The sequence below is a fragment of the Pleionea sediminis genome (assembly GCF_007570825.1).
Lineage (GTDB): Bacteria > Pseudomonadota > Gammaproteobacteria > Enterobacterales > Kangiellaceae > Pleionea > Pleionea sediminis.
This window is the reverse complement of the sequence record NZ_SUNB01000002.1, coordinates 749,728-807,398: the sequence shown is the minus strand read 5'-3', so window position 1 is coordinate 807,398 and position 57,671 is coordinate 749,728. Positions and strand designations below refer to the sequence as shown.

Sequence of the window (57,671 nt, the reverse complement as noted above, 5' to 3'; positions counted from 1 at the left end):
TTCAGCCTGACAGTGAGTTTTTCAAGTATTTGAAAAATTCTAAAGCTCGCTAATCAAAACTGTCGAGATGACAAAAAAGCCTGATCTTTGATCAGGCTTTTTTGTTTGAAGTCAATGATTTGTAATAACTTCTTTACAGTTGGGGTAAGGTATGACTGAGCTTTGGATAGCTTTAGCGCTGGTTTTGGTGATAGAGGGTATTTTGCCTTTCGCAAACCCTAAAGCTTGGCGTAATTTTGTTTTGAGCATGGCAGAGCAGTCTGATAAGTCATTGAGAATTATCGGATTTATATTCATGATTGGAGGGCTCTTTTGGCTCACTCTTTTAAAAAGTGGTTGAGTAAATAGAGCGTCTAACTGGCGTTTTATAAATAATTAACTATTATCGGTGCTCAATCTTTGAATAGCATTGTGAATGCCTCTCAATAGCGGTAGAATCCGCGGTTCGGTTTTCCGTTCAGGAAGCAAACTTTAACTGCTTTAAAATTTTCTAATATGGCTAAAAATGTTGTTGTTTTAGGCACCCAATGGGGTGACGAAGGAAAGGGTAAAGTCGTTGACTTGCTCACTGATCGTGTAACAGGCGTCGTACGCTATCAAGGCGGGCATAATGCGGGCCACACCTTAGTTATTGAAGGTGAGAAAACGGTATTGCACTTAATTCCCTCCGGTGTGTTGCGTGATGGTGTCATGTGCTACATCGGTAATGGCGTGGTGCTATCTCCAGAAGCATTAATGGAAGAAATCCACATGCTCGAGGAGCGAAAAGTTCCAGTACGAGAAAGATTACGTATTAGCGCCGCTTGTACCTTAATTTTGCCATACCACGTTAAGCTTGATGTCGCTCGCGAAGCGGCGAAAGTCGGCAATAAAAAGATTGGTACGACAGGTCGTGGAATTGGCCCTGCTTACGAAGACAAGGTTGCCCGACGCGGACTTCGTGTCGAAGATCTTTTTTATCCTGAGCGCTTAAAAGAGAAGCTTGAAGAAGTCTTGTCTTATCATAACTTCGTGTTAGAAAATTATTATCAGCAAGAAAAAGTCGATCTTGAAAGTTTGTACCTCCAATGTTTGGAGTGGGCGAAAGAAATTAAACCACTCGTTGCTGACGTTCCAGAAATGCTGCACCAAGAAAGAACCAGTAATAATTCGCTTCTTTTTGAAGGTGCTCAAGGTACTTTGCTTGATATCGATCATGGTACTTTCCCATTTGTTACTTCCTCCAATACAACTGCGGGTGGCACTGCAACCGGTAGTGGATTTGGTCCTCTGTACTTAGATTATGTTTTAGGTATTACCAAAGCTTACACCACTCGTGTGGGTGGCGGACCTTTTCCAACCGAGCTCCACGATGACATCGGGAAGCGCTTAGCTGAGCGTGGACACGAGTTCGGCGCCACGACAGGTCGACCTCGACGTTGTGGGTGGCTTGATGCTGTCGCGCTTCGTCGTGCTATTCAAATCAATAGTGTCAGTGGTCTATGTCTCACCAAGCTTGATGTTCTTGATGGTCTTGAGACCGTAAAAATCTGTACCAGTTATACCTGTCCTGACCAAGGTGAGCTTAATGTGACGCCGGTAGGCGCAGAGGGATTTGAAAAAGTTAAACCTAATTACATTGAAATGCCAGGATGGTCAGATAACACATTTGGTGTTAAGTCTTACGATGAATTGCCAGACGCCGCACGCGCCTTCATCAAGAAAATTGAAGAAGTTGTGGGTGTTCCGGTAGATATCATTTCAACAGGGCCAGATCGAGTAGAGACAATTATTTTGCGCGATCCCTTCGCTGAAAAATAATTTCTAAGTTAACTTTTCAAAACAAATAAAAAAAGCTGCTATTGCAGCTTTTTTTATGGTGTTTTCTGGATAATTAAAAGGTTTTTCGTTTAAGAAAAAGCTTTTGTTCCGAAGGCTTCGAGGAATTTCTTTTCTAAAGCACCAACGTATGATTTTTGATAGATGGATGACTTTTTCTTTTGGCTGTTAAGTGCCGCTAAAAACTCTTCCATTGAAGTTTCTTCTACATGATAACTTTTTAATTTTTTACTGAACATGGCAGCTCCGTCTGTTTGTCTCTGATTTGTGACACAGTATAAAGTTTGGGCCTTGACAGCAAAATCCCATTCTACGGAAGGTGATGTAGGAAATTGACCATTCTGCTATTGGGAGAGCGCCAATTTCCTGAAAAATAGAAGAATTTTAAAGAAAAGGTTAAAAAACAACCTGTTTTCGGTGGTTTTAAAGTTAATTAGATAATTCTGGTTGTCGATCCAGTATGTGTTGTTTTATCGAATCACTGATTTCTGTTTTCTGGTGAGAGTGATAATCAACCATTACGATGCGCGCTTCGCCAGTTGTAACCAGTGCGTTTTGAGCCGTACTAAAAATGGCGTACTCCTGATCAAAGTCGTTGTCGCGAATTTCAGATACTCGGCAGCCAACTTTTAGAACATCTGGGAAAGTAACCGGCCTACGATAGCGGCATTCTGTTGAGGCCAAGATCGGCCCAATCTTTTTCGTTTCCATCTCATCCATAATGTGTGTTTGACGAAAATAAGCGATGCGGGCGCTTTCAAAGTACCGAAAATAAATCACGTTATTAACGTGCTGAAATGCATCCATGTCACCCCAATGGATATTTATATCAATAATAACCGGATAATTTTTCTCAAGTTCTTCGAGTGTTTTAATCATAACTGCTCTCTATCGTCGAAAAATGGATAAAAATGGGATTTTAAACTGAGTTAAAATAATCCCGATAAATAAAATGGAAATACCAATAACTTGATGTTGTGACAGTATTTCGTGATTAATGGGTATTGCCAACAAAGCAACGAAGATGACTCCGGTCGATGCGAGTAAGCTTGCCTCGTAGCTCCGTAATACTTTCATTACATGGTTAAATACAATCAATGTTAAAGCCAGAGAAAAGACGCCATTGGCTAAAATAATTAGTGCGTCATTTAAACCAATTGTAAGTTCGCTGCCTTCCGTTAATATTCCAATAGCAACCAGCGGTAAGCCACCAATCCAAATCGCTAACGTGGAAAGCATAACACTCGACACAGAACTTTTATGATGTACCATAAATCGCCGAATCAAATTGTTGGTCAACGCTAGAAAAAACACACCCAAGGCAACGAAAATAATTCCTGAAATACGCTCAGGAGTTGGAATTGAATCGAAATATACGGTTAAACCGGATAACGCAATGAGTGCTCCTAAAAATTGGATCAGATAAGGACGCTCATTTAACAAAAAGATACTCAGAAACATGGTAACCAGGCCAACAAAATTAACCAGATAAGCGTGAGTTGTCACCGGCAGAAGCTCTAAACCGGCAAGAAATAAAAATCGTACCATGGTGAAGTTGCAAAAACCGATAGCCAATATATAAAGCCATTGAGCGCGAGTTAGGTGTGTAGGCAGAGATTCTTTTCGCCACAGGAAGGTATAACCCGTCAAAAACACCATTGCGACTAAAATTTGGAGCCAGTTAAAGGAAAAGGCGCTGACTCTCTCGAGTGATACTTTCGCCAAAACAGTAACCAAAGCGGCAATAAATATGGTTGCTACAAGTGTTATTGCAGCTTTAAGATGTTGACTCATAAATATTTTTTGTAGGTGATGTAGACCTAGGATACTTAACTTAAGCGCAAAGATCCAAGTCGACATGAATTCGAGTTATGCAAACATGAATGGACTTAGTAACTGTTAATGCCAAGCTTGCCGGGGTTATGGATAACTTATATACTACCTGTTTAAGTAGTTATGTGTTCCAGTGGGTTTAATATTCTTTCGCTCGATCGATTTAAATCGCATCGATACTTCGCGATATTACGATCAAACGAGACAGCACGATCAAATGCGACATTTCGATCTAATTCGAGATCACATCAAAAGCGATAGAGCTTAGAAACGACTGGAACTTGAGTGAGCGAAAGGTGGAGGTCAGCATCAACTTGGAGACGAATGTTGAATCGGTGGTACTACAACCCGATTACTATCTTTCTAATTTTAAAATATTATTGTCTTTCGTTGCCGATCGATACTCATTTCTATTGTCAGAAAAAGAATCTCGTTTTTACAAAACGTTCTCCTGTTTAAGCGCAGATGCCCAAAAGTTACTCACTCGTTGTTATATGAGAAAAGGTCAGCTTTTCCGACTTGATAAACTGAATTATACCGAGATTAACGACAAAGATGAGGCGCTCAAAGAGCTTATAAACGCTAATTTAGTGTCTGAATTAGAGTCACAAAGTGTCGCTGACTGGATAACTCTATTTAATAAAGCGGAATTGGTAAAAGCCTTTAATAAATCGGAATGGAAGAACTTTAAGCGAAAAGAACTTGAGCTTTTTGTTATTGAATTTTGTGAAAATCACGACATTCCTCAAGCGATAATTGATCACACGATTCTTTTTGTTCCCAGTGATAACTTTGAAACCTATCGTTTATTATTCTTTGGCAATCTCCGTCAAGATTTAACCGAGTTTGTTTTACAAGATCTCGGACTAATGACTTATGAGAGTTATTCAATATCGGATAAGAGTTTAGCGATAAAAAACCGAGACGAAATAGACGCTCTAAAAACTCTGCATGAACTATCGGAGTTGATTCACTCGCGACCAGAATGGACACCTGAATTAATGGATCAAGCGATTGAACGTATTCCACAATTGCAAAGTCAATCAACGTTATATTTAAGAAGGCGAAGCAAAATTATTTATGCCCTCGCGCGAGAAAATGAACGGATGGGAGAATATGCACGAGCGGCTGAAATGTATCCGCAATCACAACACGAATTAGCGCGTGAGCGATACATTCGCTGTTTAGAAAAATTGAATAAGCCTGAGTTAGCTTGGTATGAATTGCAGAAATTGGATGCAGAAGCGACCTCTTTTCATGACAAGAGTTTTGTCTTAACGTTTGAAAAAAAGCTAGCAAAGCGATTACGGGAGACGGTCAAAAATAGAACGTCTTTTTATATAGAGGAGCAAGCCATTCAATTAAGTCGAAGTCAACGTTCGGTCGAGTTGGATGTTTGTGATTGGCTTGCTCAACAGGGTGGTGTTGCGTATTGGACGGAAAATTCTGTTTTTAATACCTTGTTTGCTCTGATTTATTGGCAAGGCATTTTTGAAGATATTGAGGGCGCTTTTTATAATCCTTTTCAAACTCAGCCTGCGGATATTTATGAACCATTGTTCATAACAAGACGTGAATCTACCTTACTCAAAATACGCCAGCTTTTTCAAGATGGCAGTTGCTTTCGTTCTCATATTCGAGACACCTATCAATCAAAATATTCATTAGCTTGCTCATTCGCTCATTGGCAAATGGTTGATGCTGAGCTCCTAGATACGTTATTAGAAAAAGTTCCGTTTTCGGATATGGATAAAATTACTCAACGTATTTTATCGTCGCCTAAAGAATTTCGGTCGGGTCAACCTGATTTGATTTATTTTGATAATAACGGCAACTATGAACTAATCGAAGTAAAAGGGCCTGGTGATCGATTGCAAAACAATCAGAAGGCGTGGTTTGATTTTTATCAAAAAAATAATATACCGCATAGAGTCATTCGAGTGATCTATGATGACTGAAAAGTTAAATCCCGATATTGACGCCAATGCAATGGAAAGTGACGTTTCTGAAGTGGGACATGCTGAAGTATCGGATGTAACTAATGGTCGAATTTCTGAAACCGACTTTCAGTTCTCTGTCACAGAGCTGGCTGAATTTAGTTGTCGCACTGGCGATTTATCATCTTGGGGTGAAGGTGGTCCTTCGTCTTATGAGGGTATTCGAGGGCATCAAAAACTCCAGAGTCAACGAAAAAAACAATTATCGAATTATCAATCTGAAGTATCTGTTGAGCTCGTACATGATTGGAGTGAAAAAACAGTTTTAATACGTGGTAGGTTAGATGGCCTTTGGCTAGATGACGTATCAAATGAACCTACTATTGAAGAAATTAAAACAACGTACTTGGAGTCTGAATTCATTCCTGAAAGCAGTCGTTCCGTTAATTTAGCTCAACTGAAAATTTATGGCTGGATGTATTGTCGAAAACATCAAATCGAAACAATACGCCTGCAGCTCACTTGGATGAATTTGAACGACGACAGTTTATCGGTTGAAAGTAGCCAGTATTCTATTGACGAGTTGGAAGCCTTTTCAGTTGCCGCTATTGAAAAATATTGCTCATGGTTGAATAAAATATTTATCCATCAGCTAAAAGTCAAGAAAGCTTGCGAAGCTTTTCAATTCCCTTTCCCTGAATTTAGAGAAGGGCAGCGGGCACTCTGTGCTGAAGTATATCGCTCTATTCGTGACGAAAGAATAATGGCTTTCGAAGCTCCTACGGGAATTGGAAAAACAGTAAGTACGTTATTTCCTGCAGTTAAAGCGATGGGTGAGGGAAAAATAAAGCAAATCGTTTATTTAACCGCTAAAACTTCAGGACGCAGAGCTGCCAGAAATACATGTAATAAACTTATTGAGATCAAGCCAGCCCTAAAAGTTTTGACCATTACTGCCAAAGAAAAAGCTTGTTTTTGTACCAATGAAAAGTCGGATGAAACTCTATGTCGATATAAAGTTGGTTATTTTGATCGATTGAATAACGCATTGAACTATTGCTTTGAACAATCGAATTTGGATGACTCTACAATAAGAGAAGCTTCTAATAAATTTAAAGTCTGTCCATTTTCATTATCGTTATCGCTTGTGCCTTGGGTTGATGTTGTTATTTGCGACTTCAATTATTTAATGGATCCACTGGTTCAGTTACCTCACTTTGTCGCAAATGGTAAACAAGCTGTATATTTAATTGATGAAGCGCATAATTTAATTGAGCGTTCATGTGACATGTATTCTGGTCAGCTTTCGGAAACATTGGCATTGGAAGTTCTTGAGGATGAACCTTCAATGTCTCGTTATGTCAATCGTATAACCGCTGCGCTTCTTAAAGTCGATCAACTCGAGAGTAAGTTATCAGAAGCGGCGATTCCAGTGGATGTTTGTAAACCTATTGGTGACGTCACGGCTCGGTGTTTAAGTGAAGCCATGTCAAACATTCATTCGGAAGTTATGTCACCTAAGCTATCCCAATGGTTTAAACAAATTATTCGTTTTTCAAAAATCTCTGAATTGTCGAAGGAGCGTCATTTTGGATTTCTTGAGCACCAACAAAACGGATTGATCGAGTCTTTAGTATTAAATCTACGAGCGATGAATACCGGGGAATATTTATCGGCTATCTTTCGCCAGTTGCGCTCCGTCATTTTATTTTCAGGGACTTTTACACCCGAAAGTTATGTGCGTTATTCGTTAGGTCTTTCTGACTCAGTCAAATATCATAAAATGCACTCTCTATTTGATAGCTCGCAGCAACTGGTTTGTGTATCAAAGACGATTGATATGCGATATAACCAACGAGATCAATTCATTGGGTCATTGGTTGATATTATTCACTCGACGATTCAGGCTAAGAAAGGCAATTATTTAGTTTCATTTGGTAGTTATGCCTTTTTAAGAAAAGTTTTTGAGGCGTATCAAGAGAAGTATCCTACGGACAATATATTCACTCAAGAGTCGAACTATACCGACTCAGAGAAAGAACACGTCATCAATCAATTCTTTGATGGTTCACATCGAACCGGGTTTGTCATTACGGGCGGCATTTTCACAGAAGGAATTGATTATATCGGAGATGCACTAACCGGTATTATAATTATTGGCACGGGAATGTCGGTGCGTGACAACGTTCGGGAATCTGTTCGACAGGATGCAGAAAATCATGGAATGAATGGATTTGATATTGCATATCGCTACCCCAGTTTGCAAAGGGTTCTTCAATCTGCTGGGCGAGTTATTCGAAGTGAAGATGACAAAGGTGTTATCATTTTAATCGATAAACGCTTTAACTCACCGGACTATACTAATTATTTTCCAGACCATTGGCATTTAAAATCTTTTAGCAACAACTCAGAGCTTGATTATTTATTCAATGACTTTTGGAAAAAGAATTAATATAGTCAACGTTATTGACGATTAACTAAAGCTAGTTAGCATGAAAGAAATCACTTGGAACGATTTTGAAAAAGTTGAATTGAGAGCAGGAACCATCGTTGAAGTTAATGATTTTGTTGAAGCAATAAAGCCGGCGTATCAATTGAGAATCGACTTTGGCGAATCAATCGGAATATTAAAGTCGAGCGCTCAACTTAAAGCTCTCTACTCAAAAGAAGATTTACTCGGTAAGCAAATTGTCGCTGTGATCAATTTTCCGAATAAACAAATAGGTCCCTTTATGTCGGAATGTTTGGTGACCGGCTTTTATCGTGACAATGGTGATGTTGTTTTAACAACCGTTGATAATTCCGTACCCAATGGAGCACGCATGGGGTAAATAAAACGCTAGTGTCAGTTCTCTAAAAACGCTTTTATAATTTGATAAATCGAGTACATTTCAACTGGATACATTTCTCAGTTTTTATTCTTTAAAAGTCTAGATATATGGTTCTCAGAGCTAAAAGATTATGTCCACTTTACTTTATTTTTAATGCTAACAATGGGTTATCGTGAGCCTGCCATTGTTACAAAAATATTTGGTTAAAAAATAGCAAATATTACCATTGTCTGTATCTCATATGTTTAATAACATCCTCGCCAAGTTGTATAGGGTGCGGTTTTTTCTCCCGTCCTCTAGGTCTAGTTGGAATCAAAACAAAGCAATTACGGATGTGTACTATGAGAAAGTTTCTTGTTTTAACCTCAATTCTTACCAGTCTTTTATATAGTTCAACACTCCTCTCAGATAAAGATTCCATTAGTCGCAGTATCCTTGACCAAGGTAGAAATCTCTATAATTTTCTTGATTTAGACCGTAAAGCTTTCGAAATGGCTGTTGAAAGTATGGCGGCTCAAATGTACGAGGGTAAGCCTCCTAATTTTGCTTTAGCTCAAGATGTCGTTAAAGTTCTTAAAAGTTATGGCGGTAATGGTAGTGAATCCGTTGATTTTCGCTGCGAAGATGGTAAAGCAATTAGAAGTTTTTATTCGAAAACCAACGCTTATGTTCATGGCATTACTTTTGACTGTCGTTCAGTTGAACCCGATGGAACACCAGAGTGGGGTAACACTCAAGGTTACATAGGTAGACCGGGTGGAAATACAATTTATCATTCGTGCGGTTCCAATCATTGGGTAAGTGGGTTTGCTGGTCGCTCAGGATCTTGGCTCGATAAAATTCAACCCTTGTGTTCAAGTGCCAGTCGTAGCCAACAAGGCCAATTCGTTCGAGGTGTAGCGGCCGGTGGTGAGGGCGGAAATGAATTTACTAATTTTTGTGGTATTGGATTTATTGCTACTGGTGCCAATATCAAGATCAATAGCAGTTACATTGCTAGCATCCAACCGGTTTGTACGCGTCTAGATGACCTTAATTCTTTAGAAGATGATATGCGTCCGCGCTTTAAAGCGAGCTCGACGATATCAATAAACTACGATCTTTCAAGCCGTTATTTCTGGAGCTATGGTCCTCATGATGGCAAGGTGACTGCACTAAGAGTACCTAAAGAAATAATCGACTCTGATTACAAATTGTTTCTCGAGCGTTCTGGAAACTATGGCGTAAAAATTAAAAATAATGAAGGAACCTACATTGCGTTAGGTGACGATATTGAAGAACCTACGACTTTCAAGTTAATTCCCTATTCTAACAAACATTACGGATTACTCTGTCCCAATGGAAAATACGTTGAAGCTCAAGCATGGGGAGCGGATGCGTCACTTCGCTGTACCGCGAGTTGGCTCGACACAAACAAAAGTCTATTTAAAATCAATCATTCTGACTTTAGCAAAGAACTTAAAAATCACGTTTATCAGTATGGCTTGAGTAATTCAATCAATTATGAAGAATCCTTTTTCACTATCGAGGTTCCGGAAAATCAAAATTTCTTGCGCGTAACAACAAGTGGCGGAAGCGGAGATGTCGATGTCTTCGTTAAAGGAGGCAGTGAGCCGACTCTTGCTGATTTGACTTGTGGTGCATTTGGTCTCACAACGGAAGAGCAATGTGACATCATGAATCCAGATGCTGGAACTTATCACATTGTGTTGCGAGGATATCCAACATACAGTGGTGTGAAAGTTATTGCTCAGCACAGCCAAGAATTGTCGAACCATTCTGAGAAGCTACTTTTTAGTGCGGAAGACAGTGAGCGAAAGCTTTTCACGTTTAAAGTAGATCAAGCAGCAAAAAGTTTAACGTTTAATCTTGATGTTCGTACCGGTGATGCTGAACTCTTTGTTAAGCGGGGTAGTTTTCCGGGCATCAATAGTGCTAAATGCCAATCAACACAAAATAATTCCAATCGATTAATCTGCCATATTAACGATCCCATTCAGGGAGCAACTTATCATGTTATGGTAAGGGGACTTGAGCCTTTCCTGGCCATGTTTAAAACAACATTAATTGTCGATACCGATGGCGACGGAATTTTCGACGATGCTGATCTTGATGATGATAACGATGGCATCCCTGATGTTGATGATGCTTTTCCTTTAGATCCTGACGAGTATCTAGATTCCGATGGTGATGGAATCGGTAACAATGAAGATTACGATGACGATAACGATGGTTTAAACGACCGGTACGATCCTTTTCCCCGCGATGGCCGAACATTAAGTCAAATATGTTCTTCTCAAAATAATCCGTGTAATCTTTACGAGTTGATGAAAAATCTTGCGCAAGAACATGCTCAAGACGAAACTAAATTGAGTTATATTGAAAGCTCGGATATTTATAAAGAATTGGCAGCTATTAGCGTTTCTGACGACATAAAGATATTAACGAATACGTCAACAATGCGAATGCAGATAACTAACTATGGTGTGCCTGTTACCGCTTATCTTACATTACTTGAAACAACACCGATATCTGCGGGCGACTTAGCTTCTGAAGAGTTAATTCTGACGATGGATCTTGCTTCAGCGACTAATACAGTGAAACAAAAGGCAAATGAGCTGAACGATCTATTTGGTAATTATTCTGGAGCGAGTGGCAACAATGCATTTAACCCCACGCTAAACTCTCCCGTGTTAACCGTTGTACTTTCAGACAGTCAGTTCTTGCTCTATAAAGATGATAATACGGTTGAGTATATAGAAGATGTTGTTTCCGTTGCGAAAACGCCCTCTGTTCGATTTGATTGGACGACTCTACCTTACGATGTAAAAAATATTTATCGTGGTGCTTATCAAAGCAAGTCCTTTGTTGATGTAAATCCTGGTTTGAATATATCGACTTCAATCAATTTAAATCGTATGACAACTATTTTTAATAAAACCTTCTCTAATTTTCAGTTGAGTTCAAATGTTGTCACCGAAATTAGTTTGGGGGCATCTCTAAGCTCTTTGATAAACTTTGATATCAATCCGAAACAAAGTTACTTACGGGCGACATTAAATTCGAGCAATGTTTCTAACTTTGGCAGTATTGAAACGAATTTACCGATTGAGAATACGGGCAGTGAAGACGATGCTAGTGGTAACGATAATGTTAAGGTTAAAGAGATCCAGCTGGGAATTGGTTTGTCGCGTTCGGGATTGTTCGAAACAAACTCCACGCTTAACATTGAACTCGGTACTCAACTACAAATTGCTCAGGCGCCAACACAAAGTTCGGTTTATCTGTTGGGTAGTACAGAGTTTAATCCGAACGGAGAGAGTGCGCTTACGTTTATTTCTGATGTCTATAACTGGCAACATCCTTTCGGTTTTAACTGTTTTGCATTAAACCATGCTGGTCTGCAGCTTTTGACCACAACGCAACTCTCTTCGGTTCAAGGTCAAGTCGGAGCTGAAGTAGTTTATAAGCCAAGCTGTGCAACGACTGAGCGAATAAATATTGACGATAGTAGCCTTAAGAAATACAAAGGGCGGATAAGCTTCGAAAAGTTCGCCGACTACAACCGTGAAGCGATTGATTTTGAATTCGAGAGTTTAAACTCAAATGTAATCGACTCTTTTGCCGATGACTATTTAGCGCAGAATAATGCAAACTATGATTGGGCTGCACTGGTAGAGTCCGATACCAGCGATATTAAATCCCCATTACGTTTTGAAAAAGGCACATTAAGTCTTGAAACGATTGGTACAGGCGTCGCTCAAGATCGACAGTACAAACTGACGGCCGAAGCTAATGTTAGTATTCCGCGCCAAGTTGCCAATAATAGTTTCGAAAACTGTAATTCAAACAATAATCGTTGTGCCAAATTGAATGGCATATTTGAAGCTCAGGTTATCAACGGTGCACCTACCGTAACCATTGGTGGAGAACTTCTTGATGCGAACTCCGAAAATATTGAAACGCTTATGGAGTATTACTTCACCGCGCAAAATATTGAAAGTGCAGACTGGAAAAAAGTCCTCGAGCACAAATATATCAATATTAATCGATTCTTTATCCAAGGGCGTCTCGGTCAAAATTCTTCTTTGACCGCTGCTTTGGAATTAGGTGTTTGTTTGGATTCGGAAGGCAAGCCTACCAATAATAACCAGATAAATGGCGACGAGCGATGTGACGACAGTGAAGTTGAATTGACGACACGAGGTCAATTGATTGTTACAGCATCGGGTATTCGATTAGAAACGGAGCTTTCGAATGCGTCACTCGCTATTCCATTCTTGACTAATACAACCATGCAAGAAGGCAATCTTGCCATCGATTACAATTGGCAAGACGATAATGCATCGGTTAATGTAGCGCTAGGCGGAACCCTTCGCTATCAAGGGGAAACGGGAACTGAGTACACAGCGATTCTTACTACCGATGTCGTTAATACCAATGGTACGAATAATCTTGATGCCCAACTAAGTATTAGTGGCAACCAAACGATAACGGCACACGATCTTTTTGGGCTACTAGGTTCTAGCTCGCAAGCAGAAGGTGCTTTAGCAGGATTTAGAGAACGTTATGGCGACTACGCAATACATCTTGATGCCAATGATTTAACGATCGACTTTTCATATTCAGGTACCGAAAATGCTTGGAAATTTTCAACCTATCTAAATTCTGGTGTTAATGTTTCGATTAAAGACGTTGAAAGTAACCAAGATGAGTTTTTAAGTTGTCGAGATGGAAATAGCGCCTTTACGCAAAAATTCAATTTCTTAATCAGTGGTATTCACTCAGAAAACCAAACCAAACTTTTGTTGGCTCTACCGGATCTTCTTAATAGTTCTGGGGACGATGATTGTACGGTAGAAGAACTCGTTCCAGCGACCGATCTTGAGTATGCAAAACATACGGATAATCAAAACTCTGGAAAATCATCTGGATTTGGACTCGAAGATATTTCCTTTGAAAAATCCGCACTCATTTTAGCAACGCACGATTTTAACGTTGAAGAGCTGACTGAAACCGCAAAAATCGTTATTGAAACTTTTGTTCGAGACAATACCGTTTCTCGTCATAAAGGTCGCGATTCCAATAGACCTATTCGGCAAGGTGTCAGTGTCATGGGCTTATTAGCCTATAATAAACTGCCGACCGATGTAGAGACGAACCAAGAAGCCATTAATCAGTTCCTTCCTGACTTTAGTAATACTGCGTTACAAGCGGATTCGAATAGGCGCGTGACAACCAGTAACGAATTGTTCTATGGCGAAGCTTATTTCAATCTTGGTAGTCGAAAAGCCAATTTTGAAATGCAAATTATTCTTCCGGAGATTGTTAACGACGACTATCAAGACTATTTGGCGAGTCAAGACAGCACGAGTAACTACAGTTATCCGAATGCGATTCAAATTCATCCAAGAGCAAGACGAGACTGGTTTGGTTATGCGGGAACGGATTTGTATCTTAACTTAGATTACAACGGGTCCAGTTCTTCTGATACCGCGCTAACGTTTGAAACCGGAATTGATGGACGCGTCGACTTTTTATTGAAGGGTGACTTTAGTGATCCTCTAAAACTCAAAGTGAACGGAAAACTGTCGAACACCAAAATGCAAATCTGTGCGGCACTCGCCGCGAGCAATGTCGACGTGCGTTGTCCAGACGATCTGGGTAATGGTTATACCATCGATAGTGGAACAACCAATAATCATAACGATGCCCGTACATTATTTGGTATTAGCTGGCTTAAATTTGCCAATGCTGGATTCCTAATTGGTATTGAGCAAGGTCAATTAGAGCTTGGGTTGACAGCACAGGTCTTCTTGCAAAAAGCGACCAACGATTGGGCTAATATTGATTTAGAACGATTTAACGTTGACTTTGTTGGTCCTGTGCCATCGGGCCTAGACTTTGCGTTAACCACCACTGAGCGACTTAACTCGAATGCGCTGCTTAATTTGCAATACCGAATGGCACGCGATGCAGTTAATACGGGTTCTCAGCTGGTTGGTAGCGGACCGCTATTACCAAATGAATTATTGCCCGTGCCGGCGTTATTGCTCAAACCCGATCCTGATACTGGTTTACTTGAGCTAGCGGTGACGGCCAAATCAAGTGAATACCCTTATGTTCATACCAAAGGTCAGCTAGAAGTACGATTGAATCAAAATAATGCGAGCAATAGTGATGCAGCGCCATTGTTGAACGTTAGTGTTGATGCCACGGTCAGTAAAGATGCTATCGATTTTAAAGCCGAGCAACTAAGTATTCTTGGCTACAATTTTGACAACGTGCGTCTCGATTTCAGTTCCGATAAAGGATTGAACTTTGCTCTCGCAAAATTACCGATTAATTTCGATGTCGACTTTTGTGATATTGGATCTCGTTTAGAGGGCGTAGGTAACGCGGCACGTTGTGCGACTAACTTCTGGGATAAAATCCACGGTTCAGTGAATAGTTTAACGTGTCGTAAGGCAGACTCCGCTGCTGATTGTACCGCAGCGAATTCACTGAAAGTATTCGGTTTAAATACTCACATTCCACGTTTTGGATTATCGACTTTCGCCAGATGTCATCTAGCAGGAACCTGTTCTGCAAGTGTTGATGATAACTGTAGCACGAATGTTGTGGGTGGGACTTGCGACCTGATTAACTCATTTAATCTTGACGGATTTTTCGATACTGAATCCGAAATTAATATCAGTGCAAATGAAGTGTCGTTATCGTCCACTGCCGATTATTGCGCAACGCCTGATCGATGTTTCGCGTTGAACGGTGATAAAGATATTTCTAACAATGTTGCGAATAACTCGGACGTCACGATTAACCAGGTAGACGATCCTTTAAGTCATCCGGTAACGCCCAGCAATATTATTAACAATACGAGCGCGTACACCGACAATGGAAAATTGTATGCTACGAATAGCAATGGCTATTATGTCGATCGTTTCCCATTATCATTTGATAAAGCGTCTTATGCCGGTAACTTGATCGACCTCGATGGTAGTGGCAGTGGCGATATTGTCAGCATTGAAAATCGAGTCTCGCAGCCAACCGGCCATAACGAATTAGTGATGCACTTTAACGGCACCACAGAACAAGTCATCGACCTCACTGATTTTGCAAGTAACAGCCCTGACTCAAGCGTAACGACCAGTCAGCTTCACTTTGCTAATTTTAATAATAGTGGTCGAACGGATATATTGGCAGAGTTCTGGCACGTTAATGATTCTTCCAATAGCTACAAGTACTCCTGGTATCTCCTCGAAGAAGGTGAAGGTAAATGGGTTGAAGTCAACTCAAGAACATTCAATGGAATACCGGGTAATGAGAGCGATTTCTATGCGCCGGAATTACTTGCGGGTGACTTTACCGGTAATGGTAAGACAGAAATCTTGGTCATTAATAATGGACGTTGGACATTGTGTGACGATATCACGCGTGCCGATTGCTTAACGCAAAATGGAAATGTGTTTTCGTTACCGAGTGGCATTTCGAGTAACGACGTTAACAGTATTCGAGTTGGATACTTTGACGATAACAACAGCCTCGATGTGTTCTTTACAACCTTTAATACGGCAACCAAAACCAGCCGTTGGCATGTTGCGTTGTCACAAGGTTTCAATACTTGGAGTTATGTAAGGCTTTCGAATGACGGCACTGCCGACATGAAAGCGAATCAAGCCATGCGATTGTCTTACGATGCAGCATCTGCACAAGATATGCGCGAAAGTCTGCCACACACCTTGCATTTAGGCGACTTCGATGGTGACGGAAAAACCGATATTTTAACCGCTCGCACACAAGCGCAAGACGGCCAATGGGAATGGAAAATTCGTTATAATAACAGCAGTAATCGAGCGGTCGCTTTCTATCCCGCTGAGTTGGTTAACAAAGACTGGGCGAATCCTGAGTATTTATTTGTTAATGACATCAATGGCGATAGTTACGCCGATATCTTGGTGATGTTCGACCAAGGTGCTGATTACGACATCGAATGGAAAGTGGCTGATGGTCATCAAAAGCATCCGCAATTTTATACGCCGAATCTAGCGACTCTGTCGGATCAATGGGCATTACTAAAAATAGCAAAAGACTTAAAGGTAACCACCAAAGCTATCTTTAGTGGTGCGATTCCATCAAGCAAAATTAGTAACGGTTTAATTAGCCCGTCTAATAAAAGTCATCGGCAATAAGGCTAAGGAGACAGGACAATGAATACAGTTAATATCAATGTAATCAACGCACGTAAGGAAAGTTCTATGACTCGTGCACGAGCAATGTTTAATAAATCGTTTGCCGTTTTACTGGTTAGCTTAGGCGCAAGTCTATCTACTCATGCTTCTATTATCGAAGTTGATTTTGATAGTCAGTTTATGGGTATCGACTCAAGCAGTGGTGAGTTTGTTGTTAAAAGCTCAGGTTCGGGAGAGCACGTATTAAACAAACTGAATTTATTCTGTAATAGAAATGCAGCAGAAGAAAAAGCGTATCATCTCGCGAACTCTGAAAACTTTGAAGTGCTTTTACCGGAAGTTTTGAGTCGAAAAGTCACGGTTGATGGCAAAGAGATTTGTGTTGGCCAACAAATCATGCGCAACATTTACGATGGTATGGACGACTTTGCCAGTTTGTACACGGCCATCGACGATTTAGGGTATGAACCTAAAGCGGGTGAAAGTTTTATTGACATTAGTTTACCTAACGAGTCAACCATTCGTTTTAAAGGCACTTTGTCCGATACGAGAATTAACCTTTCCACGGTAACGCTAGACGATGGAAAAGTTAGAAAAATCGGAACTGAATCGATTTCCGAAGCTAAAGCACGTATTAAACAAGAAACCTGTAGAGGTTTTGGTGCGACCTACGAATCGTCTACTAACGAGTGTGTTGGTAAAAAGCTTGTTGTTAATGACATGAGCTATAAAAATTTCGATTTTTGGCAAATCGGTAAAGGTACGGAAACAAATTACACAGACGAGTTATTTAACGTCAATTACGTCCCTGGTAATCCTTGGTATTCTCTGAGCTATGAACTTGATAATAAAGTTTGGGAAGATAAGTACCAACATTACAAACGCCTTATTAAAATAGATAATTCTACCTCTCCCGCGACAGGCGAGTATTTCTATTATTGTCGCGATAACTGCCCTGGTGTCAAAAAAACACGAAAAGATTGGTTTGCAAGTAACAGAACGCCGCTGAATCCTATGTTAGACACTTCATTAATCTCGGCGAAGCCAATTAACAATGAACTCAAGTTGCATGTTATGCAAGTGGGGCCGGGTAACTGCTTAGTGGTTGAGTGTCCTGGGCCAGAAAACAAAGCTTTAGTGGTTGATTGCGGTGAAACCGATGGTGCACAAACGGTAGAGCTTGGGCTTTATAGAGAAGTTGGAAGAACGGCCGAAAAGAAGCCAAAAGGTTTATTACACGCATACAACATTCTTAAAGATAAATCAGAAATCGATGTATACATAACTCATGGCGATGCTGATCATCATAACTTACTCGATCGGCTTTTAAACCGTCAACACGCTGGTAGTTCATCGAGCTTGTACAGCAAGGTTAAGCGTTTACTCATTGGTGGCCAAGTTCAGGAGCTTGTTCGTTCTGGGAACAATAGAAACTTCGACTTCTTTAATAATTTTAAAAAAGATTACGGTCATTACAAGCGTGGTGTTGCTGGCGCTTCTGAAAAATTGCTTTACGGAATGGATCGCTACAAGAAAGCAGGTCAACTTAAGCCCTATCAGTTTAAGCAAGATGGTGAAACTGTTTTAGCCAATCCAATGACGGAAATGGCCGGTCCTTCCTGTGGTACTGCAAATGTAAAAATTGCGGCGGTAAATCGTGATCCAATTCGTTGGTCGAATAACAAAAACGGCCAAAGCATGATTATTGAATTAAGTTACGATGGTAAGTCAATTGTTTTACCGGGCGATGCTGAACGAACTGCATTGCTTTATGCATTTAATAAAGAAATTGACGCAACTTTATCGACAGCGCCAACGGGTGATCTTGGTGGGCAATATCCTGTAATAACCGGTGCCTACAAAGGTCGCTCTTATTTAGCAGGCGGAAGCGGCACAAGTACAGGATCTACCTCTTACAAAGGCTACACGTATCGATCTGCCGGCCGTACCGATAGCCATATCATTAATAAAGCGGCTGACATTCTTGTTGCGCCTCACCATGGTGCTTTAACGAATGGTAGTGACGATCAAATGTGGATGGACTCAGTAAAGCCTAAGTATTTAGTTTACAGTCATGGGTTTGAGTTTGGTCATCCGGCGCGTATTACCTACACAGGTGTGCCAGCAGGCGACGCTCCCGATATCGAGTTGCCCGACTGGCAACAAGCTTGGCCGGTGGTTACAACCTCAGCAGGTGCAGAACAAAATTGGGGTTACTTTAATCCAACCAATGTTAACCTATATGGCACACAAGAAAATCCAAATCACTTTATACGCTTTGATAATCCCGTCCCCATTAAAGATGGTGATATAACCTACTCAAAAGAACCAGGGCAAAGAGAGTTAATTAACTCGAATACATTTAGCACTATGATCAATGGTCACTTAATTTTTACAATAAAACCGGGTACATCGATCAATGCAAAATGTTTAGGGCCGACTTACGCGGCAGACGTTGGTCGAGACGATGTGCGCGGCAATTCTTTTTGTGATTAAGACTATTTTACTCAAATAAAATTAATATTTTTTATACGACTTAAAGCTTAATATTCAAATTTTGGGTATTAAGCTTTTTCTTTTTACTGTCATAAATTTCGTTCAGTAACATCTCAATAAATTAACTATTCAATTAGTTTACTCAGAAATCATTAAACACTGTTTGTAAGAAATCTCTTACAAGAGCAAAGGTTGAATTTCCTACAGAAAAATAACGGAGATGAACTATGCTAGATAGTTATTCGCAATAATGTCGGCTTTTATCTTAAAGCGGACGTTTAGAAATAAATGATAAAAGCCCAAATCAGATCGTTAAAGCACTAGTTCACATGAGCTTGATTGAAAAATGTTATCGAAAAAAGACTTAGAGATAAAAACCAATCATCATTATGTATGGGCTCACTATTTAAGCGCTTGGGCAGTAGATGGGAGAAACGTTTGGTACACGACCAAGAAGAATAAAATAGTCTCTGACTCTGTTAAAGGGCTAGCAAAGGAAAAGTATTTTTATCAAGTGCCTCCTCTCGATACAGAAGACTCTGAATTTCTGAAAGATTACATCTCTAGAAGTTCTTTTTCTCACTGTGTCAATCACTGCTTAGGCGTATTAATGGAACTTTCAGATGCATATTCGCAATTTCACAGTTATGAAAAAAAAGGTGATTCCGAAGGAATAGAAAGATGTAAAGCTTTGTTTAGTAAAGCTATCGAAAATAGATATGAGAAAATTGAAAGGGATTTTCGCGCTAGCTTAAGTTCTTTGTGTGAGGGTAACCTAGCGGCTTTACAAGATCTAAAAATGCGTACTTACTTGCTTGATTATGTTGCTACTCAATATTGGAGAACCCCATATATGAAGAGTCAATTTATCGAGAGTGTAAAAGATGCAGCAATAAAGAGAATGGTTGATAAGAATTGGTGGATGATTAGCTATGTTCATGGCTATAGTATGGGATCTGCGTTAATTTCCCAAACTAATGCCATCAGATTCACACTCTTAAAGTGTCCGAAAGATATGGATTTTATTACATCTGATAATCCAGTTATTAATACTCATAGCCTGCCTTTAGAATATGCGGACTTATATTTCCCTGTTTGTCCAGAGTACGCAGTAATTGCTTCTAAATCAGGCTCTTTTAAGGAAGGTTTAGTTGAGCTTGATGAAAGCGAAACAAAAAATTGGAATTTGAAAATCGATAATCAAAAATATATTCACGCTTTTGCAACAACAAAAGAAACGCTAGAAAAACTACATAAATAAGACGTCCGCTTTTGGCCGATAGCGGCCATTAGCCTCTTACTTTAATCATGATATAATCCAGCTTTAAATTTATCGGTCTGCTATTAAAGAGGAGTAAAGCTCTGGCTAAGGTAACGGGAATAGGTGGTGTTTTTATAAAAGCTAAAGAGCCTAATATGCTTCAAAATTGGTATAAGAAACATCTCGGCATTGATGTTCAGGCTTGGGGTGGCACATCTTTTAAATGGACAGACAGCGATGGCAAACCGTTCGCGGGAACAACGGCTTGGATGATTGGAAATGGAGACAATTTTGCACCGAGTGAATCAGGGTTTATGGTGAATTACCGAGTGGACAATCTTAACGAGATTTTAGATTCATTAAGAACAGAAGGGTGTAATGTTCTAGAGAAAACAGATGAATCTGAATTTGGTAAATTTGGCTGGGTAATCGATCCAGAGGGAAACAAGGTTGAACTTTGGGAGCCTCCCTCAGGAGATTAATACTTAACAAGCTGTGTCATGTTCGCACATTACATGAGCTAGGCGTTAATTTCTGCTTTTGACTGAAAGCTACCGACAAAAAGGAATTTCATAGCGAATTTCTTTTTGTCCGGTCCATATTTTAAGTAAGCATGACAAGAAGCATCATAATACATCTTACCTTCTTTCCTTAATTCTTTATCGACAGGATAGTGCTCATTATATTGTCATGGTATAATTTGCGTGTTTTTCAACCTAACTAAGGAGGCGTTTCAATGACTTTTTCACAAAAACTTAACTGTATAACGCGTCCTTACGCCATTTTAGGGTAATCAATAAGATTACCTTGAATCTAATGTAAGGACGGCAAGAATAACTTATTGTCGGAATTACAAAAATGTTTAAACAACTTGATGAAGCAACAGTAAAACCTGCTGTTTGGTCTGAATACACAGCTGATGTGTTATGGACGGACCATCATATCGCAAAGCAAATGTTAGCGTACCACCTCGATCCTAATGTTAGTGTCGCTTCAAGAACGGCTTCGTTCATTGACGATTCTGTAAACTGGCTAGTATCTGAGTTTGGGCTTAATGGCGAATCAAAAATAATTGATTTTGGTTGTGGCCCCGGGCTTTATACTCAACGTTTCAAACAAAAAGGATTGGGTACGGTTGTTGGTCTCGACTTTTCTCAAAACTCACTAAATCACGCATCGGAACAAGCAGTAAAGAGTGAGCTAGAGATTGAGTATAATTTAGGAAATTACTTAGATTATATGGATGAAAGAAAGTTTGACCTAATTAGCTTAGTAATGTGCGACTTTTGCGCTTTAAGTCCATCACAGCGTTCTACGCTGTTGGCCAAGTTTAAAAAGCTCTTGGCGCACAATGGTTTTATTGCTCTAGATGTCTACACTACGACTCGGTTTAAAAATCAATCGGAAAACCTAAGCCTTGAAAGAAATGCCATGAATGGCTTTTGGAGTCCAAAAGACTATTGGTGCATTCATTCCTCATTCAAATATGAAGAGGAGGCTGTCACTTTGGATAAATATGTCATTTACGAAGAAGCCTCTGAAAAAATAGTTTTCAATTGGCTGCAACATTTTTCAATTGAAATGTTAAGTAAAGAGCTAGCTGTTCACGGTTTAGGTATTCAAGCAACCTACAGTGACCTTAAAGGAACGCCTTATGTTGATGGCGATGAAATGGCCGTAATTATTAGCCATAAATAGAGATTGTATATCACATTTGAAAGGGGCAGATAATGCCCCTTTCTTATTATTGCTGAGATTGTCTGAGCATGCGGTAGGTGTTAAGGTTCGTAACTATCGAAAGTAGACTGATTTGAAGAAAGAATATTGAATAACTACGTTTTTTAGGTCCTCCTTGGTCGATTGCTAGGATTTTGTTTCAAAATTCAACCATTTATGATCTACTAAAAACTCTAGCCAAGGGTCTTCCTCAATTTCTTTTTGGATAAACTCCTGAAATTCACTTTTATTTACACCAAACAATAATGGATGGTTACTACCCATTATCACATCATTCAAAAATTCAGAAAAATTCCCTGCTAAGATCCGATACTCAGAGGATATGCTCTTGCTCAGGCCTATGGCTATGAATCCTTTTACATTTAACATTACTGGATCACCACCCGCATCAGCTCCAAAAACATACCAGCTATCTTCAGGGTACACATCAGAATAAATTTCCTGATTATCTTCATATTCATCCGTACCAAAAAATCTTACTTGAGCTATATCTGCTCCATTGCAAAGCGTTAAGAACCGAATGTAATCTTTAGGAACATAAGGAAACTTATTTGTTAACTGACTAACCTCTGATGGAGTGGCTCCATTCGGTTTAATATAAAAGTCAGCATCAATGTCTGGATTTGATTCTAAACACGAATCGACAATCCTAAATTTTTCTTCCCAGTTCATATTTATATTCTCCCTAACTTAATACATCTCAATTTCTAAACCTGCAATCTTGAACTGTCTCTTTCTTACCAATCTACAGAGTAATACCAAGGCCCGTCGAGATCTATAACGCATTGGCTTATATTGTCATTTAGCATCTCGCGTTCACAAGCTGGTTCACTGTCAGAAGAGCCCAAACGAAGCCAAGCACCAAATTTTCGTCCTTCAGATTCTATGACTCCCAAAAATAAGCGAGCACCTTTTTCATCATTTACAAATTGATGTAATCCAGCTTTTTTTATAAGCGCCCATATTTTTAACTTTGCTTCATCGCTACTATTAGATATAAAACGCTCATCTATCACAAAGTGATTTTTTAGATCGATTTTGTTTAACTCCGTTGCTAGCTCTTGTAGTACTTCTGAGTGCTTCGAGTATGTCCACTTGACTTTCAATTCTGTAGGGAAGAATAGCAATCGGCTAGCTATCCAAATAATAGCGATAAGAAATATAATTAAAAAAGAGGCTTTTAAAATAAAATTCATAAGATAACACTAGGATTATCGGGCTCAAAGAGTCGAGTGAGTACCTATTATTTTAACACACTTGACAGAAACTGCTCGAGCGAATAGGAGAGTAATACTATTTTATGATTCAATGTATTGTAGAGACTAACAAAAGAAATGGCTGTTCATTTCCAATTAAATATAAAAGCCCATCAGATATTAGAAGCAACTAAGATAGTCCAAAATGAATTACGCGCTTATTGTGTGACGCTTAATTAAATCTAATAATTCTGACTCAAGTTCTATATATCGTTAGTTTACACATGGGGCGCTTCTAGCCGGCACGCTGAGTTAAAGGTATTTATAAATCAAAATCTGAATCTGTATTTTTGAAAATCTTAAAAAGTTCTCGAAAGAACAAAGCGATAGCTCTAAAGGGAAACTCAACGATTATTTCAAGCATATCGTACCATGCGCTTTCATCATCCTGCTTTGGCGGCCATAAATAATGAGCACAAGCAAAACCGACAACGCTAAGTAATAACAATATCCAATCGAAGGAGTAGATAATCAAATCAAAAATTAAGTACAAGCTGATTGAAAATACTGATATTGATAAAAAGACTCTAAAATTATTCATATTTCAAATGCCTAAGCAAGCTGCGCCAAAAGACGTCAGCTTGACCCATTAGCGAGTTGAAACTTTAAACACTAACCTTCGATAGTTTTGATATTTCAACTGAATCTAGCATGTCGCCAATCACTTCAAAACACTGCTTAATGTGTTCCGATTCCATATGGTTGTTTAAGTCTAGTTCAGACTCCCAGTTTTCGTAAAATATAAATGTATTATCTTTGTCATTATCTGTATGCATATCGTAATTAATACACCCTTTCTCTTCCAGGGTCGGCGAGATAATTTTAGTTAGCTCAGATAATACGGTTTCTTTGTGTGCTTCTTTAGCCGTAATTTTTGCAATGCAAGTTAATGTTTTCATATTAGCTCCTTCTTGAATTTTTATGATGTTTCCGAGAGGATTATACCTAAAAACTTTCACGCTGTTAAAATTTTTGGAATGTTCGTTATTAATCATTCATTTTTATAAAAAAAGTGGTGAATTATTCGTCATGATAAAGATATATAAATTTTGTTCACCGCATATCAAAAATGAGAGTTGAAAATAGAACGGAATTTACTCTACATGCTTTTAACTTAATCGCTCTATTAATTGACGGAAGGAGGGAGCTTGAATTCGCTTAACGACTTGTTGTAATACTGAACAGCCTTTACGTCATTTATATAATTATCCATTGTATAAATCACGATACCATCGTCGCAGCGGAGATTGAAGCTTAACGAAAATTGTGAACGGTGTATCTATCCATGAACGTTCTAAAAATATTGATAATCGTAAGTCCGTTGGACACTGGGAAGGAAACCTGGTGTCCGATTCAAAGAATACGTATATTGCCACGCTCGTGGATAGAAATTCACGTTTTACTATTATTCCTAAATTAGCGGGTAACGATGTTAATTCAGTTCATACTGCCCGGAAAATACTATTGAAACCATTATACCGAGTGCCACTCGAAACCTATAAATCACGTAACAGACTATTCAGCCTGTATTCAGAAAAGAAGCACTATTCTATATTAGTTAAACACCCAAATATATCCACGTGATATTTCAATTCTATTAACCTAGATTAATTTGGGGGTATAATGTCGTTGAATGTAAAAACAAAAATCAAAAAAGAAATTAAGGAACTTAAGATGACCAAATATATTTTAATACTCGCTTTATCAATTGCCTGTACCTCCACCATGGCTCGCGACACCAAGCATCTATTGAATATCGAAGAAGCCATGGCTTCTTCAGACTTTAAAGAGCGTTTAGACCCCGAAGTAAAGCTTTACTTTTCTGGTCAGAAATATCCGGAAATTGAAGAAGCGATGGATACCTTTACAACCAACAAAAAAACCAACGCGTTTAACAAATCTGACAAAGAAGCCTGTCAATGGGTTTTCTTATCTGCACTAATTCAATTACAAGAGCGAGCGAAAAAAGAAGGTGCTAATGCCGTTGTCGACATTGAGAGTTACTATAAAAAGAAAGTGCACGCGAGCAGCGAAACCTATGAATGTCATGCAGGCGCTATCATTGCTGGTGTTGCATTACGAGGAAAAATGGTGCGTCTATAGACGCGCCCTATTGGTGGTCAAAAAAGATAATTCATTCAAGCACGTTTACTCGCACAATGAGAATATCCCGAGTTGTTCTAAAATAAAAAAGAAATAATTAGTGTTCGGGCTACTATAAAAGTGATTAAGAATGTAATAGTTTCATATCATGTCCATTTAGAGCGGGAAAAATAGCTGCGATAAGAAATAGAAACAATGAATTCTCTATTTATTGAAATCGTAACCTGACCTCTATTTATGTTCAACGTTATTCATTAATAAAAAGCTTTTCTTCATTGTCCTTAAAATATCTTACTTTGAAGTTAGCGCTTAGAGTTTGATTGATATCAGAGTAAATATTTTTAATCAGTCGGCTTTCAAAATCGGTTATCTCTTTTTCAAACCATGAGTCGGGCAGCTTTTTATCTGCGATCTCACACCACTCTTCATACCATTGATACACCATCGTATGTACAGCTAAAGGACGTCGATTATTTTCATAACCGGGCTCAAGTTGCGAGCTGGCCAGAATGCAACCAAAATTCAACAATTATTTCATTGAGTTCGGAAAATACCGTTGATACGATCTTTAGATACTCTGATATTACAGTTGAATTCCAACATTTAACATAAGCTATATACTCTCCTTTACCATCTGTTTCAAATATAGCAGTATCTTTATAAGGTTCTTCCATATTTTACTCTTGTGGTATGCAAGTCGAGCACATAGCGCGTCCGGCTCGCATAGCTATTATTTCGAGTTTTGTTCGTATTTATTTTAGTGGTTTACTTGTTGTTACCCCAGTATCTCCACCTTTATGACAGTTTGAATTGCGGATAACCCAGGCTTCCTCACCCAATTTAATCAGATACCAAGCTGACTCGTCGATATTGGGTTGACTCAACTCAAATCCCGATTTGCCAATCGATGCTATCTGTTTCTTGTGATGGTTAACTGCAGTTTCTAAAAATGATTGGTCATATTGCAGTTCAGTCTCTTTATATCCTTCGTTTTCTAATTCTGATAGGACACATTTATGGATAAGAACTTCTGCATTAATAATCGGTGAAATGAGAAGTGCTGCTATTGATATGAATTTCATTACTTTTCCTTTTTATAGGCTAATTATTATAAATAATGGTTATGATTTTATTTTCTATTTTTGCTTTGATTTTATGATTAATTCACTAAATGACAGAGTTTAGGTCAATCTCACTTGCATTTAATTTTTAAATGCTATCTTTCCAATTAACAAAAATTGGCAATCATGTTGTCTAACAATAAAGGACCTGAGGCACCTATGAATTTTTTATCTTCGACTTTGCAGAAAAGCCAATGACTTTCAGATTCATTGTCAGATTTATACTCATCGAAAGAAGCGTTTTCTAGCGATGTACCTTTTAGATCGATTTCAAGCTTCAAGCCAGGGTTATTCAAGATATCTATTTTAACACCGTATTGATGTTCCCAGTCGTTATTACACTGAGATAGATACCACCCTTGTAATTTTTCTAAGTCGTTCATATTTCTCTAAAGAATCTAATGCTCTTCTCAGCAGTACTGTTGTTATTGGCCTTTATTTCAGCACCTTGTTAGTCTCATTCATCGTCTTCTGGTGGCGTTTTAGCTATAGTCCATTTATCGCCAACTTTATTTCTCCATGCATGGTAACCCGGTTGAATATGTGCGACTTCGAACACACTAGGATCAATTTTAATGATTTCTTCTAAACTGACAAGCTTAGCATCATCCATTGCGTATTCAATATTACTCACAAATTGCCAGCCGTCATCTTCTCGATCGTGATATACGACCTGTATTGGACTGGTTCCTTCTATTATTTGTTTAATAGTAAAGACAGCACAGTTCTTTGGTTGGTCGAATGGCCACTCTTTTTTCTTTTTAAATATGCTGAACATAAATATCCTTTCTACAAGAGACGTTGAGGGTAGGAAGCCTCTAGAACCGTATGATATACCATATGACTATTTTAATATGGTTTGCATAAGTGGCTCAAGCAGGCAAGCCGGTTGGACTTATGCTCGTTTCTTCTCATTTTGACTGTAATAAGCTCTTTTTAAAATTTGACTATAACAGGAATCTGCCATTCTCTATACGTCATTAGCCAAAAATATTGAATCACCGGGGGCAAAGATAATTTGTACTTTAGGGAGAAAGATTTAATTAATTCTATTAATATCTAACGATGTTTTTATTGGATGAAGGTAATATTGATAGTATCATCACTAAGTTGGACCTAGTATTGCTATGAAAAAAATAATGGTTATAAAAATGAAAATTAGTTATCTATTCTTTCTAATTCCTTCGTTGGTTGTGGCAGATTGCTCTAAATGGGAATACGCCGAATTAAAAAGGGGGCATATCACAGTTATTGAGAATGAAGAAGCGAAGAAGTCTCAAACATGGACAATCTGGTTTAATCCTTCAGATTCCGGAACGTGGGTAGATGAAAAGTTTATAGCTGGTAATATTAAAAAGGAGCTGAGCACATACTTTCGATCTAAACACGGTAAGACAGATATGCACATGTTAAATTTGCTTGGAGAGCGGAGATGGGAAGCTTATGATTATAATGAAAACTCTAAAGTAGTTGATAAAGTAAACGACAAAAGTGAAACCATAGAAAAGTGGTTAACTTGGCAGTTTAAGCGATGTAAGCAATAATCCTAAAATTCTGCGCCTTTTCTACTCATCGAAGTAGATTAGATATTCTGTTTAAGTGGCTGAAGGAAAAGCTACCTAATATTGATGTTGAAAGGCAAGATACCCAAATTAACTCATATTCATTTTGTAATTTAATTTAAAGCAGATATTCTATTTATTTTTACTTAATAGATGACGAACGAGTTTTATTATACGTTGCTATGCTATCTATAACTTTGTTTGTCAAAAACCATAAGCCAACTGAAAGTAACATGCCAATAGTAAAGTACTTTAGGTAGTCTACATAATTAAGATAGTAAATTAAGGATGAATAATCACCCACTCTAATGGTTTCCAAGTGCATAGCAAAATACCCAAAAACATGAACACATAAAGTGGCTTTGAAATAGCTCAACGTTAAAAGCTGAGAGCAAAATAAACCTATTGTAGATATTACAAATATTAGTAATATATTCTGATGGGCATAAACATAGGATGAAAGCCAACTGGGGTAACTCATATCCCAATCATAAAGAAGACCGCTTGCTGGTCCAAATGAACTAACCAACAATATACCAATGAATATTAAAAAAATTAAAACAAAGTATTTAAAAAAATAGATCATAGACAACTAATGCTTTAGGTAATGAACGAAATACTCAAATGAAATGAGCGATTGGCTATTAGTGAGTCTTCGTAAGTCATCAGTGCTACTCAAGTATAAAATCATAATTAATGATTCCACAACGAATTTCTTTATCGTTACTTTTTGAGAATACTGAATTCTTTAAAGCTCTTAGCGCGGAACGGTCAAAAAGTCTGGGAGGCTCAGAAGACTTTATGGTGTATTTAATTAAATGTCCTTCATTGTCCACGAGAAACTGGATGGTCACTATTCCGTCGCCATCGTAAACGGTATCAGTCGGATACCTTGGAAACTCGAATTCTATTAATTTTATGTCAGATTCTACTTGGTCTTCACATGGTAGTACTTCAGAAGCTCTCAACGAGATCGAGAACAATATTAATAGGATTAGTAAAGTTACTTTCATACTATTTACAACTCATCGCCGCTTTAGAGGTTTGACTCACCTTAATTGGTAGACGCTGGAAATAAACCAATCATGTAAAGTTAAAGATACCTGTTTCTGCAGCAATAATAAATATCATCAATAAGAGAAAAGCGGATGTTGATGCTGACTTAAATCCGGACCAGTTCTTATTTTTCCACGCAAATGCGATGTGCAGCGGGGCACCTAAAATAGCCAACGACAAAGATAACGTTACACCAAGTAATAATGCACCAGCCATTGGTGATGTAAAGAGCGTGTATCCTAAAACAATCAGACCTGGGAGTAACCATAATCCAAATATTTTTAATACTTTGACTCCATTCATAATAACCTCAAGTTTTCTGGACTGAAGAAGACTAAGATTCCCTCACTGACTTAACGACTTTTTTAATTCCCAGTATACAAAAACGGTAAGCCCATATCTTATAGTTTCTTTAAGTCTTTCAAAAGGATATTTCTTTTTAAATAGTAGCCAAGCTTCTTCGAGTAGCTCTTTTGGATCTAATAACGAGACTCGATTATATTCTTTGCTCTCCGGGCTACACAACGCCTTAGACCTAAAGTAAATGCTTGAGCCGCAGAAAACCTCAATATCGACACAAGGGCCGAACTTCCATTCTCCAATGCTCAATTTAACATGGTGACGCTTTGAATCTATTACTATTGCTTTAGTTAACTCCATAATTTTCTTCTAAGTTTTTTGTAAAAACACTTAAAGAATTTGTCGTGACATGTAATAGAAACGCTCTTCTTCCTTATCAACCACAAAACCATTTCTCTCATATAAGCGATAGGCAGGGCTGATTTTAAACACTCTTAGTCGAAGCTGGCTTGCGCCCTCATGGATAGCTATTCGCTCACATTCTTTAAGTGCTGCTGCTCCGATACCTTTATTTTGGTATGACTCGCTCACCTGTAGATCTCGGACATAACATCCTGAATTATCGAATGCTAAACGTATGGCTCCTACGATCGTTCCATTAAAAAGGATATCCCAGTTTTTTAAACTTGCAATCAGCTCTTCGACAGTAGATTGATTCCAATCAACCGAGTAATGCTCATAATAAGAGCGCATGTTTTTATAGGTAATCTCTGCGGACTTTGAAAGGTCAGCTGTTGGTTGATACGAAATCATAATTACTTTTCTAATATCCAGCCTGAAGAAGTGTTAAACGAGTCATAGCAGAAATGTTTCGCCTTGCTGTTGAAGTCAGTCATGCATTTGCTTTTCGTTCTACGTACCAACGCCGTGACTCAGGCAAAAGTAATAAAACGACTATCGAGCAATCTATGATTATATATAAATAGTCTGTCGCTGCATAACTGCTGTCTATAGACACTAAATTAATAAACGCTAACGGTGTTGTGAGTATGCAAACGAAATAGGCAACCCATCGAACACCACGATAAACAAAATAAGCTAATATAGATGAGATAGTAAAAATGACTGCCCAAAATAATAAATAGATAATGATCAAAATATCCTCACCTAATGTAAGAGATTCATCGTTAAAGATTATCCACAGCATTGGGAAAAGTGACAATATAATAAATACAGCACCAAGTTTTACTGACCAAGGTCGAACAATATTGTTATTTTTCGTTTCTTGTAACTCTAACGTTTCCGGCGGTGCATATCGGTTATCTGACATCGAATTTCCTTATTTTACAAAATATTGAGGTTGGTGGTCCTTAAGAACCGTAAAATGAATGCGCGTCATTTTACCACGGTTATCAGATTCTGCGGCTATCAAACCTCTGTGGAAAATTCACAACCAACTCGAAAGAAAACTTAAAAAGGGCTGCTTCATTAGATTGTAAAAAACTCTGATCTACTTTAGTGTAGATTGAGGAGGTAAAACAGATAAGTATCATGCTATGTACAAATATTAGCTTCTTGAGATTTTTGTCTATACTTGATTATAAGAATATTTTTTAACTAAAGTAAGGAGAAAGAAGATGACTTGGGCTGCAGTTGGTGGGGTTGTTGTCGTTATTATTATCATGATATTTATAGCGACTAAATCATCAAAGAAAGAATAGATACAAAAAATATAATTTTCAACATTGTACTGTGGTCATTCACTTATAATGCCTGTTCTTGGCCGATAGTTAGGTTATCCTATCGACCAATATTTAAAATTATCTCAACGTATCTATTTGATTAAATAATTTGGATAAAACATCTTTCTCGTGTTCTTTTATTTCTGGGCGCCAAATATCAAAAATTAAGACGATACGATCGCTGTTACTATTGTTTTTCGCTTCGTGCTCGACGGAGTCATCAAAGATCATAAACTCACCTTCTTTAACATCGCGTTTATCATTACCAACGCGAAGGTAACATCCGTCTGGAACAATAAGCGGCAAGTGACAAAGCAGTCGTGTATTAAGTTCACCGTGATGTGGTGCGATGTGAGTACCTGGCTTTAATTTTGAAAATAAAATATTTGGAGAACGCCCCGGGATTTTAGGAATGGGAGCCGATTGTAATATGTCATGGGTTATTGGGCACTGTGCGATATTTTCTTCAATGGCTTTGCCTGACTTGTATAAATGAAACGCAGACCAGTCTTCGTTATTATAAAATCCTGTATCACCGGTTTGTGGTGCGTTGGGATTGTGGTCGACGTAAGGTTTAAAGCCTTGTCCTTTTGAGAGTAACTGTTCGAGTTCGTTTTTAATGTCATCTTTGCGAGAAAGAATGTCTTCGGCCCAACTGAATTCTTCGGGATCGTAAAATTGGATTTGCGGTAATCCTGGAAAGTAAAATGTCGTTGGTTGTTGATGGTATACCTGTTTTTTACCCATTAAGATATCAACCGCTTCTTTAACGCGTCGATTGTCCTGATTTGTTTCTATCCCTAACTGTTCGATGGTTTGACGCATCTCTTGTTCGAACACGCTTTGCGCTTGCTGGCAAGCCTTTTGTGCTCTCGCTAAATCGTTTTGCAGTTGAGGCGATAATCCGGGTTGATTATGAGCGAGCTTGAGTGCGCCCATATAAAAGGTAGTCGCGTTTTTTAGTTGGCCTAAACCACTGAGAGCATCCGCTTTTATGATGTTAGCGTTAATATCTCTGGGCATTTCTAATAAAAAATCATCGATAGCCGATAAGCATTCGTCAAACAGGCCGAGTGCGCGCGATGAAATAGCCGTTGCTAACGCAATGCGCAGATTTTTCTCGCCATTTTTTCGGGCACTCGATAAATATTGATGCGCTTCGGATACATTGCCCACTTGCAGCAGGTTTAAACCTTGTTGTGCCTCGGGTGAAATAACGTCTGAATTCATTACTTTCGTTAATTTGGTTTGAGTTGTTTCCAAATATACAGAAATCTTAGACGCTTGCCCATAGGTGACAGAGATGAAAGAATAAGGTAACACCCTAAGGAAATTGAATGGATGAAATGGTTACTTTCTTGTTTATTGAGTGGCTTTGTTAACTTGGCTCTCAGTCAATCAAATAACGATATTCCGACAAGTGCGCGTTCGACCCATGCGATAGCGGCCATGACACCGGTATTGGAGAAGGCATTAGCCAATAAAAATCTGACTTTAGGAGCACCCGTTTATCTTCGGGTATTTAAAAAGCCAGCAATACTTGAGGTTTGGGTAGAGGATGAGTCGGGTAAGTTTCGATTATTTAAAGACTATAAAATATGCGCATTTTCTGGTGATTTGGGCCCCAAGCTTCAAGAGGGTGATTTTCAGAGTCCCGAAGGTTTCTACTGGGTGAATGCGTCTCGGTTTAATCCTTGGAGCAAATTTCATTTGTCTTTCAATATTGGATTTCCAAACGCTTACGATCGCCATCATGGTCGCACGGGCAGTGCCTTGATGATTCATGGACAGTGTGTCTCGATTGGTTGTTATGCCATGACTGATCCGCAAATTAATGAAATTTATACGCTGGCTAATCATGCCGTGAAAAATGGTCAGCGTTTTTTTCGAGTTCATATTTTTCCATTTCGTTTGTCCGAAGAGAAATTAATAGATTATAAAGATCATCGATGGTATTCCTTTTGGTCAAATCTCAAAGAGGGCTACGACTGGTTTGAAAACCATAAGCGACCACCGAATGTTTCGGTAAAAGATGGTTTATACTCGTTTGAAGCTGATTAACTTTTTTTAAATATTCACCTTTGGAAATTTTACTATGACTTTGGCAACGATTATAAAGTTTGAGCAGTCTCGCGAATATTACTTTAAAGAAGGTTGCTATATAAACGAGCTTTCTAACTCTGAGGCAGATCCCGATGTATCGGTCGCACAAGCCAGAGTTAGCCCAGGCGTTACCACGCAATGGCACCGGTTAAATAATACGGTAGAGCGCTATATTATTTTGTGCGGCGAGGGCCTGGTTGAAGTGGATGGTTTATCTTCTTCTAAAGTTAAAGCGGGCGATGTGGTTATTATTCCAGAGCAACATTGGCAGCGAATAACTAACACAGGAACAGATGATTTACTATTTCATGCGATTTGCTCTCCACGATTTGAAGAGCAAAACTATCAGTCGCGAGAAGATTAATAGAATCTTAATTTTAAAGTTAGAAACGTAATAGTAAAATTAATTTTTTAAAAGGAATGGAAACTCGTCTAAGAAGGAATGATAAAGAGTCCAGCATAAGCTGAACTCTTGTGTGGTTAAAAGTTATATCGTACAGAAAATCGAACAGAACGAGGTTGTTGAAAGTTAACCGCATTCAAAAAGTCCGGGTTGGCTTCTGGGGCAGCTGCGCTACCTATTTCACCTGTTTCACTGTACTCAGTAACTTGTTGACGATTGAAGAGATTAAAAATATCCATCTTCATGGTTAAATTGTCTGCCCACTTAGGTTGGTAAGAAACACCCAAGTCAAAATTAAAGATCCATGGTGTTCTACCGTAGTCACCTCGGTTTCCGAGTTGGCCTTGACAAAAGAATGATGAAGCTCCATAACTAGAGAAACTTTCAGCATCAACACCTAGTTCAGTTTGGTAGGTATCTAAAGGAAGATATCCTAAGCAACTGATTGGTCTGCCCGATTGTGCTAGAAAATTACCTGATAAAGATAACTCGTCACTCATTTCTTTAACACCAAACAATTTGACTGTATGTTCACGGTCATTGGGTAATGGTCCATATGCCCCAGCCTGGAATAATACGTTATCTAAATCTTGAGTTAAGCCTGCATCAGCTTGCTCGAGACCTGAGTTAACATAGCCTTCAATGTTCCCTCGACTTTTCGCGTGAGTATACGAGCCTTGTAAAAACCAACCATCTGCCATTGGTTTTTCCCAGTAAACTTCGAAGGCATCATATCGACGCTTGTATTTGTCCATTTGAAATTCTCCAATGCTGAAGTATTCATTGGGAATAGTTACTTCCGTGTACTCGCCGTTATTCTCTAAGTCTAAGGCAATACCGAAGTTGTTGCCTGGGTTCATTAACATACAGCTTGCCATCGAATCTGGATCAAAGTTGGTGTAACCGTTATCTGAGGCCCAGTTTACAAAGGGTTGATGAGAACATAAATCATCCATACCATCTTTTACTTCTCGGTTTATATAACGAACTCCGACAGACCAATCTGCAATTTTGGTTTGGTATCCGAGTATTAATTCATCCTGATACATCGGAGATAAGTTTGTTGCAGCAATTGTTCTAGGATCCGGTGAAATTAAGGAGCCATTCACATTTTGCCCTCCTAATTGAGCTCCTAATTGTGTTGGCGCACCAGTCGTAGGGTCTTGATCCGCAAGATCAGCTAAAAAATATTCTTCAATAGTTCTTTCGGCTCCCGACGCCCGGATATTGGTATTCGATGCAACTGGAATATAGTAACGTCCAAGAGTTCCATACAGTTTTGATGATCCATCTCCATTCATATCCCAACTAAAACCTAATCGAGGTGCAATTTGGTTATCTACATCGACAAATTTATCACCATTTCCGTTGTAGTTTGCAAAACCCTCTGCACGTATTCCCAAATAGAGCATTAAGTCCGGATTAAACTGCCAGCTATCTTCAATGTAATAGGCCGTATTCTCTACTAAATATTCCGAAGAAAGGCTGTTTCTGAGTACATGACGAACGTAGATGTCTCCTTCGGCGACAACTTCGCCATTGACGGTGCCACCAGTTCCTCGATGCCACCTCCAGTATTCTCCGCCAGTATAGGTTTGTCCTTGATGAGACGATCTAAATTCTTCTTGGTCGTAGCCAAATCGAATTAAGTGATCGCCATAAACAAATTCTGCTCCTAAACGAATCGATTCGCGTTGATCTTTATCGGGACCTACTGTTGCATCAGGAACATAATATTGCTCTGCTGCAGAATTCCAACAACCAATCGCGGTAGACCTTGAAGGATTAGTTAGCCTCTCAAAAACCAATGGGCAGTCTGATCCTGGTAACGAATCTCTTGCACCATCGAGAGCTGTCAGTTTTCCGTACAGTGCAGCTATGGTTAGATCATCTGTCAAAAATCCAGTATAACGCGCAATATTTACGTCACCGCCACTACGTACTTTATACTTATCACCTAGATTACCATGACGACCAGTATAGTTTTGACCAACAGGGTTACTGAATGAAATATACTCATCATCATTTTCATTAAAGATGTAGGTATATTCGAGTAAATGATCGTCTGAAATATTCCAATCAATTTTTGCTAAATACATCGGTGATTTATTGATGTAATCTTGACTCGAGTCGGGTCCATAACTATCGGCGTGAATGCTACGACCTTCGTACATACCATAGAAGAATAATTTATCTTCTATGATTGGTCCGCCAGCAGAAAAATTGTAGGACAATGATTCACGCGTATTAGCCGATCGATAAGACGAGTAAATATTTGAACTGGTAATTGGAGCCTGGGTAACGACATCGGTACCTCGTTCTCTTAAACCGTTTGGTTCAAAATAAGCCGCTCCACCAAACTCCCATTCATTGGATCCGCTTTTAGTGACTATGTTTATAACGCCACCAAGAGAGCGTCCGTATTCAGCGCCAAATCCCCCCGTTTTAATTTGTTGTTGTTCAACCGCATCAAAAGGTAAGTCTGCAAAGGAAACAAAATTTCTAATGTTTGTTACGTCAAAACCATTGATGAAGTATCCATTTTCAGCAACCGATGCGCCTCCGAAAGAAGCTAAATTACCAAAGCCGGAATCTCCTTTTACTGTGCCAGGAGCAAGTAGTGCCACATTAATCGGACTACGTGCAATAGGCATTGATTGAATTTGATCCTGAGTAAAAACAGTGGTCGACTCAACTGAGGTTGTGTCAATTGCGGAGACCTGTCCTCCAATAACAGTCAGCAAATTTTCCTCTTTTAAATTTGCTCTTGTATTGGATCCGACCGAAACAATGATTGTTTTTGTTTGACCTCCAGATGTGATTTCGTATTGACCAACCGGTAAATTACCAAATCGAAATTCTCCTTGAACATTTGCGGTTACTGTTCTTGTAAATCCTGTTTTTTTATTCTTAATCGAAACTTCACTCTTTGACATTGCTGTTCCATAGATTCCTCCACTGGAAGCATCGGCTGAGTAACTTGGTAAAGTTGCGGTGCCTAAGGCTAAGGAAACTGCAAGTGCAGAAAGAGAGTGTCTGAAAGTGTATTTATTATCTTTCAAATTATTAACCCCTAATTTTAAATTTTATTTATCACTGAATTTATTTTGTTTTTTTATTCAGTAACTCCAAGATACTTTTGAGGTATCTCAATTAATGCTATCTGGATTTCTTGAAATATGGCAAATAATTTTATTTGTTATTTTTAACACTTTATTTTTTTTGTGATTAGCTGTTATAAGTAATTAATAGTTGAACGCACGTTGTTTTTAGTCAGCGAATTATCTTCATATTGTTTTGTTATTTGGTGTTGTTGATTGAGATTTAAAGTGTTGGTAATTTGAAAAGAAAGGAGGTGGATAGAGAGAAAATATATTGTATTTAAATTCTTTGTTTTAGTTTTATGTATGTCCATTGAGTTGCTTTGTTATATAGAAATTTCGGCAAAGCGACTTTTTTATAACCGAATTCTTATTGAGTAATAAATTAATATATAAAAATACCATTTTATAAGTGTAATAATTACAGCTTTTATATTTTATATTTTATATTTTATATTTTATATTTTTTATTAGTACGATAAGACTTAAAAACTATCGCGTCTTATCGTACTAATAAAATCATATTTATATAAATGTCTTTGAGTAGACTTTGGTTATTTCTTTTTAAGTCTGGAAATATGCCTCACAATATCCCAAACGCAAATTAAAGCGATAACCGCGGCAATTGAGTAAACCGTTGAGTTTGCTATTTTTAAAAGCTGTTGAGCTTCACTCGTTTGAATTATTGAGTGATCAAAAATAATAAAAGATTCAAATTGAATAATGGCAGCAACAGTTATTAGGGCGACGATGCTCGCGATAATATCAACAATTAAGTTGACTTTATGCCAACTTGCTTTTATGAACTTGTGTATGCTAACAAATAGACTTGTGACAAAGACAAAGCAAATTGGCCAATAAACAAGACTCCACTCCGGACTAAGTTGAACAGGTAAGTTACTACCCTTGATTCCTAGCTCAATCGGTTGGTGAAAGAAGCTTAGCCACAAAACAAAGAAAAACCCATATACTGCAAGTTCTATTAATGAATCGACGCGACTGATTTTCAGTTTTTGACTGGTATTGGGAAGCTCTTGTGGGCTCCATTCGTACAAAAACGATTTCGACTTTGGAGTTTGCTGAATTAAATAGAAAATAATTGTTAATACGGCAAAGACAAATAGCCCTGTTTCAAGGGTACTGAAAACAACGGTTATCGCTGCTTGTATGACATTGACATTGTCAAGAATGCTCGACAAATTTAGTAAGAATGTTGCGACAAAGACAATGATTAAGGAAGTTTTTAGCGTTTCTTTAAAAGCGGGAAAATATTCCTGTCCGATTAGCTCTTGGTTGGGTAAGTAACTCGATGCAACCTGCATGGGATGCCCCAATTCTTTAAGAAGTTGTGCTTCTTCATCATTGGTTAAAGGGCGGTTAGCGCGATCTTCTTGCTCCTCTTTTTTATCCATAAGTACCGACTCTAATTCATCGGACACTTCTTGCTTTAGATTATCGGGTAGATAACTTTTTAAATGCTCGAGGTAATTTTCAATGAGTGTCATGTGGACTCCTTATTCAATAATTTTATTCAAGGCATCTTCAACGTCTTTCCAGTCCTTGATGAGTTGTTCCAATGTCGATTTTCCATTGTCGGATAATCGATAAAACCGCTTTTTCCGATTGGCTTCTTCACGCCACTCACTGGTGAGTAGTGATTGAGTTTCGAGCCTGCGAACCAGAGGATAAAGAGTGCCTTCGTCAATCTCTAACCCTTTGTTAAGCAAACTTTTTCGAAGTGAGTAGCCATAGTGCTCAACGCGTAACTCCGACAATACAGCCAGAATAAGCACGCCACGACGCAGCTCGTTCTTCAATTTTGGGTAATGTTTATTGTCTGACATAGCTTTTCATTTATACTGTGTGGTATACAGTGTATGTGTTATACTGTATGCCATACAGTATAAGGGTGTCAAGGTTATTTTTCGAGCTTTCAGCGGAGATATACGAGGAGAGCTAAGCGATTGATACCAAGGCTTGAGTGTATTGCGGGGCGGGTAAAAAAAGCCTGCGGCTTAGCGCAGGCAAAAGGGAGTTTGATGATTTAACTATTTATAAAATCGTTTTTGTTAATAATTAACCGTAACTTCATTAGAACAAATGTCAGTTCCTGCCGCGCAAACTTGATAGGTGTCTGAGCCAAAGAAGAAACGGAACTCAAACCAGGCACCGTCATTTCCGGTGGTGGTTCTTAATGTTCCATTACGATAGATATCCACTTGTGCTACCTCATCGGCACCTGTCCAGGTTAAGTCGATAAAGTGAATAAAGAAAAAAGATGTAACGGAAGCATCCAATACCAGGTCGTTCACTGGCGGACCTTCGACGGTGACATCTCGAGAAATAGACGTTGAAGCACCAAAGTCGTCTGTAACGGTTAAGGTGACAGTAAATGTACCGCCTTCGCTGTAAGTGTAAGTTGGATCTTGTTCGGTTGACGTTCCGCCATCACCAAAGCTCCAAGCCCACTCAACAATTTCGCCATCGCGGTCGCCACTGTTGTCTTCGAACTCAACCGTTAATTCATCGGTGAAGAAACTAAAGTCAGCTTCGGGTGGAGTGTTGTCATCGTCGCCGCCAAAAATTTCTACTTCGACTGAAAAGCTACCCGTCGCACCGTCATCATCGGTAACAACTAATGTAATTAAGTAATTTCCGGCAGAAGGGTAAACATGTATCGGATCTTGTTCTGTCGAAGTGCTGCCATCACCAAAGTCCCAGTCCCAGCTAACGATCGTGCCGTCGGCATCGGAGCTGTCATCAAACAAGCTGACAGTAAGGCCATTAATATCACCAAAGAAGCTGGCTGTTGGCGCTTGATTGTCATGATCATCTAAAGTGCTAAGTGCCGCATGTGCATCGATGATTCCGGCTCCACATTGATCGCAACTTGATGGAAACTCGCGTGCGGTTTCGATTAAAATTTGTGTGACTTCAGCCGGAGTAGCGGAAGGTTTTTGTGCGAATAAAAGTGCAGAGACTCCAGCAGCGTGAGGTGCAGCCATTGACGTGCCTTGGTAAAAGTTATAACTGTCGTCGGCGGGTCTTTCTGTACCGGTATTTAACGTTGAGAGAATACCATTTTCTATTCCGCCCGACGTTTCTCCTCCCGGTGCAGCAACTTCAACAACATCGCCGTAGTTCGAATAACTGGCTTTTCCGCCGTTGCGATTGGTTGAAGCAATGGTTAATACATTATCGCAACCCGCTGGCGTAAAACGTGATGCATCGGCATTACTATTGCCCGCTGCGGCGACCACTAACGTACCTGCGGCAGTAACTTGGTTGACCACATCTTGCATGGCGGCGTCACAAGCGGCACCACCACCAAGTGATAAGTTCATGACTTTTGCTGGGTTGCGATTGTCGGGAACGCCGTCGACTGAAATACCCGCAGCCCAAAGCATTCCATCTTGAATATCAGCCAATGTTCCACCGCATTTTCCGAGAACACGAACAGGAACAACTTTCGCGCCTGGCGCAATACCAGTAACACCTTCCGAGTTATTTCCTAAAGCGGCAATGGTTCCGGCGACATGTGTTCCGTGCCAGCTGCTATTCATAGAATTAAAAGGCGCGCCTGGGCACTCAAATATTCCAAACCAATCGCCTTCATCACTTGCGTCGGCGTCGCGTCCATCACCATCGCGAGCCGTGTTTGCATTAGAAATGAAGTCGTAGCCTTCGAGTAGGTTATCCATTAAATCAACATGCGGACGATATCCGGTGTCGATTACAGCAACAACGGCGCCATCGCCTTTGTTAATATCCCAAGCGGCAGGCGCATTAATACCACCACTAGATTCGTGATATTGCCATTGTTCGCCATAGCGACTGTCGTTCGGTGTTGCGAGAGGGTACAAACGATAATTTGGAACAACGTATTCAACATCCGAACGGTTTTTTAATTGATCAATAATGGATTGCTTTTCGTCTAATGATTCCAACCGAATTAATTGTGCACCGGTTCCTAATGTTCTTTGTATTGATAATTGAGAGCCGTGGCGTTCATTAAACTGTGTTAATAAACTTGATACTTCCGTTGCTATCAAGATGCGATTGTTTGCCTTAAATTTTACAACCAGTTCATGTTGGTTACTTAAAGTTGGCGCTTCTGATTGATCAGATTGATTTTCCGCATTTACGTTGGACAGCATTAACGAAGCACAAAGTGCAGTGGACGTTAACCATGACGAAATGGGAGACATAATTGATAATTTTTTTAACATTATCTGCTCCGTATTGTGATTGAAGAGTGAAAGAGTTGGCCAACTCAAGTGATTAAGTATGTAAATGAGATACATTTATGCAAGCAAAAGCTATAGTCATTGCGCGATATTTGTTGCAAAAATGCATCATTATTGATGAATGAAATAAATAAAATGATGATGCAGAAAATAAAAAAAAATCTAACTTTAATTTTTGTTTTTTCTGTTTGTGCGATGTGGGTTTTTAATTAGTTGTACCAATGTTTTATTTATTGTTCATTAAAAAATTCTTGTAAAAATATTGCGAGTTAATAGATGGTCTTAGAATTGTCCTATAAACATCGTGTTTTATTAGGTTTTTACACTTTAATGATTTTTTTTGTAACAGAGAAAGTGCATTGTTTAAGTTTTAAATTGAAATAAATGCGCTTGGTGATAAAGAAAAATTTTTCGATTAAAGTTTAAAATAATGAAGTGCATCACAAAAGGTGATTTTGATATTTTTGATGTCCTTGCGCTAAGAAAAGCGCAAGGACTTTGGTTGAAGTGAATTAATAATTAACGGTAACTTCGTTGGAGCAAGATTGAGTTCCTGCTTCGCAAACAGAGTAAGTTCCGCTGCCACCGAAGAAACGTCTTTCTGACCAAGCTCCATCGTTAGCAGTTGTTGCTAATAGAGTTCCATTGCGATAGATATCAACTTGATCAACATTATCCGCGCCGCTCCAAGAGAGGTTTATCGTATGGATAAACCAGAACGAACTAACACTCGCATCGAGTGAAAGATCACCCGCTGGTGCTTCTGTGACTTCAATTTGTTGAGAAGTTGAGTTTGTTGCTCCGTCGTCATCGGTAACGGTAAGAGTCACAGTGTAAGTACCGGCATTGGCGTAGTCATGAACTGGGTTTTGATCGGATGAAGTATTTCCATCACCAAAATCCCACGCCCATCCAACAACGTTGCCATCTCTGTCATCACTTTGATCTTGGAACTGGACGCTCAGATCTCTTGCTGATGAGGTGAAGTCTGCCGATGGTGCCTGGTTGTCTGGAGTGTTGTCTTCAACAGTAACCGATTGTGCAATACGATCGGTTGCACCGTCATCATCTTCAACCGTTAGCGTTACTGTATAACTTCCCGCTGAGGCGTAAGTGTGTGATGGGTTTTCATCGCTGGAAGAATTGCCGTCACCGAAGTCCCAGCTCCAGCTTGAAACATTACCATCACTGTCAGAGCTTCCATCAGTGAAGCTAACGCTTAAGCCACTGACAGAGTATGAGAAATCAGCTGAAGGAGGCTGGTTAGTAGTGCCACCACCAATCGCTTCTAATGCAGCGAACGCGTCAATGATGCCTGAGCCGCATCCATTACAGGTTGCAGGGAATGCTCTTGCTGAACTCACAATTGCGTCAATAACTTCAGCTGGAGTGGCCGAAGGATTTTTAGAGAAAAGTAACGCCGCGACACCAGAAGCGTGAGGTGCCGACATAGAAGTACCTTGATAACCACGATACGTATCTTCTTCCGGACCTTCTGCTCCAGTATTTAAAGTTGATAATACGGCATCGCCTCCTAAACCAGTGCCGCCAGGAGCTGAAACTTCAACGACATCACCGAAATTAGAGTAGTTTGCTCTTCCACCACTGCGATTAGTCGCAGAAACCGTTAACACATTGTCACAGCTGGCAGGAACAAAACCTGAAGCGTCTGCATTACTGTTACCTGATGCAGCAACAACGAGAGAGCCTGCTGCCGTGGCTTGATTGATCACGTCTTGCATTGCTGCATCACACGCAGCTCCACCGCCCAGTGACATGTTAATGACATCAGCAGGGAATTCATTGGTAGTTGTTCCAGAAACTGAAATACCAGCAGCCCAAAGGATACTGTCTTGTATATCGGCTAGTGTTCCACCGCATTTACCTAATGCTCGAATTGGAACAACCTTTGCTTTAGGTGCGACACCAGCGACACCGATTCCATTGTTGGAAACCGCAGCAATAGTTCCGGCAACGTGAGTACCGTGCCAACTACTTGGTTGTGGAAGAAAAATACCGGGACACTCGAACCAGCCCCACCAATCGCCTTCATCACTGGCATCACTGTCACGACCATCACCATCGCGCGCGGTTTCTGGATCAGAGATAAAATCATAACCGCCAATAATGTTATCGACTAAATCGACGTGTGGGCGGTAACCGGTATCAATGACAGCGACAACGGCGCCATTACCTTCGTTGATATCCCAGGCAGCAGGAGCATTGATACCGCCGGCACTTTCAAAGTAATGCCACTGTTCGTTGTAACGACTGTCGTCGGGAGTTTTCATTGTGTACAGTCGGTAGTTTGGAACTGCATATTCAACATCATCACGACTTTCTAGTTTTGCAATAAGCGCGTCTTTTTCTTGCTTATTTTTGAAATGAATGAGTTGTGCTCCAGACGCTAAAGAACGTCGGATGGTTAAAGATGAATTATTTTGAATGTTAAATTGTTGCAAGCGAGAAGTTATATCCTGAGTTTTTAAACTTCCATTACTTGATTTGAATTTAACAACGAGTTCTTGTTCATTAGGAAAGGATGGTGAAAAGCTTTTTTCTGTTTGAGTATCTGCATTTACGTTGGACATCATTAACGAAGCGCACACGGCGGTTGACGTTAATAAATACGTAAAAGGAGATCGCTTTGATAATTCTTTACTCATTATCTGCTCCTGTCTTTTATTTTATTTGTCTTTATTTTTTATAAGAGCTGGCCAACTCAACAATCTAGTATGAGAATGTTTATTATTTATTCAAGAAGTAATGCCATTTTTTTGCACTAGTGACTACATAAGTACAAAAATATTAAATTTTGAAATAAAGAGAGTAAGGTTGTATAGCGTACGCTTGATAAAAAATTTCGAGTATATGAAACTTTGTGTAAAGTGATTAGTACTAAGTATTGAAAGGAAATAATTCTAAACAGGTAATTTGGCTGAGTGAAAGTAGAAAGTCGATTAATTTTATAAGGGCTTTGCCGTTAAAGGCAAAGCCCTTGTATTTTATTTATTGGCAATGACCGGGGAAAGCCAACGCTTGGCGTCTTTGATACTCATATTTTTTCGTTTAGCATAATCAACGAGTTGATCTTCTTTTATTTTTCCAGTACCAAAGTATCGTGACTCAGGATGAGAAAAATACCAACCGGATACTGCCGCTGTCGGATACATTGCAAAGCTTTCCGTTAGCTGTAAACCAATCGCTTCTCTTACTTTTAGCAATTCCCATAAGGTGGCTTTTTCGGTGTGGTCGGGGCAGGCAGGATATCCTGGCGCTGGTCGAATTCCTTGGTATTTCTCTGCAATTAACTCATCGTTTGATAAGTCTTCGTCGGGCGCATAACCCCAAAACTCTTTTCGAGTCAGTTCATGCAATTTTTCTGCGAATGCTTCAGCCAATCGATCGGCCAGTGCTTTTAAAAGTATGGATGAGTAATCGTCGTGATCTTTTTCAAAGCGCTCTAAATGGGCTTCAATTCCAATACCCGCAGTAACTGCAAACGCACCAATATAATCGATTCTCTTACTTGATGTAGGGGCAATATAATCCGCTAAACTTAAGTTCGCAACGTCATCACGCCGTTTCAGTTGTTGTCGTATAAAGTGAAGACGTGTTTTTTCTTTTTCGGTACTGTTTTCATCATACAAAATAACATCATCATTTTCCGATTGCGCAGGATAAAAGCCAAAGACTGCTTTTGCGGTTAACCATTTTTCGTCGACAATTGACTTAAGCATGGTTTGCGCATCATCAAATAGTTTTCGAGCTTCAGTACCAATTTTTTTGTCGTCTAATATTTGTGGATATCGTCCGCCAAGTTCCCACGATCGAAAGAAAGGAGTCCAGTCGATACGTTCGACTAATTTCTCAAGCGGATAATTATCCAATATTTGCGAACCAAGTTGTTTGGGGCGGGTAATCTCTAAGGCGCTCCAGTCGCATGTAAAGCGGTTATTTAATGCATTTGGATAATCCACTAGATTGCGCGACTCATCTTTTTGGGCTCGTTGTTCACGCTTTTCCTGATAAGTTTTTTTCATCTCTTTTATATAAGCATCGCGATGTTCTTTTGAAATGAGTTTTGAAGCAACATTAACAACACGCGAAGCATCTTGAACATGTATAACAGCATTTTGGTAGTTTGGATCAATTTTAACAGCTGTGTGAATGCTCGAAGTTGTAGCTCCGCCTATCAACAATGGTTGTTTAAATTCGAGCCGTTCCATTTCCGAAGCCAGATGCACCATTTCATCTAAGGAGGGTGTAATGAGTCCGGACAATCCGACAATATCGCATTGCTCTTCTTGTGCTGTTTCAAGAATTTTTTCTGGTGGTACCATAACACCAAGATCAATCACTTCGTATCCATTACATTGTAATACGACGCCAACGATATTTTTTCCAATGTCATGAACATCACCTTTAACGGTTGCCAGTAATACTTTTCCAGCAGAGCTGGATTTTGATTTATCTTTCTCCATAAAAGGTAATAAGTAGGCAACCGCTTTTTTCATGACGCGAGCAGATTTGACAACTTGCGGTAAAAACATTTTACCTGAACCAAATAAATCACCGACCACATTCATACCGTCCATTAACGGACCTTCAATGACATGCAATGGCTTTTCGGCTTTCTTACGCGCTTCTTCAACGTCTTCTTCGACAAATTCCGTAAGACCCTTAACTAAAGCATGCTCCAATCTCTTTTCGACGGGCCAGGAGCGCCATTCTTGCTGTTCTTTTTCTTTCTCTTTGTTATCGCCGCGAAAGCTTTCTGCTAAATTTATTAAATTCTCCGTCGCATCTGGATGACGGTTGAGTACGACATCTTCACAGGCTTCTTTTAGGTTTTCGGGAATGTCAGAATACACGGCTAATTGGCCTGCATTGACAATGCCCATGTCCATACCCTTTTTAATCGCGTGATAAAGAAACACGGCATGCATTGCTTCTCGCACAGGGTTATTACCACGAAAAGAGAATGATAAGTTAGATACGCCACCACTAATGAGGGCATGAGGCAAATTTTGTTTAATCCACTGACAAGTCTCGATGAAATCGAGACCATAACGATTATGCTCTTCGATACCAGTCGCAACGGCGAAAATATTTGGATCGAAAATAATATCTTCCGCAGGAAAACAGACAGTTTCCGTTAAAATTTTGTAAGCGCGTTGGCAAATTTCTGTTTTTCTTTTAAACGAATCTGCTTGACCATCTTCATCAAACGCCATAACGATGACTGCAGCGCCATATCGCAAACATAGTTTCGCTTGTTTAATAAACTGCTCTTCACCTTCCTTTAATGAAATAGAATTGACGACACCTTTACCTTGAATACATTTTAAACCGGCTTCAATGACTTCCCACTTTGAAGAATCTAATACGACTGGAACCCGACTGATGTCTGGTTCTGAAGCAATCAGTTTAAGAAAACGTTCAATCGCTTCAACCGAATCCAACATGCCTTCATCCATATTGACATCGATCATTTGGGCGCCATTGTCGACTTGCTGTTGTGCGACCTCAAGAGCGGTTTCATAGTCGTCTTCTTTTATCAAGCGTAAAAATTTTGCTGAGCCTGTGACGTTGGTGCGTTCACCGATATTAACGAACAAGGATTCCTCGGTAATGGTCAAAGGTTCGAGTCCAGACAGACGCATTGCTTTATTTATGTTTGGTATTGTCCGATGTTCTTTTGTGGCAATTTCTTCGGCTATGGCTTTGATGTGTTCAGGTGTGGTTCCGCAACAGCCGCCGACAATATTTAAAAATCCAGAGTCGGCCCATTCGCCAATGTCTTTTGCCATTGATTCGGGAGATTCGTCATATTCGCCAAACTCATTGGGTAAACCGGCATTGGGATGTGCACTGACATAGCATTCACAAATGTTATTAAGCTCTTTGACGTAGGTGCGTAATTGTTTTGCTCCCAGAGCACAGTTCAAACCAAAAGACATTGGTTTTAGGTGGCGTAATGAATTATAAAACGCGGCCGTGGTTTGCCCGGTGAGTGTTCTGCCGGATGCATCGGTGATTGTGCCAGAAATCATTACAGGAATTTCTTCGCCTAATTCTTCAAACAATTCGGCGACAGCAAACGCACAAGCCTTGGCATTGAGTGTATCAAAAATCGTTTCAATCAAAAGGATATCGGCACCGCCTTTCACTAGCGCTCGGGCCGCATTAAGATAGTCTTCTTTTAACTCATCAAAGTGGATGTTACGGAAATCAGGGCGGTTAACATCCGGTGATATGCTGGCTGTTTTATTGGTCGGGCCGAGTACTCCAGCAACATATCGAGTTTTGTCGGTAAACTCGTCGGCAACTGAACGTGCTAGTTGCGCCGCTTCGAAGTTTAACTCTTCAACGAGAGACTCCATGTTGTAATCGGACATGGAAGCAGCATTGCAATTGAAAGTGTTGGTTTCAATAATATCGGCACCGGCACTTAAATATTGTCGATGAATATCTTTAATTAGCTCTGGCTGCGTTAGTGAGAGGAGGTCGTTGTTGCCCTTTAAATCACTGGGCCAGTCGGCAAATCGTTCTCCTCGATAGTCGTTTTCTTTTAGTTTATGACGTTGAATCATTGTTCCCATGGCGCCATCGAGAACCAGAATTCGCTCAGAAAGAGCAGAGAGTAAGCTATTTTTGCGCTGATTAATCATAAGTGACCAATATGCCTTTTTTGACTAATTGATTGTGGACGTCTGGACGTTTAGAGGTGTATTATTGCTGAGATTGCACTATATTTAAACCCCAGTGTAGTAAGAAGAGTTCGTTTTGTCGTTATACGGCATAGTCAGTAGAGAAGTGTAAATGTCGTTTTTCATTTAACCCACCAATAAAAAAAGGTCACTAGAGAGGATATGAGTAAATCATTAAATACTTGGGAAGTTATTGATAAATCGATGCTTAAAGCATTACCTAATCCATCTGAAGGGGCGTATGAAATTAAGGTGAAGATCCCGGAATTCACGTTTTTGGGAGTTCAAGAGCAGCCTGACTTCGCGACCGTCTATTTAACGTTTTACCCCACGAATAAAATTATCGAGCTAAAAGCATTGAAGCAGTATGTCTATCAGTTAAGAAACGTGGTTGTTTCTTATGAGCGGTTAATTAATGTGTTATACGATCATCTCGTTGAAGTGTATGAGCCCGATCGATTGAGATTGGTTATGATTTGTAATCCACGTGGCGGCATAAGTTCTCGACTTACCATTGATTCTGATTGGGGCGCGCGTGGCGGTGAAGAAAAATATCGCGACTGGATGAGTCACGATGATGTTTGGGATGTTGTTCTTTAATCTAAACCGCAGTTATTATTGACGAAAGCACAGTAATTGAGTGATTGAAATGCCTTTCCAATCACTCATTCCTTCCGAATCGATTAAAGTTTTATTTAAAGCCAAACTGTCTGACAACATCACCCAATTTAGTGACTTCATCATCGAGTTGTTGATTCATTTGAGTATTTTTTACCGTTGCTTCCAGTGTTGCGTCGGTGACGTCGTTAATATTAGTAACTCTTTGATTAATTTCTTCACAGACCGTGTGTTGTTGTTCTGTTGCCGTAGCGATTTGCGTACTCATTGCCATAATATGATTAACAGCTTCGGTGATCGAGTGTAACGCTTGTTTCGCTTCTGTTGCTCGTTTGACACTTCTTTCTGCAGAATCTTGTCCTTTCTGCATCACTTCTGTTGCGTTATTGGTTGTTGAACTTAAGGTATCAATCATTGAATGAATTTCGTTTGTTGAGCTTTGTACTCGCGCAGCCAGAGCACGCACTTCATCGGCGACGACGGCAAACCCACGGCCTTGCTCTCCGGCTCTTGCTGCTTCAATGGCTGCATTTAAAGCGAGTAAATTAGTTTGCTCGGCTATGCCTTGAATTTCTTCAACTGCGCCGTCAATTTTTTCAGTAATTTTTTCTAACTCTCCAATGACGACAGTTGCATTTCCAACTTCTTTTGCCAGCGAATTAATGTCTTCCATGGTGAGGTTAACAATCGTTTGGCCTTCTTTGGCTTCTGCTTCAGCTTTGTTTGTTGCTTCAGCAGTGGCACTCGTGTTTCGGGCAACTTCTTGAATGGTTGCCGTCATTTGATTCATAGCAGTAGCAACTTGTTCGATTTCTTCTTTTTGTGCTTCCATTGAAGATTGAGTTTTTCGAGTTGCATTAAGTGCTGAATCTGCGACTGTTTTTAATCCAGATGCGGCATCGTTAATTCGATAAACAATGGTTTGTTGTTGTGCTTTTTGCATTTCAATGACAGAAGTAATTTGACCTACCTCGTCTATTTTTCCGGAATAAACTTCTGCTGCTACAGTGTTGTTAAATATATTTTTTGACCATTCAGAGGCTGTACGCAGTGATTGAGTACACAAGAAAGTAATCGGCAAACCAATTAACAATACGGCAACAAAGTATGGCCACCAAGTTATTTCATTACCATGATTAAACAGCCATAAGACAAGACAGGATAATACGTTGGTTAAAGCGATCGCAGAGAATAGTTTTAAGTTTGAACTTGAGCGGGCAAACGTAATTAGTTTTTTAAAAGCTGATGGAGGTTTCCAAAGTGTTTTATAAAGCGTCTCGGCTCGTTCTACATGCTCTTTTTGGGGCTTTAGTCTGACCGATTGATAGCCGGTAACATGACCATCTTCATACAATGGTGTTACATAAGCATTTACCCAATAATAGTCGCCATTTTTACATCGATTTTTTACGATGCCCATCCAGGGCTTGCCCAGTTTTACGGTATCCCATAGATTCTGAAAGGCGGCGGGTGGCATATCGGGATGTCGAATTATGTTGTGGTTCTTATTAAGTAGTTCTTCTTTGCTAAAGCCAGCGATAGTACAGAAGTCTTCATTAACATGAGTAATGGCGCCTTTAAGGTCCGTCGTTGAGACAATTTTTAAGTCGGACGAATAATCATTTTCTCGGTCAGTTACTGGTAGATTCTTTTTCATAGTGTCGACTAGTGAGTCATATTAGTAACTATGAATATAGTCAATAAGCTGAGTTTTTGAAGGGGTTTCTCAATGAAATGATAGAGATTTCGATTGCTATTCTCAATCGAATCAGGGCAAAGGAAGTAAGCGATTAAAACTTACTTCCTTTTCTTATGATATTTTGCTCGTTTATGGGAGGACGTTTGTTTGGTTTTTATGGCTTTTGGACCTGCTTTTTTCTGTCCAGCTTTTTTTCCATGCGCGCGGCTTTTTGCATAACCGTTGACACTATCTTCCCATGGAACCAGGCATTTGGCATCGTCACCAATTAAGTGAGTAAGGCCTTTATCCTGAAGTATTTCGCGAATAAACGGCCAGTTTTTTGGATCGTGGTAGCGTAGAAGTGCTTTATGAACTTTTCGTTGGTGCAGTTCTTTCGCAGTAAACATTTGTTCTGATTTATAAGTGACCTTATTTAATGGATTGCGATCGGAGTGGTACATGGCGGTCGCTAATGCCATTGGCGAAGGATAAAAGGTTTGAACTTGATCAGGTCTAAAATCGTTTTGTTTACACCAAAGTGCAAGATTAATCATATCTTCATCGGTACAGCCTGGATGTGCTGCGATGAAATAAGGAATTAAATATTGCTCTTTACCGGCTTCTTTTGAGTATTTATCGAATAATTTTTTAAACGCGTCGTAAGTTCCAATACCGGGTTTCATCATTTTATCCAGAGTATTTGATTCCGTATGCTCTGGTGCTATTTTTAGATACCCTCCAACATGATGTTGAACTAACTCTTTGACGTACTCGGGATCTTCAACGGCCAAGTCGTACCGCAAACCGGAAGCGATCGCCACGCGTTTAACGCCATCAATATTGCGTGCTTTTCGGTACAACTGAGTTGTTGGTGAGTGGTCGGTTACCAGGTTGGGACAGATGGTTGGATACACGCATGATAATTTGCGACAGTTTGATTGAATTTCGTCGCTGACGCAGTTGAGTTGATACATATTGGCTGTGGGGCCGCCAAGATCGGATATGGTTCCGGTAAAGCCGGGGGTTTTATCTCGAATGTTTTCTATTTCTTTTAATATAGAAGCTTCCGATCGACTTTGTATGACTCGACCTTCATGTTCGGTGATGGAGCAAAAGGTACAACCGCCGAAACATCCACGCATAATATTGACGGAAAACTTAATCATTTCGTACGCTGGAATATGTGCGTCGCCATAGCTTGGGTGCGGTTTGCGTTGGTAAGACAAGTCGAACACCGCATCCATTTCGTCGGTTTCTAATGGAATGGGCGGACGGTTTACCCAAATTTCTTTAGTGCCATGTTTTTGTACTAAGGCTTTCGCGTTGTTAGGATTGGATTCCAAATGCAAAACGCGTGATGCGTGGGCGTACAGCGCGGGATCTTTACTAACCTTTTCGAAAGAAGGCAGGCGCACGACGGTTTTTGCTGGATCGAGTTTTTCTTTACGCGTTAGTGGCATCGGGATAACCCGAATAGGCACATCGGCATTTTCTAATTTGGCCTGTTTGGCACAGCCACCTTCGGAGTGGTTGTTTTCACCTTCGTTGTGGACGTACTCGTAGGGATTAGGAATGGCGTCTATCTTGCCTGGCCAGTCAATTCGTGTGGAATCAATTTCGGTATAGCCGCCGGGGACCGCGTCTCTTACAAAGGCAGTTCCGCGAATGTCAGTCAGTTCATGAATTGACTTACCGATTGATAATTCGTGAGCAATTTCGGCTATGGCGCGTTCGGCATTACCGTATAAAACGATGTCCGCTCCTGAGTCGAGTAATACTGAGCGTCGTACTTTGCCTGACCAGTGATCGTATTGAGCAATGCGGCGTAAACTAGCTTCGATGCCACCAGCGATCAATGGCACATCCTTGTAGATCGCTTTTAGTTTTTGGCAGTAAACGGTTACGGCTCGGTCTGGCCTTTTTCCGGCAACACCGTGAGGTGTGTAGGCATCGTCGTTACGTATTTTTAAATCAGCCGTGTAACGATTAATCATAGAGTCCATGTTGCCCGCAGAAACACCAAAAAACAGATTGGGTTTTCCCAATTGCTGAAATGCCGCTGGATCGTTCCAGTCTGGTTGAGCAATGATACCCACACGGAAGCCTTGTGATTCAAGAAATCTGCCAATAACGGCCATGCCAAAGCTTGGGTGATCAATATAAGCATCACCAACGACTAAAATAATGTCGCAGCTGTCCCAACCAAGGTCGTCCATTTCGGCTCGTGACATGGGTAAATAAGGCGCAATTCCGTAGCATTCGGCCCAATATTTCGGGTATTCCAGCAGATGTTTCGCGATTTGTTTCATGAAACTCCAGAAACAATAAGGTTTGGTTAAAAAATGGGCGGCTATTATGCCAAAGATTTGGTGGTACGACTAGCGAATTCTAACGTAGATCACCGCTTTAACCGTTAATTTTAAAGGGTTTTAGGCCGCTTAATAGGATAAAATATTATGATAATTAATGACGTAATAAGACTGTCTCAGCGATGACTAAGCTTGATGTCTCTATTAGAAACTTTAAATTTGGAGTTAGATTTTGAAAATTTACGCTTTATTAGGATTTCTCTGTGCCTTAATTTCTTTTAATGCTGAAGGTAAAACGTCGATATGGAAAATCGAAAAAGACGACAAGGTGGCTTACATTGGTGGTACCGTCCATTTGTTGCGCGCTTCTGACTTCCCAATCCCTAAAGCATACGATCAGGCTTATGCTGACTCAGATGTTTTGGTCTTTGAAGTCGACATGGATGAAATGGCCGGGGCTGCATTTAAAATGGCCTACCTCGGCTCTTATCAGGATGGGACAACGTTAAAAGACCATTTAAGCCCAGAGGTTTACCAAAAATTTGAGAAGTTCTGCAAAGAACAAAAAGTGCCTATTGATAGCCTGTTAACTCTGAAACCTACAATGGCAAGTTTACAAATTGTTATGGGTAAAATGCTGCAAGCCGGAGCAACGCCTGAAGGTGTTGATATGATTTACACTAAGCGAGCAATTAGTGACGGAAAGAAACGCTTAGCTTTGGAGTCGGTTGATGACCAAATTAATGCTCTTTTTCACGATAAAGTCGATGCCGATCAAATTATATTAACCACAATGAGAGACGCTGCAAAAGCCGATGAAATGTTAGACAATATGGTGAGCTGGCTATTTGAAGGCAAAGTCGAATTATTTAATAAAGAAATGCTCGAGCCAATGAAAAAGGAAACTCCAGAATATTATAAAAGCTTAATTGAAGTTCGAAATAATAACTGGATGCCGAAGGTGGAAGCGATGATCGCGACACCAGAGCGCGAGTTTATTTTAGTTGGTGGACTGCACTTGGTTGGTGATATTGGTGTTATCAAACAATTGAAAGCAAAGGGATATAAAGTTACTCAATTGGATTAAGTGTTGGAATGGCAACTTAAAGAAATTTGAGTTGCCATTTGCTGATCTTTTTAATGGTCTGCGAGGTGAGTTAGTTAATTCCCTGGCTGCTATGAGACGTAATGTTGGGAGTACAAGTTTGAGTGTATTAAAAAAGATTATCGTTGAAATTTTTTTAATTCTATTCGCATGAAGTTTTCTTTTCGAACAAGCTTATATTTAATTTGCATCTTAATAATATCACTTATTGTTTGGCTAGCATTTAGCCCTGACAAACAAGAAATTCATTTCTCTGAAGAAAAACATCTTGATGTTGAACATCAACAACCTCGTGACCTACGATTTGATATCGCTTCGGACTCCACTCGAATTACGAGTGAAGATAAGTTAAATGATAAATCATCTCACTACCAAACGATACAAGGTGAAGAAGAATCATCCGATGCGAGGGTGATTGAGTGTCAGTTTGATATAAAGGCACTGCGCGAACAACTATCGATTACTGAGAGTGATATCGCCTGGATGGAAAAGCAGTTTTACACCCTTGAGTCGGATGAGCTCGATTTAGCGAGATTAATAGAGTACATTACTGCACTAGAACAGCCAGAGAAACACTCAAAATTTGAAACGTTAATGAATGAATTAATGCTCGATCCAAAATATTCTCCAGTGTTATCTTTTTTGCTGATTGAACATTGCTCCACAAAATCTGAGCATCCATTTTGCCAACCAGAATTTTTAAATCCCGCTTTGGTAGCCGATGATGACAATGGTGCCAAGCAATTAGTGAACAGTCTTTATTATTTGCGGCGAGGAGAAACGGCTCCAGCTCGTGAAAGTTTCCGAGAAGTTTTAAATGCCGGATATTTCAATGAACACTGGGGTGATGTTATTCAGATTTTTATGGAAGCCTACAAGCAACTTAATATTGGTAGTCACCACCTTCGACTGTCTGGTGCAATCAGTCAAGCGAGTATATCTGGATTTAGCACTCAACCTTTGATTGAGTTTTGTGGCAGTCATGTCGATGACTCTGCTGAAATTAAATACTACTGTTCAGAAATAGGAAAAGTCTTGGCGAAGCGAGGTCAGTCAATAGCGACAAACTTGTCAGGCATTATTTTACTTCAGGAGCTCAGTGACAAGCTCGGAAACATTCACGATTATGAACTGTATTCTTCTAAACGAGAGCAAATACAGGCGTATACAGAATCCGATGAATACATTAATGCACAAAATATGATGATGTACGATGAGTCTTTATCGGAATTTTGGTACCAAAAATTACTACAATACGGCGAGCTCGAAGCCTATCGAGCATTAATTGCTGAGGTTCGAGCTCGTTCTAAAGATCCTGATTATAATCCGTGTGAAACTGAGTTTAATTAATCTCTTTTAAAGGCTTTCTTTTTAGCTCCTGTTCTATTTGATAGGCAATTTTTAATAATTTACTCTCGGAATAGTCTGTTCCCATAATTGATAAACCAATCGGTAAGCCGTAGATCTTTCCCAAAGGTATTGTAATGTGTGGAAATCCAGAAACAGCAGAATAAGTCGAAACACCTCCAACAACATGGTCACCATTGACTTTATCTATTTTCCACGCAGGACCTCGGGTAATGGCAATAAGTGCGTCGAGCTTATTGTGGTTAATCTTATTATTAATACTAGCTTGAGTTTCCTTACGAATTTTCTCTAATGCCGTTAAATAACTTTTACTGGAAATTGGACCTTTATCCTGGGCCTTCTCAAAAATTTCTTGTTGAAAGTATTTCATTTCTTGTTCTTTATTGTCGATATTGAATTCAATTAATTTTTCCAGGGTCAAGCTATTTAAAGAGTTTGGCAGTGATTTTAGATACTCGTTGATGTTATGTTTAAATTCAAAAAGTAATACGGAATAGGTATCCGCCCAGAAACCTTCATAAGGAGTATGCTGCATGTTGAGCTTGAGCGATACTTCAAGCTCTTGTAATCGTTGAAGCAAAGAATCTTCAAGTGCTTTCACTGCTTCATGATCGCTCGCAGACGAATTGACGACACCAAGTCGAAGTTCTTTGAAAGAAAAGCTTGGATTTTCGAGTGTGACTAACTCTTGGTTTCGTTCAATATCTTTATTGATGGTAAAAGGGTCTTTGGGATCCTCCGAGCTCATGTAGTGTAATAAAATGGTTGCGTCGGTTACATTTTTAGCCATTGGTCCTGCGGTATCTTGGGTGTGTGAAATAGGAATAACTCTGAAACGACTAACCAGACCGACACTCGGTTTAACTCCAACGACTCCTGTTACGGATGCTGGGCAAGTTATCGATCCATTCGTTTCTGTGCCTATCGCAGCGATCGCAAAGTTTGCAACGATAACTGCTCCTGAACCGGAGCTTGAACCACATGGACTGCGAGTCACGTCTGTTGGATTTTTTGTTTGCCCTCCTATTGCACTCCATCCAGAAGAAGAACGCTCTGAGCGAATATTAGCCCATTCACTTAAATTGGTTTTAGCAATGATAATAGCTCCGGCATCTCGTAAATTTTTAATAAATGTTGCATCTCTTTTCGTAACATTGTTTTCTAGTGCCAGTGAGCCAGCTGTTGTTGGCATATCAAGTGTCTCGATATTGTCTTTAACCGCAACTGGAATACCGTGAAGTGGCGATCGAACTTTTCCAAGTTGTCTTTCTTTGTCGAGTTGCTGTGCCGTTTTTATTGCATCATTATTTATTGCAATTACGCTATTAAACTTATTGTCTTGTGATTTAATTTTGTCTAAGTAAAATTGAGTGAGTTCAACCGATGTGAACTCATTTTGTTTCATTCTTTCTTGCAGTTGAAGTATTGTTTCTGATTGAGTCCAGAGCTCTAGTTTTGATGTTTTGTTATCAGACGTTTTGTGATGGGTGCACGAAGCAATTATGGTTATAGTAATAAATAGATAACAAAGTCTTAGCAACGAAGTGAGAGACATACTTAAATCCCAAAGATTGAATTTATCGGAAAGTGTGATCCATTGCTTATTAATAGTCAATAAATGTTCACGAAAGCGAAACTTTCGGTTAAGCGTGTGAATTGTAACCATGCAATAGTTAAATTTAGTTGCTACTATCAGATCAGTTGCACAATAATTCGATAGTGAAATTATTATTGTTTCTAGCAAGCCAGTATGAGTTTATGTGACTGACTTCGCTTAGAATAAATGAATTGGATTGAAGTCATACCGAGTTAGATTAGAATTGGCTGACTTCAAATAGGTCGATTAGCACTAGAACCTTAAAGCTTGCGATGTTTTGTGAGGATTTAAAATGGAGGGCATCTAATGTCCATTTATGATACTGAAGAAGGATGCATTTCTATGGATAGAGATGATTCGTTGGGGCGGCATGACAATCGAGTTGTTGAGCTTGCTCCTTTATCTAAAGTCTCGATTGAAGACTTGCGATTAATGATTGATCGACAGCACAATCTTGAGCGTGTGTTACCCAGAGCTTTCGATATTTTGGAAAAAAATCCTATTGCGCAAGGCGGACTTCACCTAGGCGACCTGTTAACGAGTGTGTTGTCTGTGCCTGAATCTTTCTGGGAGGATCATCCAGAATTAAGCCGTCGATTGGTGGATATTCGAGAAGAGCTAGAAGCACTACGCGTCAGTATTATAGAAGACTGGCTACCCTCATTGAGTCGGTTCGATTACTGATATCAAATTGATTAATAACAATGATTTGCACGAAAGAGGACGTTTAGTCCTCTTTTTTCTTTTTCATATAGCGCGTTAGCTGCGCTTTCAGCGATTTTGGAATGTGTCTTAAGATTAACTGGTCCTCTTCTTCATCAAACACGATGTTGTCGCCAAACATTTCTGATGAGAAACTAATGCTTAAATTTTTGTCGCGGCCAAAAAAGCGGACATATTTTTTAAGACTTGCTCGATCAGTATAGATTTCTTGTCTTACTTCTGGCTTTTGCTTTGAAACAAAATTGGCGAACTCTTCCGGCTTCTCATCATCCAGTTGATTTGATAAGTCGTTTAAATCAACAGGATTTCCGGCCATATCTTGATCAATGCAATACTCAACAATTTTGCTTTTGAGCTTGTGACCTGCATCAGGTTCTTGTTGATCTATATAATCATCAACTACTGATAGAAAATCTTCCGTTTGTGCTTTTAAGTCAACACTCGATATAAACCCTGAAAAA

47 protein-coding genes and 1 pseudogene (2 of these 48 only partly in view) are annotated in these 57,671 nt (G+C 39.5%); 20 read left to right on the top strand and 28 right to left on the bottom strand.

Features of this window, described 5'->3' with window-relative positions:
- From hflC to FAX86_RS13365, 3 genes are all read left to right on the top strand, one after another.
- Window positions 1–53, top strand: partial view of a protease modulator HflC gene (gene hflC, locus FAX86_RS13375; protein ID WP_144393912.1) — the 3' portion only. It extends 835 nt beyond the left edge of the window; 53 of the gene's 888 nt are visible here — the last part of the coding sequence; its start codon lies beyond the left edge, outside the window; its stop codon occupies window positions 51–53.
- A gap of 98 nt (window positions 54–151) precedes the next feature.
- On the top strand, window positions 152–340 hold the full coding sequence (locus FAX86_RS13370; RefSeq protein WP_144393911.1) for a DUF2065 domain-containing protein: 189 nt from the start codon (window positions 152–154) through the stop codon (window positions 338–340).
- 155 nt (window positions 341–495) lie between these two features.
- Window positions 496–1,800 (top strand): adenylosuccinate synthase, encoded by a 1,305-nt coding sequence (locus FAX86_RS13365; RefSeq protein ID WP_144393910.1) that lies wholly within the window; start codon window positions 496–498, stop codon window positions 1,798–1,800.
- Window positions 1,801–1,889: 89 nt separating this feature from the next.
- Here the strand turns inward: FAX86_RS13365 and FAX86_RS22215 are convergent, their stop codons facing one another.
- The 3 genes from FAX86_RS22215 to FAX86_RS13355 all read right to left on the bottom strand — a co-directional run bounded on the left by FAX86_RS22215 (window position 1,890) and on the right by FAX86_RS13355 (window position 3,612).
- Window positions 1,890–2,057 (bottom strand): hypothetical protein, encoded by a 168-nt coding sequence (locus tag FAX86_RS22215; RefSeq protein WP_164503576.1) that lies wholly within the window; start codon window positions 2,055–2,057, stop codon window positions 1,890–1,892.
- A 190-nt stretch (window positions 2,058–2,247) separates the two neighbouring features.
- Complete coding sequence (locus tag FAX86_RS13360) at window positions 2,248–2,697, bottom strand: acyl-CoA thioesterase (RefSeq protein ID WP_144393909.1); 450 nt, start codon at window positions 2,695–2,697, stop codon at window positions 2,248–2,250.
- Between the two features lie 9 nt (window positions 2,698–2,706).
- Entirely contained in the window at window positions 2,707–3,612 is a 906-nt protein-coding gene (locus FAX86_RS13355) for a DMT family transporter (RefSeq protein ID WP_164503575.1), read from the bottom strand.
- A gap of 320 nt (window positions 3,613–3,932) precedes the next feature.
- Between FAX86_RS13355 and FAX86_RS13350 the strand changes: the two genes are divergently transcribed.
- The 8 genes from FAX86_RS13350 (at window position 3,933) to FAX86_RS13315 (ending at window position 22,063) form a co-directional block, all read left to right on the top strand.
- Window positions 3,933–5,609, top strand: a complete 1,677-nt coding sequence (locus FAX86_RS13350) for a VRR-NUC domain-containing protein (RefSeq protein WP_144393907.1) — start codon at window positions 3,933–3,935, stop codon at window positions 5,607–5,609.
- Window positions 5,599–8,040, top strand: a complete 2,442-nt coding sequence (locus FAX86_RS13345; protein ID WP_144393906.1) for an ATP-dependent DNA helicase — start codon at window positions 5,599–5,601, stop codon at window positions 8,038–8,040. The genes FAX86_RS13350 and FAX86_RS13345 overlap by 11 nt, the downstream gene beginning before the upstream one ends.
- A 40-nt stretch (window positions 8,041–8,080) precedes the next feature.
- Complete coding sequence (locus FAX86_RS13340) at window positions 8,081–8,419, top strand: tRNA-binding protein (protein ID WP_144393905.1); 339 nt, start codon at window positions 8,081–8,083, stop codon at window positions 8,417–8,419.
- 341 nt (window positions 8,420–8,760) lie between these two features.
- Window positions 8,761–16,608 (top strand): pre-peptidase C-terminal domain-containing protein, encoded by a 7,848-nt coding sequence (locus tag FAX86_RS13335; RefSeq protein ID WP_164503574.1) that lies wholly within the window; start codon window positions 8,761–8,763, stop codon window positions 16,606–16,608.
- 18 nt (window positions 16,609–16,626) lie between these two features.
- The gene (locus FAX86_RS13330; RefSeq protein WP_144393903.1) at window positions 16,627–19,104 is read left to right on the top strand and encodes a ComEC/Rec2 family competence protein; all 2,478 of its coding nucleotides are present in this window, start codon (window positions 16,627–16,629) and stop codon (window positions 19,102–19,104) included.
- A 346-nt stretch (window positions 19,105–19,450) separates the two neighbouring features.
- Window positions 19,451–20,365 (top strand): DUF4238 domain-containing protein, encoded by a 915-nt coding sequence (locus FAX86_RS13325; RefSeq protein ID WP_144393902.1) that lies wholly within the window; start codon window positions 19,451–19,453, stop codon window positions 20,363–20,365.
- Window positions 20,366–20,520: 155 nt separating this feature from the next.
- Window positions 20,521–20,847: a VOC family protein gene (locus FAX86_RS13320; RefSeq protein ID WP_205859195.1), complete on the top strand. Its 327-nt coding sequence runs from the start codon at window positions 20,521–20,523 to the stop codon at window positions 20,845–20,847.
- Window positions 20,848–21,223: 376 nt separating this feature from the next.
- Window positions 21,224–22,063: a class I SAM-dependent methyltransferase gene (locus tag FAX86_RS13315; RefSeq protein WP_144393900.1), complete on the top strand. Its 840-nt coding sequence runs from the start codon at window positions 21,224–21,226 to the stop codon at window positions 22,061–22,063.
- 165 nt (window positions 22,064–22,228) lie between these two features.
- On the opposite strand, the gene FAX86_RS13310 is transcribed toward FAX86_RS13315, so the two are convergent.
- The 4 genes from FAX86_RS13310 to FAX86_RS13295 form a co-directional block, all read right to left on the bottom strand.
- On the bottom strand, window positions 22,229–22,774 hold the full coding sequence (locus tag FAX86_RS13310) for an SMI1/KNR4 family protein (RefSeq protein WP_144393899.1): 546 nt from the start codon (window positions 22,772–22,774) through the stop codon (window positions 22,229–22,231).
- A gap of 65 nt (window positions 22,775–22,839) precedes the next feature.
- Window positions 22,840–23,298 (bottom strand): hypothetical protein, encoded by a 459-nt coding sequence (locus tag FAX86_RS13305; protein ID WP_144393898.1) that lies wholly within the window; start codon window positions 23,296–23,298, stop codon window positions 22,840–22,842.
- Window positions 23,299–23,620: 322 nt separating this feature from the next.
- Window positions 23,621–23,899 carry a hypothetical protein gene (locus FAX86_RS13300; RefSeq protein ID WP_144393897.1) on the bottom strand — a complete coding sequence of 93 codons (279 nt, stop codon included), beginning with the start codon at window positions 23,897–23,899 and terminating at the stop codon, window positions 23,621–23,623.
- A gap of 64 nt (window positions 23,900–23,963) precedes the next feature.
- Window positions 23,964–24,257 carry a putative quinol monooxygenase gene (locus FAX86_RS13295; protein ID WP_144393896.1) on the bottom strand — a complete coding sequence of 98 codons (294 nt, stop codon included), beginning with the start codon at window positions 24,255–24,257 and terminating at the stop codon, window positions 23,964–23,966.
- Between the two features lie 364 nt (window positions 24,258–24,621).
- Between FAX86_RS13295 and FAX86_RS13290 the strand changes: the two are divergent.
- Window positions 24,622–24,801 (top strand): annotated as a pseudogene (locus FAX86_RS13290) (IS30 family transposase); the annotation flags it as partial.
- Between the two features lie 231 nt (window positions 24,802–25,032).
- Window positions 25,033–25,461: an excinuclease ATPase subunit gene (locus tag FAX86_RS13285; protein ID WP_144393895.1), complete on the top strand. Its 429-nt coding sequence runs from the start codon at window positions 25,033–25,035 to the stop codon at window positions 25,459–25,461.
- A gap of 247 nt (window positions 25,462–25,708) precedes the next feature.
- Here the strand turns inward: FAX86_RS13285 and FAX86_RS13280 are convergent, their stop codons facing one another.
- From FAX86_RS13280 to FAX86_RS13260, 5 genes are all read right to left on the bottom strand, one after another.
- Complete coding sequence (locus FAX86_RS13280) at window positions 25,709–25,987, bottom strand: hypothetical protein (protein ID WP_144393894.1); 279 nt, start codon at window positions 25,985–25,987, stop codon at window positions 25,709–25,711.
- Window positions 25,950–26,135: a hypothetical protein gene (locus FAX86_RS13275; protein WP_144393893.1), complete on the bottom strand. Its 186-nt coding sequence runs from the start codon at window positions 26,133–26,135 to the stop codon at window positions 25,950–25,952. Before FAX86_RS13275 ends, FAX86_RS13280 begins: the two co-directional genes overlap by 38 nt.
- A gap of 78 nt (window positions 26,136–26,213) precedes the next feature.
- Window positions 26,214–26,543: a hypothetical protein gene (locus FAX86_RS13270; protein ID WP_144393892.1), complete on the bottom strand. Its 330-nt coding sequence runs from the start codon at window positions 26,541–26,543 to the stop codon at window positions 26,214–26,216.
- A gap of 146 nt (window positions 26,544–26,689) precedes the next feature.
- Complete coding sequence (locus tag FAX86_RS13265; RefSeq protein ID WP_144393891.1) at window positions 26,690–26,965, bottom strand: immunity 53 family protein; 276 nt, start codon at window positions 26,963–26,965, stop codon at window positions 26,690–26,692.
- Between the two features lie 74 nt (window positions 26,966–27,039).
- Window positions 27,040–27,360, bottom strand: a complete 321-nt coding sequence (locus FAX86_RS13260) for a hypothetical protein (protein ID WP_144393890.1) — start codon at window positions 27,358–27,360, stop codon at window positions 27,040–27,042.
- A gap of 349 nt (window positions 27,361–27,709) precedes the next feature.
- On the opposite strand from FAX86_RS13260, the gene FAX86_RS13255 reads away from it, so the two are divergent.
- Entirely contained in the window at window positions 27,710–28,126 is a 417-nt protein-coding gene (locus FAX86_RS13255; protein ID WP_144393889.1) for a hypothetical protein, read from the top strand.
- A 689-nt stretch (window positions 28,127–28,815) separates the two neighbouring features.
- Here FAX86_RS13255 and FAX86_RS13250 read toward each other — a convergent pair.
- The 6 genes from FAX86_RS13250 to FAX86_RS13225 form a co-directional block, all read right to left on the bottom strand.
- Entirely contained in the window at window positions 28,816–29,157 is a 342-nt protein-coding gene (locus FAX86_RS13250) for a TonB family protein (RefSeq protein ID WP_144393888.1), read from the bottom strand.
- Window positions 29,158–29,227: 70 nt separating this feature from the next.
- A complete protein-coding gene (locus FAX86_RS13245) occupies window positions 29,228–29,503 on the bottom strand; it encodes a hypothetical protein (protein WP_144393887.1) in 276 nt (91 codons plus the stop codon).
- A 42-nt stretch (window positions 29,504–29,545) separates the two neighbouring features.
- Window positions 29,546–29,860: a hypothetical protein gene (locus FAX86_RS13240; protein ID WP_144393886.1), complete on the bottom strand. Its 315-nt coding sequence runs from the start codon at window positions 29,858–29,860 to the stop codon at window positions 29,546–29,548.
- A gap of 30 nt (window positions 29,861–29,890) precedes the next feature.
- Window positions 29,891–30,313: a GNAT family N-acetyltransferase gene (locus FAX86_RS13235; protein WP_144393885.1), complete on the bottom strand. Its 423-nt coding sequence runs from the start codon at window positions 30,311–30,313 to the stop codon at window positions 29,891–29,893.
- 79 nt (window positions 30,314–30,392) lie between these two features.
- A complete protein-coding gene (locus FAX86_RS13230) occupies window positions 30,393–30,830 on the bottom strand; it encodes a hypothetical protein (RefSeq protein WP_144393884.1) in 438 nt (145 codons plus the stop codon).
- A gap of 490 nt (window positions 30,831–31,320) precedes the next feature.
- Window positions 31,321–32,472, bottom strand: a complete 1,152-nt coding sequence (locus FAX86_RS13225; protein WP_144393883.1) for an aspartyl/asparaginyl beta-hydroxylase domain-containing protein — start codon at window positions 32,470–32,472, stop codon at window positions 31,321–31,323.
- A gap of 111 nt (window positions 32,473–32,583) precedes the next feature.
- On the opposite strand from FAX86_RS13225, the gene FAX86_RS13220 reads away from it, so the two are divergent.
- Together FAX86_RS13220 and FAX86_RS13215 are read left to right on the top strand one after the other, a co-directional pair.
- Entirely contained in the window at window positions 32,584–33,303 is a 720-nt protein-coding gene (locus FAX86_RS13220) for a L,D-transpeptidase family protein (RefSeq protein WP_164503573.1), read from the top strand.
- 34 nt (window positions 33,304–33,337) lie between these two features.
- Window positions 33,338–33,709, top strand: coding sequence for a cupin domain-containing protein (locus FAX86_RS13215; RefSeq protein WP_144393882.1), 372 nt, complete (start codon window positions 33,338–33,340; stop codon window positions 33,707–33,709).
- A gap of 116 nt (window positions 33,710–33,825) precedes the next feature.
- Here the strand turns inward: FAX86_RS13215 and FAX86_RS13210 are convergent, their stop codons facing one another.
- The 6 genes from FAX86_RS13210 to metH all read right to left on the bottom strand — a co-directional run bounded on the left by FAX86_RS13210 (window position 33,826) and on the right by metH (window position 47,770).
- Window positions 33,826–36,810 (bottom strand): TonB-dependent receptor, encoded by a 2,985-nt coding sequence (locus FAX86_RS13210; protein WP_144393881.1) that lies wholly within the window; start codon window positions 36,808–36,810, stop codon window positions 33,826–33,828.
- 593 nt (window positions 36,811–37,403) lie between these two features.
- Window positions 37,404–38,354 (bottom strand): HAAS signaling domain-containing protein, encoded by a 951-nt coding sequence (locus tag FAX86_RS13205; RefSeq protein ID WP_144393880.1) that lies wholly within the window; start codon window positions 38,352–38,354, stop codon window positions 37,404–37,406.
- Window positions 38,355–38,363: 9 nt separating this feature from the next.
- Entirely contained in the window at window positions 38,364–38,693 is a 330-nt protein-coding gene (locus FAX86_RS13200; RefSeq protein WP_144393879.1) for a PadR family transcriptional regulator, read from the bottom strand.
- A 225-nt stretch (window positions 38,694–38,918) separates the two neighbouring features.
- Window positions 38,919–41,078, bottom strand: a complete 2,160-nt coding sequence (locus tag FAX86_RS13195) for a S8 family serine peptidase (RefSeq protein ID WP_164503572.1) — start codon at window positions 41,076–41,078, stop codon at window positions 38,919–38,921.
- A gap of 530 nt (window positions 41,079–41,608) precedes the next feature.
- Complete coding sequence (locus tag FAX86_RS13190) at window positions 41,609–43,762, bottom strand: S8 family serine peptidase (RefSeq protein WP_144393877.1); 2,154 nt, start codon at window positions 43,760–43,762, stop codon at window positions 41,609–41,611.
- A 339-nt stretch (window positions 43,763–44,101) separates the two neighbouring features.
- The gene (metH, locus tag FAX86_RS13185; protein ID WP_144393876.1) at window positions 44,102–47,770 is read right to left on the bottom strand and encodes a methionine synthase; all 3,669 of its coding nucleotides are present in this window, start codon (window positions 47,768–47,770) and stop codon (window positions 44,102–44,104) included.
- Between the two features lie 201 nt (window positions 47,771–47,971).
- On the opposite strand from metH, the gene FAX86_RS13180 reads away from it, so the two are divergent.
- The gene (locus tag FAX86_RS13180; protein WP_144393875.1) at window positions 47,972–48,409 is read left to right on the top strand and encodes a preQ(1) synthase; all 438 of its coding nucleotides are present in this window, start codon (window positions 47,972–47,974) and stop codon (window positions 48,407–48,409) included.
- Window positions 48,410–48,500: 91 nt separating this feature from the next.
- On the opposite strand, the gene FAX86_RS13175 is transcribed toward FAX86_RS13180, so the two are convergent.
- Both FAX86_RS13175 and FAX86_RS13170 read right to left on the bottom strand, forming a co-directional pair.
- Window positions 48,501–50,084, bottom strand: coding sequence for a methyl-accepting chemotaxis protein (locus tag FAX86_RS13175; RefSeq protein ID WP_144393874.1), 1,584 nt, complete (start codon window positions 50,082–50,084; stop codon window positions 48,501–48,503).
- Window positions 50,085–50,224: 140 nt separating this feature from the next.
- Window positions 50,225–52,417 carry a YgiQ family radical SAM protein gene (locus FAX86_RS13170; RefSeq protein ID WP_144393873.1) on the bottom strand — a complete coding sequence of 731 codons (2,193 nt, stop codon included), beginning with the start codon at window positions 52,415–52,417 and terminating at the stop codon, window positions 50,225–50,227.
- 232 nt (window positions 52,418–52,649) lie between these two features.
- Between FAX86_RS13170 and FAX86_RS13165 the strand changes: the two genes are divergently transcribed.
- Both FAX86_RS13165 and FAX86_RS13160 read left to right on the top strand, forming a co-directional pair.
- Complete coding sequence (locus FAX86_RS13165) at window positions 52,650–53,504, top strand: TraB/GumN family protein (RefSeq protein WP_164503571.1); 855 nt, start codon at window positions 52,650–52,652, stop codon at window positions 53,502–53,504.
- A gap of 168 nt (window positions 53,505–53,672) precedes the next feature.
- Window positions 53,673–54,872 carry a hypothetical protein gene (locus FAX86_RS13160; RefSeq protein WP_144393871.1) on the top strand — a complete coding sequence of 400 codons (1,200 nt, stop codon included), beginning with the start codon at window positions 53,673–53,675 and terminating at the stop codon, window positions 54,870–54,872.
- On the opposite strand, the gene FAX86_RS13155 is transcribed toward FAX86_RS13160, so the two are convergent.
- Window positions 54,865–56,445 (bottom strand): amidase, encoded by a 1,581-nt coding sequence (locus tag FAX86_RS13155; protein ID WP_164503570.1) that lies wholly within the window; start codon window positions 56,443–56,445, stop codon window positions 54,865–54,867. The two genes, FAX86_RS13160 and FAX86_RS13155, sit on opposite strands and share 8 nt — an antisense overlap.
- Window positions 56,446–56,793: 348 nt before the next feature.
- Here FAX86_RS13155 and FAX86_RS13150 point away from each other — a divergent pair, with 348 nt between their 5' ends.
- Entirely contained in the window at window positions 56,794–57,171 is a 378-nt protein-coding gene (locus FAX86_RS13150) for a contact-dependent growth inhibition system immunity protein (protein WP_144393869.1), read from the top strand.
- A gap of 43 nt (window positions 57,172–57,214) precedes the next feature.
- Here the strand turns inward: FAX86_RS13150 and FAX86_RS13145 are convergent, their stop codons facing one another.
- On the bottom strand, window positions 57,215–57,671 hold the final stretch of the coding sequence (locus FAX86_RS13145; protein ID WP_144393868.1) for a nucleoid-associated protein. It continues 557 nt past the right edge of the window; only the last 457 of its 1,014 coding nucleotides appear in the window; the start codon falls outside the window, past its right edge; it ends in the stop codon at window positions 57,215–57,217.

Bases quoted from the DNA above. Each gene is read 5' to 3' on its own strand.
- FAX86_RS13370 (WP_144393911.1), top strand. From the start codon at position 152: ATGACTGAGCTTTGGATAGCTTTAGCGCTGGTTTTGGTGATAGAGGGT.
- FAX86_RS13365 (WP_144393910.1), top strand. From the start codon at position 496: ATGGCTAAAAATGTTGTTGTTTTAGGCACCCAATGGGGTGACGAAGGA.
- FAX86_RS22215 (WP_164503576.1), bottom strand. From the start codon at position 2,057: ATGTTCAGTAAAAAATTAAAAAGTTATCATGTAGAAGAAACTTCAATG.
- FAX86_RS13360 (WP_144393909.1), bottom strand. From the start codon at position 2,697: ATGATTAAAACACTCGAAGAACTTGAGAAAAATTATCCGGTTATTATT.
- FAX86_RS13355 (WP_164503575.1), bottom strand. From the start codon at position 3,612: ATGAGTCAACATCTTAAAGCTGCAATAACACTTGTAGCAACCATATTT.
- FAX86_RS13345 (WP_144393906.1), top strand. From the start codon at position 5,599: ATGATGACTGAAAAGTTAAATCCCGATATTGACGCCAATGCAATGGAA.
- FAX86_RS13340 (WP_144393905.1), top strand. From the start codon at position 8,081: ATGAAAGAAATCACTTGGAACGATTTTGAAAAAGTTGAATTGAGAGCA.
- FAX86_RS13335 (WP_164503574.1), top strand. From the start codon at position 8,761: ATGAGAAAGTTTCTTGTTTTAACCTCAATTCTTACCAGTCTTTTATAT.
- FAX86_RS13330 (WP_144393903.1), top strand. From the start codon at position 16,627: ATGAATACAGTTAATATCAATGTAATCAACGCACGTAAGGAAAGTTCT.
- FAX86_RS13325 (WP_144393902.1), top strand. From the start codon at position 19,451: ATGTTATCGAAAAAAGACTTAGAGATAAAAACCAATCATCATTATGTA.
- FAX86_RS13320 (WP_205859195.1), top strand. From the start codon at position 20,521: ATGCTTCAAAATTGGTATAAGAAACATCTCGGCATTGATGTTCAGGCT.
- FAX86_RS13315 (WP_144393900.1), top strand. From the start codon at position 21,224: ATGTTTAAACAACTTGATGAAGCAACAGTAAAACCTGCTGTTTGGTCT.
- FAX86_RS13310 (WP_144393899.1), bottom strand. From the start codon at position 22,774: ATGAACTGGGAAGAAAAATTTAGGATTGTCGATTCGTGTTTAGAATCA.
- FAX86_RS13305 (WP_144393898.1), bottom strand. From the start codon at position 23,298: ATGAATTTTATTTTAAAAGCCTCTTTTTTAATTATATTTCTTATCGCT.
- FAX86_RS13300 (WP_144393897.1), bottom strand. From the start codon at position 23,899: ATGAATAATTTTAGAGTCTTTTTATCAATATCAGTATTTTCAATCAGC.
- FAX86_RS13295 (WP_144393896.1), bottom strand. From the start codon at position 24,257: ATGAAAACATTAACTTGCATTGCAAAAATTACGGCTAAAGAAGCACAC.
- FAX86_RS13285 (WP_144393895.1), top strand. From the start codon at position 25,033: ATGACCAAATATATTTTAATACTCGCTTTATCAATTGCCTGTACCTCC.
- FAX86_RS13275 (WP_144393893.1), bottom strand. From the start codon at position 26,135: ATGGAAGAACCTTATAAAGATACTGCTATATTTGAAACAGATGGTAAA.
- FAX86_RS13270 (WP_144393892.1), bottom strand. From the start codon at position 26,543: ATGAAATTCATATCAATAGCAGCACTTCTCATTTCACCGATTATTAAT.
- FAX86_RS13265 (WP_144393891.1), bottom strand. From the start codon at position 26,965: ATGAACGACTTAGAAAAATTACAAGGGTGGTATCTATCTCAGTGTAAT.
- FAX86_RS13260 (WP_144393890.1), bottom strand. From the start codon at position 27,360: ATGTTCAGCATATTTAAAAAGAAAAAAGAGTGGCCATTCGACCAACCA.
- FAX86_RS13255 (WP_144393889.1), top strand. From the start codon at position 27,710: ATGAAAAAAATAATGGTTATAAAAATGAAAATTAGTTATCTATTCTTT.
- FAX86_RS13250 (WP_144393888.1), bottom strand. From the start codon at position 29,157: ATGAAAGTAACTTTACTAATCCTATTAATATTGTTCTCGATCTCGTTG.
- FAX86_RS13245 (WP_144393887.1), bottom strand. From the start codon at position 29,503: ATGAATGGAGTCAAAGTATTAAAAATATTTGGATTATGGTTACTCCCA.
- FAX86_RS13240 (WP_144393886.1), bottom strand. From the start codon at position 29,860: ATGGAGTTAACTAAAGCAATAGTAATAGATTCAAAGCGTCACCATGTT.
- FAX86_RS13235 (WP_144393885.1), bottom strand. From the start codon at position 30,313: ATGATTTCGTATCAACCAACAGCTGACCTTTCAAAGTCCGCAGAGATT.
- FAX86_RS13230 (WP_144393884.1), bottom strand. From the start codon at position 30,830: ATGTCAGATAACCGATATGCACCGCCGGAAACGTTAGAGTTACAAGAA.
- FAX86_RS13225 (WP_144393883.1), bottom strand. From the start codon at position 32,472: ATGAATTCAGACGTTATTTCACCCGAGGCACAACAAGGTTTAAACCTG.
- FAX86_RS13220 (WP_164503573.1), top strand. From the start codon at position 32,584: ATGAAATGGTTACTTTCTTGTTTATTGAGTGGCTTTGTTAACTTGGCT.
- FAX86_RS13215 (WP_144393882.1), top strand. From the start codon at position 33,338: ATGACTTTGGCAACGATTATAAAGTTTGAGCAGTCTCGCGAATATTAC.
- FAX86_RS13205 (WP_144393880.1), bottom strand. From the start codon at position 38,354: ATGACACTCATTGAAAATTACCTCGAGCATTTAAAAAGTTATCTACCC.
- FAX86_RS13200 (WP_144393879.1), bottom strand. From the start codon at position 38,693: ATGTCAGACAATAAACATTACCCAAAATTGAAGAACGAGCTGCGTCGT.
- FAX86_RS13195 (WP_164503572.1), bottom strand. From the start codon at position 41,078: ATGTTAAAAAAATTATCAATTATGTCTCCCATTTCGTCATGGTTAACG.
- FAX86_RS13190 (WP_144393877.1), bottom strand. From the start codon at position 43,762: ATGAGTAAAGAATTATCAAAGCGATCTCCTTTTACGTATTTATTAACG.
- metH (WP_144393876.1), bottom strand. From the start codon at position 47,770: ATGATTAATCAGCGCAAAAATAGCTTACTCTCTGCTCTTTCTGAGCGA.
- FAX86_RS13180 (WP_144393875.1), top strand. From the start codon at position 47,972: ATGAGTAAATCATTAAATACTTGGGAAGTTATTGATAAATCGATGCTT.
- FAX86_RS13175 (WP_144393874.1), bottom strand. From the start codon at position 50,084: ATGAAAAAGAATCTACCAGTAACTGACCGAGAAAATGATTATTCGTCC.
- FAX86_RS13170 (WP_144393873.1), bottom strand. From the start codon at position 52,417: ATGAAACAAATCGCGAAACATCTGCTGGAATACCCGAAATATTGGGCC.
- FAX86_RS13160 (WP_144393871.1), top strand. From the start codon at position 53,673: ATGAAGTTTTCTTTTCGAACAAGCTTATATTTAATTTGCATCTTAATA.
- FAX86_RS13155 (WP_164503570.1), bottom strand. From the start codon at position 56,445: ATGTCTCTCACTTCGTTGCTAAGACTTTGTTATCTATTTATTACTATA.
- FAX86_RS13150 (WP_144393869.1), top strand. From the start codon at position 56,794: ATGTCCATTTATGATACTGAAGAAGGATGCATTTCTATGGATAGAGAT.